The 57,432-nt window shown below is 62.6% G+C and carries 52 protein-coding genes (1 of these 52 only partly in view); 25 read left to right on the top strand and 27 right to left on the bottom strand.

The features are described from left to right. Position 1 precedes the first annotated feature (1 nt). A complete protein-coding gene (locus tag EB235_RS09965; RefSeq protein WP_027031146.1) occupies positions 2 to 853 on the top strand; it encodes a sugar phosphate isomerase/epimerase family protein in 852 nt (283 codons plus the stop codon). Between the two features lie 223 nt (positions 854 to 1,076). On the opposite strand, the gene phnE (EB235_RS09970) is transcribed toward EB235_RS09965, so the two are convergent. From phnE (EB235_RS09970) to phnG, 13 genes are all read right to left on the bottom strand, one after another. Then, positions 1,077 to 2,444 (bottom strand): phosphonate ABC transporter, permease protein PhnE, encoded by a 1,368-nt coding sequence (phnE, locus tag EB235_RS09970; protein ID WP_027031145.1) that lies wholly within the window; start codon positions 2,442 to 2,444, stop codon positions 1,077 to 1,079. Position 2,445: 1 nt separating this feature from the next. After that, entirely contained in the window at positions 2,446 to 3,417 is a 972-nt protein-coding gene (phnE, locus tag EB235_RS09975) for a phosphonate ABC transporter, permease protein PhnE (RefSeq protein ID WP_027031144.1), read from the bottom strand. A 56-nt stretch (positions 3,418 to 3,473) separates the two neighbouring features. Continuing rightward, positions 3,474 to 4,382 carry a phosphonate ABC transporter substrate-binding protein gene (gene phnD / locus EB235_RS09980; protein WP_027031143.1) on the bottom strand — a complete coding sequence of 303 codons (909 nt, stop codon included), beginning with the start codon at positions 4,380 to 4,382 and terminating at the stop codon, positions 3,474 to 3,476. 89 nt (positions 4,383 to 4,471) lie between these two features. Beyond that, complete coding sequence (phnC, locus tag EB235_RS09985) at positions 4,472 to 5,329, bottom strand: phosphonate ABC transporter ATP-binding protein (protein WP_027031142.1); 858 nt, start codon at positions 5,327 to 5,329, stop codon at positions 4,472 to 4,474. Positions 5,330 to 5,462: 133 nt separating this feature from the next. Then, positions 5,463 to 6,173 carry a DUF1868 domain-containing protein gene (locus EB235_RS09990; RefSeq protein WP_027031141.1) on the bottom strand — a complete coding sequence of 237 codons (711 nt, stop codon included), beginning with the start codon at positions 6,171 to 6,173 and terminating at the stop codon, positions 5,463 to 5,465. A gap of 85 nt (positions 6,174 to 6,258) precedes the next feature. Continuing rightward, positions 6,259 to 6,876: a DapH/DapD/GlmU-related protein gene (locus EB235_RS09995; protein ID WP_027031140.1), complete on the bottom strand. Its 618-nt coding sequence runs from the start codon at positions 6,874 to 6,876 to the stop codon at positions 6,259 to 6,261. Continuing rightward, positions 6,873 to 7,580 (bottom strand): phosphonate C-P lyase system protein PhnL, encoded by a 708-nt coding sequence (phnL, locus tag EB235_RS10000; RefSeq protein ID WP_027031139.1) that lies wholly within the window; start codon positions 7,578 to 7,580, stop codon positions 6,873 to 6,875. The genes EB235_RS09995 and phnL overlap by 4 nt, the downstream gene beginning before the upstream one ends. A 2-nt stretch (positions 7,581 to 7,582) precedes the next feature. Next, on the bottom strand, positions 7,583 to 8,359 hold the full coding sequence (gene phnK, locus EB235_RS10005; RefSeq protein ID WP_015315654.1) for a phosphonate C-P lyase system protein PhnK: 777 nt from the start codon (positions 8,357 to 8,359) through the stop codon (positions 7,583 to 7,585). Continuing rightward, positions 8,356 to 9,252 carry an alpha-D-ribose 1-methylphosphonate 5-phosphate C-P-lyase PhnJ gene (locus EB235_RS10010; protein WP_027031138.1) on the bottom strand — a complete coding sequence of 299 codons (897 nt, stop codon included), beginning with the start codon at positions 9,250 to 9,252 and terminating at the stop codon, positions 8,356 to 8,358. Before EB235_RS10010 ends, phnK begins: the two co-directional genes overlap by 4 nt. Before the next feature lie 265 nt (positions 9,253 to 9,517). After that, positions 9,518 to 9,937, bottom strand: coding sequence for a FosX/FosE/FosI family fosfomycin resistance hydrolase (gene fosX / locus EB235_RS10015; RefSeq protein ID WP_027031136.1), 420 nt, complete (start codon positions 9,935 to 9,937; stop codon positions 9,518 to 9,520). Then, entirely contained in the window at positions 9,934 to 11,046 is a 1,113-nt protein-coding gene (locus EB235_RS10020) for a carbon-phosphorus lyase complex subunit PhnI (RefSeq protein ID WP_027031135.1), read from the bottom strand. Before EB235_RS10020 ends, fosX begins: the two co-directional genes overlap by 4 nt. Position 11,047: 1 nt before the next feature. Next, a complete protein-coding gene (phnH, locus tag EB235_RS10025) occupies positions 11,048 to 11,659 on the bottom strand; it encodes a phosphonate C-P lyase system protein PhnH (RefSeq protein ID WP_027031134.1) in 612 nt (203 codons plus the stop codon). Beyond that, the gene (gene phnG, locus EB235_RS10030) at positions 11,659 to 12,120 is read right to left on the bottom strand and encodes a phosphonate C-P lyase system protein PhnG (protein ID WP_027031133.1); all 462 of its coding nucleotides are present in this window, start codon (positions 12,118 to 12,120) and stop codon (positions 11,659 to 11,661) included. The genes phnH and phnG overlap by 1 nt, the downstream gene beginning before the upstream one ends. A 112-nt stretch (positions 12,121 to 12,232) precedes the next feature. On the opposite strand from phnG, the gene phnF reads away from it, so the two are divergent. Next, positions 12,233 to 12,982, top strand: coding sequence for a phosphonate metabolism transcriptional regulator PhnF (gene phnF / locus EB235_RS10035; RefSeq protein WP_027031132.1), 750 nt, complete (start codon positions 12,233 to 12,235; stop codon positions 12,980 to 12,982). A 14-nt stretch (positions 12,983 to 12,996) separates the two neighbouring features. Here phnF and EB235_RS10040 read toward each other — a convergent pair whose 3' ends face one another. The 6 genes from EB235_RS10040 to EB235_RS10065 form a co-directional block, all read right to left on the bottom strand. Further along, positions 12,997 to 14,013, bottom strand: a complete 1,017-nt coding sequence (locus EB235_RS10040) for a zinc-binding alcohol dehydrogenase family protein (protein WP_027031131.1) — start codon at positions 14,011 to 14,013, stop codon at positions 12,997 to 12,999. 131 nt (positions 14,014 to 14,144) lie between these two features. Next, entirely contained in the window at positions 14,145 to 15,110 is a 966-nt protein-coding gene (locus EB235_RS10045) for an ABC transporter permease (protein WP_027031130.1), read from the bottom strand. Between the two features lie 25 nt (positions 15,111 to 15,135). Then, positions 15,136 to 16,659 (bottom strand): sugar ABC transporter ATP-binding protein, encoded by a 1,524-nt coding sequence (locus tag EB235_RS10050; protein WP_027031129.1) that lies wholly within the window; start codon positions 16,657 to 16,659, stop codon positions 15,136 to 15,138. A 157-nt stretch (positions 16,660 to 16,816) separates the two neighbouring features. Beyond that, on the bottom strand, positions 16,817 to 17,812 hold the full coding sequence (locus tag EB235_RS10055; protein WP_027031128.1) for an ABC transporter substrate-binding protein: 996 nt from the start codon (positions 17,810 to 17,812) through the stop codon (positions 16,817 to 16,819). Between the two features lie 343 nt (positions 17,813 to 18,155). Then, complete coding sequence (locus EB235_RS10060; protein WP_027031127.1) at positions 18,156 to 19,154, bottom strand: aldo/keto reductase; 999 nt, start codon at positions 19,152 to 19,154, stop codon at positions 18,156 to 18,158. A 62-nt stretch (positions 19,155 to 19,216) separates the two neighbouring features. Continuing rightward, entirely contained in the window at positions 19,217 to 20,722 is a 1,506-nt protein-coding gene (locus EB235_RS10065) for a UxaA family hydrolase (RefSeq protein ID WP_027031126.1), read from the bottom strand. A 259-nt stretch (positions 20,723 to 20,981) separates the two neighbouring features. On the opposite strand from EB235_RS10065, the gene EB235_RS10070 reads away from it, so the two are divergent. The 6 genes from EB235_RS10070 to gndA all read left to right on the top strand — a co-directional run bounded on the left by EB235_RS10070 (position 20,982) and on the right by gndA (position 26,937). Further along, entirely contained in the window at positions 20,982 to 21,884 is a 903-nt protein-coding gene (locus EB235_RS10070) for a GntR family transcriptional regulator (RefSeq protein ID WP_027031125.1), read from the top strand. Between the two features lie 216 nt (positions 21,885 to 22,100). Continuing rightward, positions 22,101 to 22,457, top strand: coding sequence for a DUF2946 family protein (locus EB235_RS10075; protein ID WP_027031124.1), 357 nt, complete (start codon positions 22,101 to 22,103; stop codon positions 22,455 to 22,457). A gap of 101 nt (positions 22,458 to 22,558) precedes the next feature. Then, entirely contained in the window at positions 22,559 to 23,104 is a 546-nt protein-coding gene (locus tag EB235_RS10080) for a copper chaperone PCu(A)C (protein WP_027031123.1), read from the top strand. A gap of 40 nt (positions 23,105 to 23,144) precedes the next feature. Beyond that, positions 23,145 to 23,663, top strand: coding sequence for a YcnI family copper-binding membrane protein (locus EB235_RS10085; protein ID WP_027031122.1), 519 nt, complete (start codon positions 23,145 to 23,147; stop codon positions 23,661 to 23,663). Between the two features lie 55 nt (positions 23,664 to 23,718). Further along, positions 23,719 to 25,356 (top strand): copper resistance CopC/CopD family protein, encoded by a 1,638-nt coding sequence (locus tag EB235_RS10090; protein ID WP_032925568.1) that lies wholly within the window; start codon positions 23,719 to 23,721, stop codon positions 25,354 to 25,356. A gap of 153 nt (positions 25,357 to 25,509) precedes the next feature. Next, entirely contained in the window at positions 25,510 to 26,937 is a 1,428-nt protein-coding gene (gndA, locus tag EB235_RS10095) for an NADP-dependent phosphogluconate dehydrogenase (protein ID WP_027031120.1), read from the top strand. Positions 26,938 to 26,939: 2 nt separating this feature from the next. On the opposite strand, the gene EB235_RS10100 is transcribed toward gndA, so the two are convergent. After that, on the bottom strand, positions 26,940 to 27,983 hold the full coding sequence (locus tag EB235_RS10100) for a LacI family transcriptional regulator (protein WP_027031119.1): 1,044 nt from the start codon (positions 27,981 to 27,983) through the stop codon (positions 26,940 to 26,942). A 404-nt stretch (positions 27,984 to 28,387) separates the two neighbouring features. Here EB235_RS10100 and EB235_RS10105 point away from each other — a divergent pair, with 404 nt between their 5' ends. From EB235_RS10105 to mgrA, 7 genes are all read left to right on the top strand, one after another. Beyond that, positions 28,388 to 29,644 carry an ABC transporter substrate-binding protein gene (locus tag EB235_RS10105; protein ID WP_027031118.1) on the top strand — a complete coding sequence of 419 codons (1,257 nt, stop codon included), beginning with the start codon at positions 28,388 to 28,390 and terminating at the stop codon, positions 29,642 to 29,644. Positions 29,645 to 29,831: 187 nt separating this feature from the next. After that, positions 29,832 to 30,728, top strand: a complete 897-nt coding sequence (locus EB235_RS10110) for a carbohydrate ABC transporter permease (RefSeq protein WP_027031117.1) — start codon at positions 29,832 to 29,834, stop codon at positions 30,726 to 30,728. After that, positions 30,725 to 31,648 carry a carbohydrate ABC transporter permease gene (locus EB235_RS10115; RefSeq protein WP_027031116.1) on the top strand — a complete coding sequence of 308 codons (924 nt, stop codon included), beginning with the start codon at positions 30,725 to 30,727 and terminating at the stop codon, positions 31,646 to 31,648. The genes EB235_RS10110 and EB235_RS10115 overlap by 4 nt, the downstream gene beginning before the upstream one ends. Next, a complete protein-coding gene (locus EB235_RS10120) occupies positions 31,648 to 32,748 on the top strand; it encodes an ABC transporter ATP-binding protein (RefSeq protein WP_027031115.1) in 1,101 nt (366 codons plus the stop codon). Before EB235_RS10115 ends, EB235_RS10120 begins: the two co-directional genes overlap by 1 nt. Positions 32,749 to 32,805: 57 nt before the next feature. Continuing rightward, entirely contained in the window at positions 32,806 to 33,552 is a 747-nt protein-coding gene (locus EB235_RS10125; protein ID WP_027031114.1) for a sugar phosphate isomerase/epimerase family protein, read from the top strand. A gap of 11 nt (positions 33,553 to 33,563) precedes the next feature. Then, positions 33,564 to 34,706, top strand: a complete 1,143-nt coding sequence (locus EB235_RS10130) for a Gfo/Idh/MocA family protein (protein WP_027031113.1) — start codon at positions 33,564 to 33,566, stop codon at positions 34,704 to 34,706. Positions 34,707 to 34,842: 136 nt separating this feature from the next. Further along, on the top strand, positions 34,843 to 35,889 hold the full coding sequence (gene mgrA / locus EB235_RS10135; RefSeq protein WP_027031112.1) for an L-glyceraldehyde 3-phosphate reductase: 1,047 nt from the start codon (positions 34,843 to 34,845) through the stop codon (positions 35,887 to 35,889). A 77-nt stretch (positions 35,890 to 35,966) separates the two neighbouring features. Here mgrA and EB235_RS10140 read toward each other — a convergent pair whose 3' ends face one another. Next, on the bottom strand, positions 35,967 to 37,064 hold the full coding sequence (locus tag EB235_RS10140) for a S1 family serine peptidase (protein ID WP_027031111.1): 1,098 nt from the start codon (positions 37,062 to 37,064) through the stop codon (positions 35,967 to 35,969). A gap of 397 nt (positions 37,065 to 37,461) precedes the next feature. Between EB235_RS10140 and EB235_RS10145 the strand changes: the two genes are divergently transcribed. Further along, positions 37,462 to 38,550 carry a trypsin-like serine peptidase gene (locus tag EB235_RS10145; protein WP_027031110.1) on the top strand — a complete coding sequence of 363 codons (1,089 nt, stop codon included), beginning with the start codon at positions 37,462 to 37,464 and terminating at the stop codon, positions 38,548 to 38,550. A gap of 275 nt (positions 38,551 to 38,825) precedes the next feature. Next, positions 38,826 to 40,655, top strand: coding sequence for an MORN repeat-containing protein (locus tag EB235_RS10150; RefSeq protein WP_027031109.1), 1,830 nt, complete (start codon positions 38,826 to 38,828; stop codon positions 40,653 to 40,655). Here the strand turns inward: EB235_RS10150 and amrB are convergent, their stop codons facing one another. The 5 genes from amrB to EB235_RS10175 form a co-directional block, all read right to left on the bottom strand. Beyond that, positions 40,656 to 42,314, bottom strand: a complete 1,659-nt coding sequence (gene amrB, locus EB235_RS10155) for an AmmeMemoRadiSam system protein B (protein ID WP_245268838.1) — start codon at positions 42,312 to 42,314, stop codon at positions 40,656 to 40,658. Between the two features lie 23 nt (positions 42,315 to 42,337). After that, positions 42,338 to 45,319, bottom strand: a complete 2,982-nt coding sequence (locus EB235_RS10160) for a caspase family protein (RefSeq protein WP_245268837.1) — start codon at positions 45,317 to 45,319, stop codon at positions 42,338 to 42,340. Positions 45,320 to 45,375: 56 nt separating this feature from the next. After that, a complete protein-coding gene (locus EB235_RS10165) occupies positions 45,376 to 46,047 on the bottom strand; it encodes a DUF4760 domain-containing protein (protein ID WP_245268836.1) in 672 nt (223 codons plus the stop codon). Positions 46,048 to 46,079: 32 nt separating this feature from the next. Beyond that, entirely contained in the window at positions 46,080 to 46,499 is a 420-nt protein-coding gene (locus EB235_RS10170; protein WP_245268835.1) for a hypothetical protein, read from the bottom strand. A gap of 75 nt (positions 46,500 to 46,574) precedes the next feature. After that, complete coding sequence (locus EB235_RS10175) at positions 46,575 to 48,776, bottom strand: caspase family protein (RefSeq protein WP_171878142.1); 2,202 nt, start codon at positions 48,774 to 48,776, stop codon at positions 46,575 to 46,577. Positions 48,777 to 49,020: 244 nt separating this feature from the next. Here EB235_RS10175 and EB235_RS10180 point away from each other — a divergent pair, with 244 nt between their 5' ends. Beyond that, on the top strand, positions 49,021 to 49,425 hold the full coding sequence (locus tag EB235_RS10180) for a Fur family transcriptional regulator (RefSeq protein ID WP_027031103.1): 405 nt from the start codon (positions 49,021 to 49,023) through the stop codon (positions 49,423 to 49,425). A gap of 78 nt (positions 49,426 to 49,503) precedes the next feature. On the opposite strand, the gene polA is transcribed toward EB235_RS10180, so the two are convergent. Continuing rightward, positions 49,504 to 52,455: a DNA polymerase I gene (polA, locus tag EB235_RS10185; protein WP_027031102.1), complete on the bottom strand. Its 2,952-nt coding sequence runs from the start codon at positions 52,453 to 52,455 to the stop codon at positions 49,504 to 49,506. Between the two features lie 526 nt (positions 52,456 to 52,981). On the opposite strand from polA, the gene EB235_RS10190 reads away from it, so the two are divergent. The 7 genes from EB235_RS10190 to EB235_RS10220 form a co-directional block, all read left to right on the top strand. Continuing rightward, positions 52,982 to 54,367 (top strand): M20/M25/M40 family metallo-hydrolase, encoded by a 1,386-nt coding sequence (locus tag EB235_RS10190; RefSeq protein ID WP_027031101.1) that lies wholly within the window; start codon positions 52,982 to 52,984, stop codon positions 54,365 to 54,367. A 78-nt stretch (positions 54,368 to 54,445) separates the two neighbouring features. Beyond that, positions 54,446 to 55,066, top strand: a complete 621-nt coding sequence (locus tag EB235_RS10195) for a ribonuclease D (RefSeq protein WP_027031100.1) — start codon at positions 54,446 to 54,448, stop codon at positions 55,064 to 55,066. A gap of 88 nt (positions 55,067 to 55,154) precedes the next feature. Next, entirely contained in the window at positions 55,155 to 55,355 is a 201-nt protein-coding gene (locus EB235_RS10200) for a hypothetical protein (RefSeq protein WP_027031099.1), read from the top strand. A 179-nt stretch (positions 55,356 to 55,534) separates the two neighbouring features. Next, positions 55,535 to 55,789: a GlsB/YeaQ/YmgE family stress response membrane protein gene (locus EB235_RS10205; RefSeq protein WP_027031098.1), complete on the top strand. Its 255-nt coding sequence runs from the start codon at positions 55,535 to 55,537 to the stop codon at positions 55,787 to 55,789. A gap of 81 nt (positions 55,790 to 55,870) precedes the next feature. Continuing rightward, positions 55,871 to 56,017, top strand: coding sequence for a hypothetical protein (locus tag EB235_RS10210; RefSeq protein WP_027031097.1), 147 nt, complete (start codon positions 55,871 to 55,873; stop codon positions 56,015 to 56,017). Between the two features lie 232 nt (positions 56,018 to 56,249). After that, positions 56,250 to 57,254 (top strand): hypothetical protein, encoded by a 1,005-nt coding sequence (locus EB235_RS10215; protein WP_051429683.1) that lies wholly within the window; start codon positions 56,250 to 56,252, stop codon positions 57,252 to 57,254. Between the two features lie 60 nt (positions 57,255 to 57,314). After that, a protein-coding gene (locus EB235_RS10220; RefSeq protein ID WP_027031096.1) for a transglycosylase domain-containing protein crosses the window boundary here: on the top strand, positions 57,315 to 57,432 show its beginning. Its footprint extends 2,168 nt past the window's final position; only the first 118 of its 2,286 coding nucleotides appear in the window; the start codon lies at positions 57,315 to 57,317; the stop codon falls past the right edge of the window.

Raw genomic sequence — 57,432 nt, forward strand, 5'->3', positions numbered from 1 at the left:
GATGAAGATCGGCATGTGCATGTTCTTATGGACGACCAGCGTCTCGAAAAAGCACGAGGCGCTGTTGCGGGACATCAAGGCGACGGGCTTCGATGGTGTCGAGATACCGGTCTTTGCCGGTGTCCCCGATGACTACAAGAAGCTTGCCGATCTGCTCGACCGCATCGGGCTGGAGCGCACCGCGGTCTCGGCGATGGGCGATCCCTCAATGAACCTTATCTCGGCCGACGCGGCGACCCGCAAGGCCGGCATCGACTACATGAAATGGGCTGTCGATTGCAGTGCTGCACTCGGCGCGAACACGCTGAGCGGCCCGCTGCATTCGACGCTCGGTGCTTTCTCCGGCAACGGCCCGACAACCGTCGAGAAGAAGCGCTCGGTCGCCTCGCAGCGTGCCATTGGCGATCATGCCGGAAAGCGGGGCGTCACCATCGGGCTCGAGGCACTCAACCGCTTCGAGTGCTACCTTCTCAATACGATGGCCGACCTGTCGGAGCATATCGATGCCATCGACCGGCCGCACATCAAGGCGATGTATGACACTTTCCACGCCAATATCGAGGAAGCCGACCCGATCGGCGCCTACACGAAGCATCGCGGCAATGTCGTGCACATCCACATATCCGAGAACGATCGCGGCGTGCCGGGGCGTGGCAACATTCCGTGGAAGGAAACGTTTTCGGCCATCCGCAAGAGTGGCTATGACGACTGGCTGACCATCGAGGCGTTCGGGCGTTCGCTGAAGGATCTGGCAGCGGCGACCAAGGTGTGGCGCGATTTTTCCGAGACGCCTGAGGCGGTGTATCGGGATGGGTATCAGCATATCAGGAATGGGTGGAAGAAGGCTGCTTAGGGCATGTCGATATTCGGGTGAGGCCGGCCTGCAAATGCAGGGTTCCTGCGCTTCCGGTGCTCACGTACCCAAAAGTACGCTCCGCTCCGGCCTTCGCCGGCCGAAGCCCTCAGAAATGCCTCCGCTCGATGAAGGCTATGGCCGGCGAAGGCCGGTTCTCGCAACCCAGCATTTTCGACTCGGCCTGACCCGAATATCGACATGCCCTGAGATGCTGAGATAGCTACCCCTGCTCAGCCTGGATCCGGTTGTAGTCATGGATCGTGCGGCTGAGCCTGCGGCGCAGGAAATTCGAAATGTTGTCGAAGATGAAGACCACGAGCAGCGTCAACAGCACCATGTAGAAGACGTTGGCCCAGTTGGAGTTGGTGCGCATGGCTTCCCACAGTTTCAGGCCGATGCCGCCGGCGCCGACGGCGCCGATGATGGTGGCGCCGCGGGTGTTGGATTCCCATTGGTAGAGCGTCTGGCTGATGAACACCGGTATCACCTCCGGGATCACGCCGTAGCGCTGCACCAGAAGGCCGTTGGCGCCGGTCGAGACGACACCCTCGCGTGGTTTGTCGTCGATGTTTTCCAGCGCCTCGGAATAGGTTTTGCCGAGCGTGCCGATTTCGGTGAAGAAGATCGCAGCACTTCCCGCCAATGGTCCTGGGCCGAAGGCACGGGTGAAGAACAGCGCCCAGATCAGCATGTCGACCGAGCGCATGAAGTCGAAGAAACGCTTGAGCACCTGGCTGAGTATGCCGCTCGGCGTGATGTTGCGGGCGGCGAAGAAGGCGAGCGGGAAGGCGACGATGCCGCCGAGCAGCGTGCCCAGGAACGCCATGACGATGGTCTGCAAAAGCTTCGTCCAGACGTCGCCATGCTGCCACTGGGCGTTGTTCCAGATGTTGTCGCCGGCCAGTGCGAGGTTGGTGGTGCCTGGCTTCAGTTCGGGCCCGGAGATGATCAGCGAGACCACTTCTCCGGCTGATTTGCCGAAGAAGGGCGAGCGCGTGTCGAAGACGAAATTCGCCCAGCCGAGGAAGCGCTTGCGCACCTTGACGCGGTCGACGGTGACACGGACCTCGCCGGCAAAGCCCATCTTGGCGACCACCTCGTCGTCATGCGCGGTGATCCAGTCTGGCACCGGGCCAGTAACCACCGGCTTGCCGCTGGTCAGCGCCACCGGCACGGTCTGGCCATTGGCCACGATGGTCGCCTGCGTCTTGTCGAAGGTGATGGATTTGGCCGGGCCATCGATCATCACCGTGTAGGTGCCGTCTGGACCTTTGATCACCCAGTCGGGGTTGGGGTTGTCGCCCAGCGCCGAGAAGCGCGGATATTTGGGCGTGATCTCAGGCTGGTCGAGACGGAATTCCGGCTGCAAATCATAGCTGACCCACTGCGACAGGAAGAGCGGCAGGCGCTCCCAGTGCGAGTCCCGCAGCACTTGCGGCAGAGTGAAGAACCACATGGCGTAGACGAGATAGAGCACGGTGCCGAGAAGCAGGAACAACGGGCCGAAACGCTTGTAGGCGGGGCGCCGAAACACTTGCGGAAAGCGTTCCTCGATCGCGCTGATTTCGTCTGCGGTCATCGCCGTCATATCAGGCCCCCATGACAAAGGCTTGCTCGCCGACGAGCTTGCGGCGCAGCCAGGCGGAGAACTGGTCGACGATGAAGATGGTGGTGAACAGCAGCAGCACCATGGCCAGCGTCTTGGCGCCGAAGCCGCGCGAGATGGAGAGCTTCAACTCCTCGCCGATGCCGCCACCGCCGACCGCGCCCATGATGGTCGAGATGCGGACGTTGATCTCGATCCGCAGCAGCGTGTAGGACATGAAATTGGGCAGCACCTGCGGCAGTCCGGCAAAGCGAACCCGCTCGAACCAGTTGGCGCCAACCGCCCGCAGGCCTTCCTCGGCCCGCATGTCGATGTTCTCGTTGATCTCGTAGAACAGCTTGCCCAGCGCGCCGATCGAATGCAGGCCGATGGCGATGATGGCGGCGACCGGGCCGATCGAGACGATGGCGGCGAACAGGCCGGCGATGACGATCTCGGGGAACGCGCGCAGCAATTCCATGAAGCGCTTGACGACCAGCCGCAGCACCGGGTGCGGCGTCAGGTTGCGCGCGGCGATGAAGGAAAACGGCACGGCAAAGATGAAACCGATGAAGGTCGAGACCAGCGCCACGTTCACCGTGGTCAGCATCAGCTCGAAATATTCGGGGATGTAGAAACCGCCCCAGACATAGATGCGGCCAAGCGGGAAGTTGAACTCCTGCGTGCCGGTGTCGTGCGGCGAGGCGACGTCGAACAGAGCCCGCCAGACATCGTTCCAGTCCTTGGGGATCAGCCAGCTCAGGAAATCCAGGATGTGCGGCAGCCGGTCGAAGAAGTGGCCGGCATTGGCTTCGTCGGCGAACCACATGCTGGCGAACATCGCGGCAAGCAGCAGGGCGACGCCAAGCGCCGTATAGAACCGGCGCAGCGACGTCTGGCGTCGCCAGGCATCGGCCATCTGGTGGGTGGCGCCAGAGGAGGCTGTCGCGGATGGGGCTGTCACGGAAAGGGTCATGATCGGGGATGCAAAAAGGGCGGTGTTTTCCAACACCGCCCTTTTCGATTTCGCCGTTAGCCGCCGATGGCTGCCTTACGGGCTTCGACGATGACGTTGTAGAAGTCCGGCTTCACCGGGACGTAGCCGGTAAAATCGCCACCTTCGACGCCTTCGAAGCAGGCCTTGTCCTTCTTGGGCAGGTCGGTGAAGAAGGCGGCGAGCTTGGCGGTCATGTCGTCGCCGAGCGCGGTGCGCACGACCAGCGGACCGTTCGGGATCAGGCCCGAGCGCCAGACTTCGACGAAGTCGTTGGGGTCGACGGCGCCCTTGGCGACTTCCTTGTGGAAGGTGCCGGAGGTGTAGCCGTTCTTGAAGTCGCCGATGCCGGAGGAATCGTCCACCGCGACGTCAACCTTGCCGTCGCGCACGGCCAGAACGTTGTTCTCGTGGCCGCCGTTGAACTGGGTCGACGCGAAGAAGGTTTCGTTCGAGGCACCGGTGGTCTTCGGGATCTGGGTCAGCGGGATCAGGTAGCCCGAGGTCGAATCCGGATCGGCGTAGCCGAGCTTCTTGCCCTTGGCCGACTTGATGTCAGTGATGCCGGAGGACTTCAGAGCCAGGCCGATCGAATAATAGCCGGTGGCGCCGTCGGTCTGCTGGGTGGTGAGGATCGGGGTGACGGCCTTCGGATCCTTGAGAACGACGGCTGCATAGCCGGCAGCGCCGAGTTCGGCGAAGTCGAGCGTGCCGCCAAGCAGGCCCTGAATGACGCCGTCATAGTCGGCGGCCGGGAACAGCGAGACCTTCTCGAAGCCGAACTCGGTCTTCAAATGGTCGGCCAGGCACTGGTAGTTGCGCAGCCGGTCGGTCTCGTTTTCACCGCCGAGAATGCCGACGCGGAATTCCTTCATGTCGGCTGCATGAGCGGCGCTGGTGGCCATGGCGAGCACCGAAACGGCGCCGAAAACCATCTTCCTGAACATTGATATCTCTCCTGTAGGTTCCGGCCCCGCGCCGGCAGCGTTCTGATCTTGACAGGTGCCCTTGACGCGGGCGGACGATCCAGTGCGGCTCAATAACCCGGAAATGCAGGTTCGAGCGGTCCGGCGGATGCTGCAATCTTTTGCTTGAAGGCAACGCTGGTGGAGGTGATGGCCTCCGATATCTCGCCGCCATTGCTATCTGCGCCATAGACGAGACGCACCGCCTCACGGTTGAGCTCTTCGGGCGGGCCGTCGAAGACGACCTTGCCGGCGGCCATGCCGATGATGCGGTTGCAATAGGTACGGGCGGTATCGAGCGTGTGGAGATTGGTGACGACGGTGATGCCTTCGCGCAGATTGATGTCCTGCAGCGAGTCCATCACCACCTTGGCGTTGAGCGGGTCGAGCGAGGCGATCGGCTCGTCGGCGAGGATCACCTTGGGCTGCTGCATCATGGCGCGGGCGATGGCGACACGCTGCTGCTGGCCGCCTGAAAGGGTGCCGGCGGGCTGAAGGGCTGTCCGGGCGATGTCGAGGCGCTCGAGCGCGGCGACAGCCTCGGCGCATTCGGCGCGCGAAAACATGCCAAGCAGGTTCGAGATGGTCGAACGGTGGTTCAGCTTGCCGAGCAGCACATTGGTCAGCACATCGAGGCGCGGCACCAGGTTGAACTGCTGGAAGATCATGGCGCAGTCGCGCTGCCAGCGCCGCAGCGGCGAGCCCTGCAGCTTGGAGACATCGGCGCCGTCAAAAAAAATCGACCCCTGGCTGGGATCGATAAGACGGTTGATCATGCGAAGAAGGGTCGATTTGCCGGCGCCCGAACGACCAATGATGCCGACCATCTGACCTTGCGGGATCGAGATGTTGATGTCGCTGACGGCGGTGTTCTTGCCAAATCGTCGGCTGACACCGCGGATTTCGAGCGTGGCAGAGCTTGCTGACATGGGCAGGTTCCAGTCGGGACCATATTAATCGTCAGGCTCTCGCCTAACGCAGCCACATGAACCTGCCGTGTCGCCAGCATGTCAGTTTTGTTACGCTCCACAGACGCGGCGTCAGGCGCTCCTTGCGGTGCGATCAACCAAGCACCAGCAATTCCTCGAAATGCTTCATGTCGCGGAAGGCGCAGAAGGCGGGGGCCTTGATCTCGATCACTGGGGCCTGCCGTGCGAAAAGCGCCAGGCCATCATCGAACAGGTCCTGCCATGCCGCCGCCCTGTCGTCGGCAAGACGCTGGATCTGATAGGCGAAGGTGATGTGGAAGACGTAAGTGTCGTGATCGGGGTGCCGGTAGCCGAACGGCGCCGCCAGCGCATCGCGCCATTGGCGCATGATGCGTACGTCATCGTCCGTCGCGCCGGCAACGGTGAGACCGGTCGGCACGATTTCTACCACCTTGATGTTGAACGGGCCGAAGCCTTCGAAACCTTTCAGCCGTTCCATATAAAGCCTGGTCATGGCGTCGATACTGGTGTCGAGCGGCACGTCGTGCGGCCAGTAACGCAAGCGGCGGCGATATTCGATGATGCCCTGGAACAGTGTCATGTGCAGGCTGGACACCGGCGTGAAGGCGAGACGATCAGCGTCAGGCATCGCCAGCATCTTGTCGCGCACCGCAAGCACCACGCCCTCGGACGGTGAACCGCTGACCAGATGGCTGACGACAGTGTTGCCGGGCTCGGTCAGGAAATTGCCCGAAATGTCGTAGCGCGTGCCGAGATGTGCCGGCGGGGTCGGATTGGAGCCGGCAAAGAATCCGGCGAGCGAGGGTCTGACGGTGTCGGGCATGGCGATCTCCTTGGGGGAGATGACGTCCTGTCCGAGTCATGTGTCAAGGATGTGAACAGGCTTCCCCTGACGATGATGTGAGGGATCAGCCCTCGTATTTTTCCAGAAAAGCCTCCGCTGAAAGCTCGCGGAAATCCTCTAGGGACGCGCGCAGCCTGGCATGGTCCCAGTCCCACCAGGCAAGCGCCTGGTAGCGTTCGGCGGTGCGACGATCGAAGCGTTCGCGGACCGGTTTTGCCGGCACTCCCGCGACGATGGTGTAGGGGGCAACATCCTTGGATACGACGGCTCCGGCGCCGACCGCCGCGCCATCGCCGACGGTGACGCCGGGCAGGACGGTCGAGCCATGGCCGAGCCAGGTGCCGTGGCCGATGGTGACGCGCTTGGCGCGCCGCTCGGCGAAAAATGCGCTCTCGTGCTCGGCATCGTCCCAATAGTCCGAGGCGCGGTAGGTAAAGTGGTGCAGCGTCGGCCGCCAGGTCGGGTGGTTGGTGGCATTGAGGCGCACTGCGGCCGCGATGTTGGCGAACTTGCCGATCGTCGCGCACCAGACGGCGCAGTCCTGCATCATGTAGGAATAGTCGCCGAGTTCACTTTCCGAAACCCGGCTGCGGTCGGCGATCTCGGTCCAGCGGCCCAGCGTGGTATTGTGCACCTCCGCCGTCGGGTGGACCAGCGGCGTCTCCGACAGTTTCCTGGTCATGCGGCGAGTTTTCCCGGAGCAAAAGCGGTGACGTCGATGACGCGGTCGGCCACCGCCTCGCGCACGTCGTGGTCGTGGAAGATGCCGAGCAGGGCGACGCCGGCCGCCTTCTTGGCGGCGATCAGTTCGATCACCACGTCGCGGTTCTTGGCGTCGAGCGAGGCGGTCGGTTCGTCGAGCAGCAGGATCGGATGCTCGGTGATGAAGCCGCGCGCGATGTTGACGCGCTGCTGCTCACCGCCGGAGAAGGTCGCCGGCGGCAGCGCCCAGAGTTTTTCCGGCAGGTTGAGCTGCGCCAACAGCGCGCGTGCCTTGCCTCTGGCTGTCTCGCGCTCCTCGCCGCGTTCGACCAGTGGTTCGGCGACGACATCAAGCGCCGAGACGCGCGGCACGGTGCGCAGGAACTGGCTGACATAGCCGATCGTTTGCCGGCGCACGGCAAGCACGGTGCGGGGGCTGGCATGGGCAAGATCGATCAGGCCGTCCTCATGCTTGACGATGATCTGGCCTTCGTCGACGGCATAGTTGCCGTAGAGCATCTTCAGGATCGAGCTCTTGCCGGCGCCGGACGGGCCGCCGAGCACGGTGCATTCCCCAGCCTTGATCGAGAAGGAGACACCGGCGACGACGGGCAGTTTGATGCCATCGCGCAGATGCATGGTGAAGCTCTTGGCGACGTCGGAAACAACGAGCGGAGTTGGCATCGTTACACCTGCAAAATGGAAGAAACGAGAAGCTGCGTGTAAGGCGCGCGCGGATCGTCGAGCACGCGGTCGGTGAGGCCGCTTTCGACGACGCGGCCGTCCTTCATCACCATCATGCGCTGCGACAGCAACCGCGCCACGGCGAGGTCGTGAGTGACGACGATGGCGGCGAGGCCAAGATCGGTGACCAGCCCGCGCAACAGGTCGAGCAGGCGCGCCTGCACCGAGACGTCGAGGCCACCGGTGGGCTCGTCCATGAACACCAGCCGTGGGCCGGTGACGAGATTGCGGGCGATCTGCAGGCGCTGGCGCATGCCGCCGGAAAAGGCGCGCGGCTCGTCGTCGATGCGGTCTTCCTCGATCTCGACGCGCGACAGCCAGTCGACGGCTGTGGCGCGGATCTTGCCATAGTGACGGTCGCCGACCGCCATCAGCCGCTCGCCGACATTGGCGCCGGCCGACACCGTCATGCGCAGGCCATCGGCCGGGTTCTGGTGGACAAAGCCCCAGTCGGTGCGCATCAGGAACCGGCGCTCGGCCTCGCTCATGCGGTAGAGCTCGCGGAACTGGCCGTCGCGCATACGGTAGCTGGCGGTGCCGGAGGAGGGCAACAGCCGTGTCGACAGGCAGTTGAGCAGTGTCGTCTTGCCGGAACCGGATTCGCCGACGACGGCCAGGACTTCACCCGGCCACAGGTCGAAGGAGACGTTGTCGCAGCCGACGCGCGAGCCGTAGAATTTGGACAGCGCCGAGACGCGCAGCAGTGGTTCGTCGGTCATTGTGCCGGCTCCAAGTTTCCTGCGGCAGGGGTTTCCGGGGCAAGATGGCCGCGATGGCCGTCCGCACGCCGTTTCTCGCAATGGTCGGTGTCGGAGCAGACGAACATGTGGCCGCCATGGTCGTCGAGGATGACCTCGTCGAGATAGACATTCTCGGCCGCGCACAGCGCGCAGGGCTGGTCGAAGGTCTGCACCTCGAACGGATGGTCCTCGAAGTCGAGGCTGACGACTTCGGTGAAGGGCGGCACCGCGTAGATGCGCTTTTCGCGGCCGGCGCCGAACAGCTGCAGGGCCGGTGAGCGATGCATCTTGGGATTGTCGAATTTCGGCGTCGGCGACGGGTCCATCACATAGCGGCCCTCGACCTTGACCGGATAGGCATAGGTGGTGGCGATGCGGCCGTGCTTGGCGATGTCCTCATAGAGCTTCACATGCATGAGCCCGTATTCCTCCAGCGCATGCATTTTGCGCGTTTCTGTCTCGCGCGGTTCGAGGAAGCGCAGCGGCTCGGGGATCGGCACCTGGTAGACCAGCACCTGGCCTGCCGTCAGCGGATGCTCGGGGATACGGTGGCGGGTCTGGATGATGGTGGCGGTGGCGGTATCCGTCGTCACCGCGACATTGGCGACCTTCTTGAAGAAGGCGCGGATCGAGACCGCATTGGTGGTGTCGTCGGCGCCCTGGTCGATGACCTTCAGCACATCATCAGGGCCGATGATCGAGGCGGTTACCTGAACGCCACCGGTGCCCCAACCGTAGGGCATCGGCATTTCGCGCGAGGCGAAGGGCACCTGATAGCCGGGGATGGCGATGCCCTTGAGGATCGCGCGACGGATCATCCTTTTGGTCTGTTCGTCGAGATAGGCGAAGTTGTAGGTGGCGATGTCGGTCATGGTGATCACGTCCGCTTTGTGCTATTGAATTGGGGTCCAGGACGCGGGAACAGGGGCGAATTCAGATGAACTCGACCGGATGGATGCATCTCGGAATTCTGTTGGTGGTGTTCGCCGGCGTCGTTCTCTTTTTCCTTCGGCGCATGATTCTTCCCGCCTCCAGAGAGGGCTCTCACGGTGAGTCCATAGGTATCAGTAATGCTGACTACTCCGGGTATGGCGGTCATTCCCACGATGGTGGCGGCCACGGGGGCGGGCACTAAATTCATTGTACCGCCTCCAATCCCCTGGCGTAGCGCGCCAACCGCTCATTGAGCGTGCCGGTGTGCAGTTCGAACATGTGGTTGTCGTCGTCGTAGAAATAGATCGAGCGGCCTTCCCCCTCGACGCGTGGGCGTGGCGGGCGCATCTCCAGCCCGAACTTGCCGACGCGCTCGGCATAGCCTTCGAAATCGGCGTCATCGATCTTGAAGGCGATGTGGTTGTAGCTGCGCTCCGGCAGCGCCTCGCCCTCCATGACGGCGATCCAGATGTCGCCGATCAGGAAGAATTTTTCGCGCGACAGCGAGAACTGTTCGGCGTCGCTGGCGTAGACCTCGCGTGCATCGAAAACGCCTTCAAGGATCGCGGTCATCCGCTCGAGATCCCTGACGATGAAGGTCATATGGGACAGGCCTTGGATCATTCCGCGGCCTGCCGCTTCTCTTCGACCTTTGCCGGGTTCTCGCGGGCTTCGTATTCGGCGCGCATGCGACGGACGAGGTCGAGTTCGGCCTGGAAGTCGACATAGTGCGGCAGCTTCAGATGTTCGACGAAACCGGTCGCCTGGACGTTGTCGGAGTGCGAGATGACGAACTCCTCGTCCTGGGCGGCGGCGACAATGTCTTCGCCGAGTTCGGAAGCGCGCAACGCGCGGTCGCACAGCGCCATGGCCATCGCCTTGCGCTCGCTCTGGCCGAAGACGAGGCCGTAGCCGCGCGTGAATTGCGGCGGCGCCTTGGCCGACCCCTTGAACTGGTTGACCATCTGGCATTCGGTGACTCGCACAGCACCGAGGGGGGCTGCGAAGGGCAGTTCGGGAACGTCCAACTCCAGCTCGACCTCGCCGATGCGAATTTCGCCGACAAAGGGATGGTTGCGGGCGTAGCCGCGCTGGGTGGAATAGCCAAGCGCCAGCAGGAAACCCTCATCGCCGCGTGACAGCGCCTGCAGGCGGATGTCGCGGGCCATCGGGAATTCCAGCGGCTCTCGGGTGATGTCGCCGGGGACATGGTCCTGCGGCATGTCGCCGTCCGGTTCGATCAGGCCTTCGCGGGCGAGGATCGCCGAGACGCGCGGCATGGCCTGCGCTTCGGTGTCACGCCGCAACGGCTCAGCGACATCGGCGCCGCCGGCAAGCTCGGGATCGAGCAGCCGGTGCGTGTAGTCGAAGGTCGGCCCAAGCAACTGGCCGCCGGGCAGGTCCTTGTAGGTTGCAGAGACGCGCCGTTCGACCCGCATCGCGCTGGTGTCGATGGCCTTGGAGTAACCGAAGCGCGGCAGCGTGGTGCGGTAGGCGCGCACCAGGAAGATCGCCTCGATCATGTCGCCGCGCGCCTGGACGATGGCGAGTGCCGCCAGTTCCCGGTCATAGAGCGAGCCTTCGCTCATCACCCGGTCTACGCCGAGTGCCAATTGCTCGACGATCTGGTCGAGGCGAAGTGCGGGCACCGATCGGTCGCCGCGCCGGCGGTCGGCGAGCAGGCTGTGGGCGTTGGCAATTGCGGCCTCGCCGCCTTTTACCGCGACATACATGCTACGCCTCCATCGTCTTGATGCGCGTCGTGCGCGGCAGGCAGGCTATGCCTTCAGCGGTGGCGAGAATGATGTCGACGCCGCGCGGAAAACGCTTGGTGTTCTGCTTCCACTGCTCGACGAAGTGGCGCGGCATCTGCGCCGGCGCGATCGTGGCGCTGGTTTCGATGCCAGGACCTTCGAGCAGCAGCGGAGCGCCTGAAGTGAGGTCGCTGACCTGCAGGATCAGTGTGGTCGAGCGGTCGGGATAATCCTGCGTGCCCTGCGAAAAGCCGTCCAGCGCCATCATCTCGGCCGGCGTGGCGACAAATGCGAAATGCGCGTCGGCCGGCGTGTTGGCCAGCGGCGCGCCGGTGTGGAAACCAAGCCAGGAGCCGATCGCGGCGGAGGCGTGCAGGGCCGGGTCGAGCCAGAGCGGCGTGTCGTTGTCGCACAGCGCCAGGGCTACGGCACCGGCGATTGCCGAGAGCGGCGCCGGCGGGCGGGCCAAGGTCGGCAGAGGCTGCGCACTGCCCGGCCGCGCCATGGCGTCCATGACGGCACGGAAAACGGTCTGGGCGTTGAACACCGGATCGGCGAAACCGCCCTCGATCGATTGCGCTGCGATATCCATCAGTCTTCTCCGCGAACCATGGTGAAGAAATCCACCTTCGTAGCCGCCGTCTCGGCGCGGCGTTTTTCATGGGCAGTGGTGAGCGCCGATCTCAAAGGCGCGATCAGCCTGGCCTCGACCTCGGCGCGGCGGGCAGGGTCCTGCCACAGCGCGTCGGCTATTGCCGCCAGCTTTGCCTTCTGCTTGTCGCGGCCAAGCGCATAGCAATGGCCGACCTGTCCGGACGGCAGCCGCACGGTGGCGCGGGTGACGGTCGCCTCGCCGACATTGAAGGGCGCGCCGCCTCCGCCGATGCGGCCGCGCAGCGTCACCAGGCCGGTCTCGGGACCGCGCAGCAATTCGGCTTGCGAAGGCAGGCCGGCCTCGTTCCAGAGCCGGACGATATCGTCGCCGCTCGATTGCGCCAGTGTCGCCATGGCGGCCTTGCGCTCGGCCTGGTCGCGGGCTTCCTGTCCTCGCATCAGCAACATTCCTCTTGGCTAAATTTGTCTATTGATATAGACAACTATACAAATTATACATATTACCTAACGTGTGTCCATGACGGGTGGATGACAGGGCCGGGGGCGAGTCATGATTGGGCAAATGGCGGCCGACAGCATCGAGCGGCGCAGCGGCGTGTCGCTGTGGCGGCAGATTGCCGACAAGATCCTGCACGGAATTGCGGTGGGCGACTTCGCCGAGAATGCCGCGCTGCCGCCGGAAGTGGCGCTCGCCGAACGCTATGGCGTCAACCGCCACACGGTGCGCAGCGCCATATCGGCCCTCGTGCAGGAAGGTGTGCTGCGGGCCGAGCAGGGGCGCGGCACCTTCGTCCTGTCGCGCAAGCGGCTGTCCTATCCGATCGGCGCGCGCACGCGCTTTTCGACAGGCCTGCAAGGGCAGACGTCGGAACGGCATATCGTGCTGCTCTCCTCATCGGTCGAGCCGGCCAGCCAGCGTGTCGCCGAGGGGCTTGGCCTTGCCAGGGGCGCCGAGGTGATAAGGTTGGAGACGCGCGGCGAAGCCGATGGACGGCCTGTGTCACGCGCCGCCGGCTGGTTTGAGGCCAAGCGCTTTGCCGGCATCGAGAAGGCGATGGCTGAGACCGGCTCGATTACCGCGTCGTTGGCTCGTTTCGGCATAGACGATTATCTCAGGCAGTCCACCGTGCTGTCGGCGCGCCACGCCGATGCGGCCGATCTCGCCGACCTCGCCCTGCAGCCGGGCGCCATCGTGCTGGTGACGACCTCCGTCAATGTCACGCCTGACGGCCAGCCGGTCCAGTTTTCGGAGTCACGCTTCCCGGCGGAACGGGTCGAGCTGAAGCTGTCGGCGCTCTAAGCGTCCGTCGCAGTTTATCCAATTGCGATCACAGCCTTGATCAGGCCGGACTTCTCATGTGCCCAGCGGGCGAGATCGCGCGGCGTATCGGCAAGCGAGGTACGGTGGGTGACGAGCTTGGCCAGCGGTACGGCGCCGTTGCGGATCGAGGCAGCGACATGGTCGAAGTCGGCACGTAGCGCATTGCGGCTGCCGATTAGCGTCATTTCACGCTTGTGGAATTCCGGGTCGGAAAAGACGATGTCGTCCTTGACCACACTGACCAGCACCAATGTCCCGCCATGCGCGACATGGGCGAAGGCCGACTGCACCGAGGCGGTGTTGCCGGTGGCGTCGAAGACCACGTCGAAGCCTTCGCCTGATGTCGCTTCCCTGATCAGATCGGGTACCGAGCCGCGCGAGCCGTCGAGGGTCTGGAAGCCGAGTTCGGCCGCCGCGAAGGCAAGCCGTTCGCTGCTCATGTCGAGCAGCGCCACGTCGAGCCCGGCGATGCGGGCGAAGATGGCGGTGCCGAGCCCGATCGGGCCGGCGCCGATGACCAGCGTGCGGGCACCGGCATCAGCCCTAGCACGCCGCACGGCATGCGCGCCGATGGCCAGGAATTCGACGGCGGCGGCGTCGGCCAGCGACAGGCCATTGGCCGGATAGAGGTTTTGCGCCGGCACCAGGATCTTCTCGCACATGGCGCCGTCGCGATGCACGCCGAGCACCTCGATCTTGACGCAGCAGTTCGGCTTGCCGTGCCGGCAGGCGATGCACTTGCCGCAGGACAGATAGGGATTGATGACGACCGGTTCACCAACCGCAAGGTCGACGCCTTCACCGGTCTCGACGATCGTTCCCGACACCTCGTGGCCCATGATGCGGGGATAGGCGAGGAACGGGTGCTTGCCCTCGAAAATGTGGTAGTCGGTGCCGCAGATGCCGACATGGCTGACTGCCACCAGCGCCCAGCCAGCGGGTGGTTTTCCAGGCGCGGGACGGTCTTCCAGGGCAAGGTCGCCGGGCGAGCGGCAGACGACGGCTTTCATATCTTGATCCAGTCTGTCTCATTCTTGAAGCAATTCCTGTGGGAAAACCGCTTCACACTTTTCCTGGAATTGCTCCGATGAAATCGCCGGCCCCGCTTGTGTGGCGGTCCGGCGATTGATTGCTCGTCGGTCTACTTGCCGCGGCGGCGTAGCCCGTCGAAGTAGACGATGATGATGATCAGCGCGCCGGTGATGATACGCTGCCAGAACGAGTTGACGTTGAGCAGGTTGGCGCCGTTGTTGATGGTGGCCAGGATGAAGGCGCCGAGCAGCGGCCCATGCACCGAGCCGACGGCGCCGAACAGCGAGGTGCCGCCGATGACCGACGAGGCGATTGCCTGCAGTTCCCAGCCCTCTGCCTGGGTCGGATTGCCGATGCCGATGCGGGCGGCAAGCAGCACGCCGACGAAGGCCGCGCACAGGCCCGACAGCGTGTAGGCCATGTAGATGGTGCGCTGCACGTTGACGCCGGAGAGGCGCGAGGCCTCGGCGTTGGAGCCGACCGAGAAGAGATACCGGCCCCAGCGGCTGTGATGCAGGAAAACATAGGCCGGAATGCCGACCAGAATGACCATCCAGAACAAATTGGGGATGCCGATGAAGGAATTGCGCGAGAAAGCCGTGAAGCTGTCGCTGTTGATGTTGATCGAATTGCCGTTGGTCATCAGCAAGCCGATGCCGCGCAGCGAGGTGAGCGTCGCCAGCGTGATGATGAAAGGTGGCAGGCCCATCTTGACGATGCCGAAACCGTGAAACATGCCGATGGCAACGCCGACCAGCAGCGTCGCCAGAATGGCAAGCCATATGGGGACACCGGCATTGATCAGCAGGGCAACGATGACGGTGGCGAAGCCGACGACGGCGCCGACCGACAGATCGATGCCGCCGGTGATGATGACGAAGGTCTGGCCGACCGCCATGATGGCGATCATCGAGCCCTGGCGCAGAAGATTGGCGATGTTGTTGCCCGAGGCAAAGCTTGGCGTCGCCAAGGAGAGGATGATCCAGAGCAGCACCAGCAAAGCCAGCAGCGTCAGCCCGAACAGGACGTTGTAGTTCCGCTTCGGTTTTTCGACCGGTATGACTTCGGTGCTCATGGTTCCTCCGCTTCTTCTTTTGTTGTTAGCCGATCGCCTGCGTCAGCACGTCTTCATGGCTGGCGGCGCGAAAGCCGTGGCTGGCCACCAGCCTGCCGCGCCGGAACACATGCAGCGTGTCGGCGAGCTCATAGACCTCCGGCAGATAGGATGAGATCAGGATGATGCCGGCGCCTTTCGACAGCAGCGCGCCGAACAGGCGGTAGATTTCGGCCTTGGTGCCGACATCGACGCCCACCGTCGGCTCGTCGAAGATGAACAGCTTGGCGCCGTGCGCCAGCCATTTGCCGATGACGATCTTCTGCTGATTGCCGCCCGACAGGCTGGAGGCGAGTGCGCCGCGCGTTGGCGTCTTGATGCGCAGATCGGCAATCTGGCGGTCGGCTTGCGTCTTTTCCTGGGCGCTCGAAATCAGCAGATTGTTCGAAATGCGCTTGTAGATCGGCAGGTTGAGATTGAGCCCAACCGGCAAATTGAGACACAGGCCCTGATCGCGGCGGCTTTCCGGAGCCAGCGCCATGCCGAGCTTGATCGCGTCATGTTCAGAATTGATCTGAACTGGCTTGTCTTGCCACAGAATCTGGCCGGCAGACTTGCGGTGGCGACCGTAGAGCGTGGTGACGAACTCGCTGCGCCCGGCACCGATCAAACCGTACAGCCCGACGATCTCGCCGGCCCGAACGGTCATCGAGATATCCTCGAAGCCCTTGCCGGACAGGTTCCTTGCCTCGATGATGGCGGCGCCCGGCGTAAAATGCTCCTTGTGGTAGACCTGCTCGATCGAGCGGTTGATCATCATCTTGACCAGCTCGGCATCGTTGGTCTCGGCGATGTTGCGGGTGCCGACCAGCGTGCCGTCGCGCAGCACGGAAACACGGTCGGCGAGCTCGAACACTTCCTCCATGCGGTGGCTGATATAGATGATCGTCACGCCTTCGCCCTTCAATCGGCGGATCAGCGTGAAGAGCTGGTCGGCCTCCTTGCGGGTGAGGTAAGCGGTCGGCTCGTCGAAGATCAGGAATTTGGTGCCGCGCACGGTGGCGCGGGCCGCCGCGATCAGCTGCTGCTGGCCGATTGTGAGATCACCCAGCGTGACATGCGCCGGCAGGTCGAAGCCGAGATCGTCGATGATCTTCTGCGCTTCCCTGACCATGGCGCGCTGCTGCAGGATGCCGAAGCGGGAATTCTCCTCGCCGAGGAACATGTTGGCGGCGACCGTCAGGTGACGGCACAGCACGACCTCCTGGTGCACCGCATTGATGCCGAGCGCCATCGCCTCATGCGGTGTCGCGAGCGCCGCCGGCTGGCCCTCCCAGATGACTTCTCCGGAAGTGCGCGGCATGACGCCGGTCAAGAGCTTGATGAGAGTTGATTTGCCGGCGCCATTCTCGCCGACGATGGCGTGGATTTCGCCCGACTTGAAAGCAAGATTGACCGGCTTCAACGCGTGCGTGCCGGGATAGCGCTTCTCCAGTCCCCGCAATTCGAGGATCGTCCGCCCTGGTTGCAGCGCGGGGGCGGGATGCAGGTCCTGCGCTGTCGAAATCATGGCAATCCTCCCAGATTGGTCTCACGGTTGGCAGGCTGCGAGGCCATAACGCACCTCATTTGCAGCCTAGCCCAAGGCAGCGGATTGCCAAGCCGTTTGTGCCAGAAGCTGATGTTTCCGGGGCGCGAGGCCCCGGAAACAGGTTTCATACCGATGCCTACTTGAGCTTCGGGTTGAGCAGCGCGTCGATCTTGGGATCCTTCATGTTGTCCTTGGTCACCAGATTGGCGCCGGTGTCGACATTGGCTTCGACCTTCTCGCCCTTCGAGGCGGCGAGCGCGGTCTTGATGCCGTCATAGCCCATCCGGTAGGGATCCTGGACGACGAGGGCGGAAATGACGCCATCGTTGAGGAACTTGATCAGCTTCTCGTCGCTGTCGAAGCCGACCAGCGCCAGCTTGCCGCCAAGGTTGTTTTCGGCGACAGCCTGACCGACGCCCTGCGCCATGATCAGGTTGGAGGCGAAGATACCCTTGAGGTTCGGGTTGGCGGTGATCAGGTCGGTGGCGATGTTGAGGCCGGTGGTGGCCTGGCCGTCAGCGTACTTGTCGGCGACCAGCTTGAGGCCTGGATATTTGGCCTTGAGCTGTTCGGTGAAGCCCTGCTTGCGCTGTTCGAGCGAACCGGCGCCGGGTGCGTTGGTGATCAGGGCGACGTCGCCCTCGATCTTGCCGCCATTGGCGGCGCCGATGGCGGCTGCGAGGCCGTCAGCGGCGACGCGGCCACCCTGGACGTTGTCGGTGGTCAGGAACGAAGTGAAGGCCTTGGAGTCGGCGCCGGAATCGATGCCGATGATCTTGACCTTGGCAGCGGCTTCATCGATCGGCTTGCCGAGCGCCTTGAATTCGGTCGGCGAGATGACGATGGCCGCCGGGTTGCTGGCGACGGCGTTTTCGAGGATCGAGATCTGGCCGTTGACGTCGGTCTCAGCCTGGGCACCGAGCTCCGGCACATTGACGCCGAGATCCTTGCCGGCCTTGCGGGCGCCGGCCAGAACGATCTGCCAGTAGAAGGACGTGGTGTCCTTGACGATGATCGGAATGGTCACGTCGGCCGCGGAAACCGGTGCGGTATGCATGGTTCCGGCGAGCATCGAAGCTGCTGCCAGCGCGATGACGGCGCGGCGGTTGAGTATGCTGGTCACGAATTTCATTTAGGATCCTCCCTAAGTCGCCCGGTGAACGTTACGAAAGCTCGGTTCGGATAGGCGTGGCCCAAACGGAACTTTATCAATAAAAAACATTTACGCTGTTTTGATAGTGCATCGATCTGGACGATGCAAGCGGTGTTTCGAGCCGGTCCCACTATCGAAGCGGACACATACTCGCACGCTCACACGCTGCTCCTCCCTTGGCGCAGCCCACGCTCCCGTTCCGTTCGTAAAAACATGGAATATTAATTCCATGTAGTAGTCAATATGGAATGTTCATTCTTTGGGCTGGGTCGCGGATTTGTGAAATTGGAACTCTCATCGAGGCCTAAAAAATGGCGCTGGTTCACGCCAGCTCTTGCACCACTGTGTAGGGACGATATTTGGCATACTCCGTTTTCGGCACGTCGACGTCGAGCAGTTCGAGATTGCGCGTCAGGTTCGCCAGTTTGGCGGTACCGGTCAGCACAGTGGCCACCACCGGTTCGTGCAGCGGAAACTGGAAGGCGGCGGCGGCCAAGGGGTAGCCGCCTTCGCTGGCGATCTTCTCCATGGCGTCGACCCGGTGAAGGACGTCCGCGTTTGCTGGCGCATAGTCGAAATGCGCGCCAGTTACGGGACCTGTTGCCAATATGCCGGAGTTGAAGACGCCGCCGATGACCAGCGACGTCTGTTGTTTCAGGCACAGCGGCAGAAGTTCGGCTTCCGCGCTGCGGTCGAGCAAGGAATAGCGGCTGGCGAGCAGGATGCAGTCGAGCGGCGCGCGGCGCATCACATCGAGGCAAATCTGGACTTCATTGACGCCGAGCCCATAGGCGGAAATCGCGCCGGCCCGCTTCAGCTCCTCGAGCGCCTTGAGGCCGCCATCCATCAGCTGGCGAAAGTGTAGCTTGGTCTTCTCTACGCCGTGCGTATAGGCGCCGATGTCGTGGACGTACAGGATATCGATCTTGTTGAGGCCAAGCCGCGCATAGCTGAAATCGACCGAGCGCATGATGCCGTCATAGGAATAGTCGTAGTCCAGCGCGAACGGCAGCGGATCGACATAGGAGTGATCGGGCACCTGATCTTCAGGCACCGGTCGGAACAGGCGGCCGACCTTGGTCGACAGCACATAGGAATCGCGCGGCTTGTAGCGCAGGAAATCGCCGAAGCGGCGCTCCGACAGACCAAAACCATAGAAGGGCGCGGTGTCGAAATAGCGCAGGCCAGCTTCCCAGGCGCCTTGCAGCGTCTCCATCGCCTGTTCGCGTGAACAGGCCCGGTAGAGGCCGCCGAGCGCGGCACCACCGAAGCTGATCTCGGTGACCTCGAGCGCCGTCTGGCCGATGCGGCGTTTTTCCATGCGCAACCTCCCCGTTGCCGGCCGACATCTGGCCTGGCAAGTCTACGAGATATAAGTCAAATCTAGAGCGTCGCGCCGAGATGCCACGGCACGAACTCGTTGTCGCCGTAGCCAAAATCCTCGCTCTTGGTCTTGCGGCCCGAAGCCGTCTCGACGATCAGCTCGAAGATCTCGCGGCCCATGCCGGCGATGGTCTTTTCGCCCGAGGCGATGACGCCGCAATTGACGTCCATGTCCTCTTCCATCTGGTGATACATGGTCGAGTTGGTGGCGACCTTGATCGATGGCGTCGGCCGGCAGCCGAAGCAGGAACCGCGGCCGGTGGTGAAGACGATGACATTGGCGCCGCCCGCGACCTGGCCGGTGGCCGAGACCGGGTCGTAGCCGGGCGTGTCCATGAACACCAGTCCATTGCCGGTGACCTTTTCGGCATAGCCGAACACGCCGTTGAGCGGCGTCTGGCCGCCCTTGGCGACCGCGCCCAGCGACTTTTCCAGGATTGTGGTGAGGCCGCCGCGCTTGTTGCCGGGCGAGGGGTTGTTGTCGATCGAGGCGCCGTGTTTAGCGACGTGATCTTCCCACCACTTCACATAGCCGTCGAGTTTCTTGGCGATCTCCGGCGTCGCCGCACGATAGGCGAGCAGATGCTCAGCGCCGTAGATTTCCGTGGTCTCGGAGAGAATGCCGATGCCGCCGACGCCGGCCAGGATGTCGACAGCGGCACCCAACGCCGGATTGGCCGTAATGCCGGACATGCCGTCGGAACCGCCGCATTGCAGGCCGACGACAATTTCGCTGACCGGGATCGGTTCGCGCTTCAACTGGCCGACTTCCTCGGCGATCTCGGCCAGCACCAACATCGCCTTTTCCACCGATTTGCGCGACCCGCCGGCGTCCTGGATGTTGAAATGCCGTTTGCCGGCGGCGACACCCTTTTGGCCGTAAAGGGTAAGCTGGTTGACCTCACAGCCGAGGCCGACCATCAGCACGCCGCCGAAATTCGGATGGCGGGCATAGCCGGCCAGCGTGCGGTGCAGCACCATCATGCCGTCGCCGGTGGCGCTCATGCCGCAGCCCTGGCCGTGGACGATCGGCACGAAGCCGTCGATGCCGGGATATTTCGGCAGCAAGGTCCGGTTGGCGGTGTCGGCGATGGAATGGCAGACGGTGGCCGAGCAATTGACGCTGGCGAGGATGCCGATGAAGTTGCGTGTGCCGGCGCGGCCGTCGGCGCGGCGATAGCCCATGAAGGTTCTGATACGGTCGGCCTCGGTTGCGTGCTCGGCCTCGCTCGGCGGCACCACCGGCAGACGGCCGGCCTCGAACACCAGATTGTGCGAATGGACATGCTCGCCCGGCGCGATGCCCTGCGTGGCGCGGCCGATCGCCTGGGCGTATTTGACCACGGCTTCACCGGCGGCGATCGGCTTGATCGCCACTTTGTGGCCGGGCTCGATGAGGGCGGTGGCAAGCGCCCCGCCCGGCAGCACGGTGCCGATCTCGATGCGGCCATTGGCAACGGCGACGTTGTCGGCGGGGGACAGAAGGATGGTGTTGGAGACGTTCACGGGCGGTTTCCTGGGTGATCCTGGGATGCGCGCGGATTGACACGCGCTTGATAAGAGTTAATGTCTTTTATCGTGAAAAAACAGTTTTGCGTCAATTGTTTTTTAGCGGTGGTTCCGCTGTCCCCGGGGGAAGTGGTGACGCGCTGCAAACAATTGAACCGAACCCCAGTGAAAGCGATTCCCGCTTTTCAGGGTCATGGGAACGTCATATTGCGCTTCAAGCCGCCCGCCGCAAGCGCCGGCATGCATGGGTCAGGGGATGTCGAAGAGCAACAACGTCTACAAGGATGCCTATAACAGGTGCCTCAGGCTGCTCGACGAGACGCGTAGCCTGCCGTCGGAACCGGAGTTGGGTGCGCTGCTCGGCGTCAGCCGCACGACCGTGCGCAGCATCCTTTCGCGCATGGAGGAGACCGGACTGATCGCCTGGAACAAGCGCGCCAAGACGGTGCTGCGCGACCCGCGTCCCGACGATTTCTTCCCCGAGGAAGAGACCGATACGCTCGCCGAGATCATCGAGCGGTCGTTCATGCGCAGGCTGCTCGCGGGCGGCGCAGAGGCCGGCATGCAGATCAACGAGCTTGAACTGGCGCGCGAGATCGGCGTCGGCACCACCAGCGTGCGCGAGTTCCTGATCCGCTTCTCGCGCTTCGGCCTGATCGAGAAGCGCCGCAACAGCCACTGGGTGCTGAAGGGTTTCACGCGGGCCTTCGCGCTCGAACTGACGGAAATCCGCGAGATGTTCGAGATACGCTCGGCGGCGGCTTTCGCCGCTCTGCCGCCGGACAGCCCGGTCTGGGCCGATCTCGACCGGCTGGAAGAGCAGCATCGTGTTCTGCAGCGCGACATTGCCACGCGCTTCAACGAATTCTCGGAGCTGGACGAGCGCTTTCACCGGCTCATCCATCGCGCCTCGCTCAACCGCTTCATCGTCGATTTCTATGACGTCATCGCCATGATCTTCCACTACCACTACCAGTGGAACAAGGCACAGGAGCGCGAACGCAACGAAGTCGCGATCGGCGAGCATCTTGCCTATATCGAGGCGCTCAAATCGCGCGACCTCGGCAAAGTCGACGTCGCTTGCCGCAAGCACCTGAAGTCGGCGCGCCAGACATTGCTGACCTCGATCCCTGAAAGCCGCTCACCGCAAAAATCCTGAGCTGCGTCGCGAGAGCCGCGACGCAGCTCGGGTTTCCGTTTTATGCATGTCGTTGTCCCAAAACCGCTGCGCACTTTTGGGCGACATGCACCAATCGCGCCGCGTTGCCGCAGCATCGAATTGCCGATTTTCGACCTGTCGCCGCCGTGATAGATACCTTTCCAAGGATTGCTTGAAGAGGCAGATGGCTTGAACCGCCGGGGGAGACGCTGGAGCATGCCGGTCGCGCTTGTCGCGGCCTATCTGCTGTTGCTCCAGTCGACGCTCGGCGCATTCGCCTTCGGCATCGGGCCGAATGCTGCGCAGCTCGATGCTTTCGGCAACGTCATCTGCACCCGCGACGGCGCCACCCAGCTTCCCGGCGGTGACCAGCACCCGTCGCATCTGCCGGCCTGCTGCACGCTTGGCTGCGGCATGTTCTCATCGGCCTTTGCGCCGCCGTCGGATGTCGGGCTGGCCCCGGGCAGCCTTTCGTTTGAAACGGTCGCCTTCGTCTTTCCGGCGAGCATTCATCTCGACTTTGCGCGCGAACGCTCGCCGTCGAACCCGCGCGCACCGCCGCTGGCGGCCTGAGCCTGCTTGCCGACCCGTGGAACCTTTCGCGGGCGCACCCATCCAAGGATCAAAACGGTTCGCAGCCGGCGACGGCGCGATCATCACTTCATGGAGCAACCATGTCCCATTTTTCCCCTGTAGCGGCGGGCCTTATGTTCAGCCGCATTCTGTTTCGTTTGCAGGAACGTCTCAGCGCTGTGGCGCTGGCTTTGGCTATCATGCTCGTCGGCGCCCAATCCGTCCTGGCGCATGAGTTCAAGGTCGGCGATCTCGAGATCGAGCATCCCTGGTCGCGCGCCACGCCGGCTGGCGCCAAGGTGGCGGGCGGTTATTTCACCATCGTCAACAAGGGCAGCACGGCGGACCGGCTGCTGTCGATTTCCTCCGATATTTCTGAAAAGGCCGAGCTGCATGAGATGGGCGTCAAGGATGGCGTCATGACCATGCGGCCGGTTTCCGGCGGCCTGGAGGTCCCCGCCGGCGGCAAGGTGGCGCTGGCGCCAGGCGGCTATCATTTGATGTTCGTCGGCCTGAAGCGGCAACCCAAGCAAGGCGAGAAATTTGCCGCCACGCTGACCTTCGAGAAGGCCGGCACGGTCGATGTCGAGTTCGCCGTCGAAGGCATGGGCGAGACGGGCGGCATGGACATGGACCACGACAATTGATCGCGCCGATCCGCAGATTTTGAAATCAGAGGGACCATCCATGAACAAGTATCTTTTGACGGCCGCAGCGCTTCTCGTGCTGGGGACGAATGCCGCCTTCGCCCACATCACGCTCGAAACCCAGGAAGCGGCCGTGGGCTCGACCTACAAGGCGGTGCTACGCGTGCCGCATGGCTGCGACGGCAAGGCGACGACCGCCGTGCGCGTGCAGATCCCGGAAGGGGTGATCGCGGTGAAGCCGATGCCGAAGCCAGGCTGGACGCTGCAGACCAAGAAGGGCAAATACGAAAAGTCCTACCAGCTCTATGGTCAGGGGGTGACCGACGGCGTCAAGGAGGTCGACTGGAGCGGCGGCAATCTGCCGGATGAATTCTACGACGAGTTCGTCTTCCGCGCGACGCTGACGGCGGATTTGCCGGTCGGCCAAAAACTCTATTTCCCTGTTGTACAGGAATGCGACGGCGCTGCCGACCGCTGGATCGAGATCCCGGCGGCAGGCCAGGATGAGGACGCGCTCGAGAACCCGGCACCCGGCGTCAAGCTGTTGCCGAAGAAGTAATCTTTTCTCGCGGCGCGCCCTGCTCGCAAGTGCGCGCCGCGTCCCAAGGCATGACATGAGCGCAGTATCTTCCCTGTTTATAGTCGCTTCGAGCGGCAGGTCGCTCGGCCGCATCGCCGGCTTGCTGCTGGCCTTGGCCATGGCGTTCATCGTCATGGCCTCGGCAAACCAGGCCTTTGCCCATGCCGCGCTGATCAAGACCGATCCGGCTGACGGCGCGGTGTTGGCGCAGGCTCCGGCGCAGTTCTCGCTGACATTCAGCGAGCCGGTTTCGCCACTGGTACTGACCTTGGTGAAGCCCGACGGCACGCCGGTTGCGCTGACATCCTTCCGCCTCAGCGACCAGACGGTTGAGATCGACAATCCGCAAGCCCTCAAATCCGGAACGCATGTGCTCAGCTGGCGCGTCATTTCCGCCGATGGCCATCCGGTCGGCGGTTCGCTGCTGTTTTCCATCGGCGCGCCAAGCGAACCGCCCGCCGTGTCCGAGGCCGTCGACTGGCCGCTGCGGTCGGCGATCTGGATCGGCAAGGTCTTTCTCTACATCGGACTGTTCCTCGGCGTCGGCGGCGCCTTCGCCCTTGCCTGGCTGGGCGGCGAGGGACGAGCCGGTCAGCGCTTCGTCACGGCGGCGATCCTGTGCGGGCTGGTCGCGACACCCTTGTCGCTCGGCTTTCAGGGTCTCGATGCGCTCGGAGCGCCGCTGTCTCATCTGGCACAGCCGGTGATCTGGCGGACCGGGCTCGGCACCAGTTTCGGCTGGACCGTGCTGGTCGCCCTGGTTTCGCTGGGGCTCGGTCTGTTGTCGCTGGCCGGACCGCGTGTCCTCGCTAAGCCGTTGGCGCTTGCCGGGCTTGCCGGCGTCGGCGTTGCGCTTGCCGCCAGCGGCCACGCCAGTGCCGCCGAGCCGCAATGGCTGACACGGCCCATGGTGTTCGCGCATGGCGTCGGCATCGCCTTCTGGGCCGGCGCCCTGGTGCCACTCGGTCTCGCGCTAAAACGCCAAACGGCGGGCGCCGTCGCTTTCCTGCGCCGCTTCTCCTCAGCGATCCTGCCTGTCGTGGCCGTGCTTGCCGCCGCCGGCATCGTACTCGCCGTCATCCAGGTGCAGACGCCTTCGGCACTGGTCGGCACCTCCTATGGCCGGCTGCTGCTGGTCAAACTCGCGCTGCTGGTCTTCCTGTTCACTCTGGCCGCCGTCAACCGCTGGAAACTCACCGCCTCGGCGGAGGCGGGATCGACTGAGGTGCAACGCAGGCTCACCCGCTCGATCGGCGTCGAAATGCTGATCGTGCTGGCGATTTTCGGTATTGCCGCCGGCTGGCGCTTCACGCCGCCGCCACGAGCCTTGGCGATCGCTGCGGCGCAACCGGTCTCGGTCCATATCCACGCTTTGCAGGCGATGGCCGATCTCAGCATCACCCCCGGCCATGCCGGCCCGGTCGCCGCCTCGATGATCATCATGACCGGCGATTTCGGGCCGCTCGACGCCAAGGAAGTGACGCTGGTGCTGTCGAAGCCCGATTCCGGCATCGAGCCGCTGAAGCGCGCGGCGACCAAGCCCGGCGATGGCAGCTGGCGTGTCGACAACCTCGTCATCCCGGTGCCCGGCCGCTGGACGGTGCGCATCGACATCCTGGTCTCGGACTTCGAGATGGTGAAGATCGGGGCGCCGGTGGACATCAGGCCGTAACCCGGGGATGTGATACCGTTGTCGAACGGGCTGCACGTGCCGCCTACAGCAACACAATTCGGCGAGGCGGTTGACGCAGCCCGAAAGGCCCGTCAATCATCGCCCAAAAATCGCGGGCTCCAACCAACAAGATCCGAAAGCAGGGAAGAAACGATGGAAAAAGCCGAAATCGGCCTGATCGGCCTTGGTACGATGGGCTCCAACCTGGCGCTCAATATCGCCGAGCACGGGCACCGCATCGCCGTCTTCAACCGCACAAAGGCGCGTACCGACGCTTTCGTCGAGAATGCCGGCGCGCTGAAAGACATGGTGGTGCCTTGCTACAGCCTGGAAGAACTCGCCGCCGCGATCAAGCCGCCGCGCCCGGTCATCATCATGGTTCTGGCAGGCAAGCCGGTCGATGAGCAGATCGAAGCCTTGCGCGGCGTGCTGTCGGCCAATGACATCATCATCGATGCCGGCAACGCCAATTTCCGCGACACGATGCGCCGTTTCTCCGAACTGTCCGGCTCGGGCCTGACCTTCATCGGCATGGGCGTGTCGGGCGGCGAGGAGGGCGCGCGTCACGGGCCGTCGATCATGGTCGGCGGCACGGAAGATAGCTGGAAGCGCGTCGAAAAAGTGCTGACCGCGATCTCCGCCAAATTCAAGGACGAGCCTTGCGCCGCCTGGCTCGGCACCGATGGCGCCGGCCATTTCGTCAAGACCATCCATAATGGCATCGAGTATGCCGACATGCAGATGATCGCCGAGATCTACGGCATCTTGCGTGACGGCCTCGGCATGGGGCCGAAGGAGATCGGTACGGTCTTTGAAAACTGGAACAAGGGCCGGCTCGATTCGTATCTGATCGAGATCACCGCCAAGGTTCTGGCATCAGACGATGCGAAGACCGGCAAGCCCGTGGTCGATATCATCCTCGACCGCGCCGGCCAGAAGGGCACCGGCAAATGGTCTGTCATCGAGGCGCAGCAGCTCGGCATTCCGGCGACAGCGATCGAGGCCGCGGTTGCTGCACGCGTGCTGTCCTCGATCAAGGACGAGCGCCAAGCGGCCGAAAAGGCCTATGGCAATATCGGCGTGACCAAGATCTCCGGTGACAAGGCGGCACTTCTGAAAGACCTGGAGCTGGCGCTGCTCGCCGGCAAGATCGCCGCCTATGCGCAAGGTTTCGCGGTGATGAGCGCCGCCTCGAAGGAGTTCAACTGGAACCTGCCGATGCCGACCATCGCCAAGATCTGGCGGGCCGGCTGCATCATCCGTTCGCAGATGCTCGACACGATGGCGGAAGCCTTCGGTTCCGGCGGCGCTGCCACCAACCTTTTGATGGCGCCTGCCTTCATCACCATGATGCAGGAGGCGCATCCGTCGCTGCGGCGCGTCGTGGCCAAGGCATCCGAAGCCGGCGCGCCGGTGCCGGCGCTGTCTTCGGCACTTGCCTATTTCGACAGCTATCGCCAGGGCCGCGGCACCTCGAACCTGATCCAGGCGCAGCGCGATTTCTTCGGCGCGCATGGCTTCGAACGCATCGGCGAGCAGGGCGCGTTCCACGGCCCGTGGGGTAGCGGCGCTGCGGGCTAAAGTTAGCCGCGATAGGGCAGAACCCCGCTCGGCTTGCTGAGACTTTGCAGCGAGCCGGGTGCCGCGCCGCCGATCCAGCCAAGCACTGACCGGGCGAGCTCGGAGCCGGCGAGGCGGAAGCTCTCATTGACGACGAACAGTTCGCGCCGGAACAGATGCAGAAATTCCGACGACTGTTTCGACACCACGTCGACGTCGCGGCCAAGCTCCAGCCCGGCATCCTCGATGCCGGCGACGATGGCGAGCGTCGAAGCGGCGGCGCTGCTGACGATGCCGTCCGGGCGGTCGTTGCGCCGCATCAACTGCGCGGTGCGCGTCCTGATCTGCTCGATCGACTGGTCGATGGTGACGGTGTTGAACGGCACCTCACTGACACCAACCTCGCTGAGCGCATCGGCAAAGCCGTTCACCGTGTGGCCGTGATAGGTCAGTCCGACGGGCGGCGCCAGCAAGGCAAGCCGCCGCCGGCCCATGCCGGCTAGATAGCGCGCGGCCTCGTTGGCGAAGGCGTAGTTGTCGAAGTCATGATAGGGATGCACCAGCCCCATATCGGTGCGGCCATGCGTGGCAAAGGGAATGCCGCGTTCCAACAGGTAACGGGCGCGGGCGTCGTCGGGCTGCGTGCGCGAGATGATGATGCCGTCGGCCGAACCCGTCTCCACCAGATAGCGCACGGGGTCCATGGGATCCTGCGAGCGCGAATAGGGCGTGACGATCAGATGGTAGGGCGTGTCGGCGATCACCGAGGTGACGCCGTAGATGATATCCGAGACGAAACTCATAAGCTCATGCTCGGTGTTCAAGACCAGCGAGATGACATTGGTCTTGCCGGTGCGCAGGCGCACACCGGCGCGATTGGGCCGATAGCCGATCTGCTTGGCGACGAGCTGGACGCGACGCCTGGTCTCGGCGCCGATCTCGGGAGCGTCCTTCAGGGCGCGCGATACAGTGGTGACGCCAAGCCCGGTCATGAAGGCAAGCGTCTTCAGCGTCGGCCGCCCTTGCGCCGACGTCTCGTCGTTTTTTTCCGTACGCCGTCTGTCCATTCGTCCCGCCCGTCAGGCGCATAGCAGCCGCAGGCCAGGTCGGCAATCGCCGCGATCTGCGGCGTGGCATGATTTCAGGCCCGGCGAGGCGTCAATAACCTGAAACGTTACAGATTGCCATCTCATGGGTCGATCGGTGAATAAAGCAGCAGACACGAGATCGTGAATTTCCCTAGGAATCCAAGGCGAAACATCGCCGGCACCGCCCTTTTGCCGGATTTTGCGAGCCGTTTGGCTGTTTTGCGCTGCGATAGCTCATATTGCGATGCACAACGGTATCCCTGCCGACGCATTTTGTTCGCGACTCGAAAAAATATCGGGCAGCCTTCAGGCCCAGGGTTGCGCCAACCCTGCAATTGCCGTATCGAAAATCTGTAACGTTTCAGATTCTGGGAGGAACCGAAATGCGATACAGAGTTTTGACCGCTGCGCTGGCTGCGACGGCCGCGCTGCAGTTTGCCTGCCCGGCCAATGCCGCGGACCTCGAAGTGATTCACTGGTGGACGTCGAAGGGCGAGTCGGCGGCGGTCTCGCAGTTCGCCAAGGCCCTCGACAATGACGGCCATGGCGACAAGTGGGTGGACAGCGCGATTGCCCTTGGCGAAACCGCGCGCTCGACCGTCATGCAGCGCGTGCTCGGCGGTGATCCTCCCGCTGCGGCTCAGTTCAATCCCGGACGGCAGTATGAGGAGCTGATTTCGGGCGGCAAACTGCTCGACCTCACCGACATCGCGACCGCCGGTAAATGGGATCAGGTCATCCGCCCGAAAGCGATCGGCAGCGCCTGTCTTGTTGACGGCCACTGGTGGTGCGTTCCGGTCAACATTCATTCGAATTACTGGGCCTGGTATTCCAAGCCGGTGTTCGCCAAAGCCGGGGTGCCGGAGCCGAAGAACCTGGCCGATTTCATCGCGGCCGCGCCGAAGATCAAGGAGGCCGGCCTCATTCCCTTCGCCATCGGCGGCGACGGCAATGGCTGGCAGATCCAGTTGCTGTTCCAGGACATGGTCACCGAGGCTCTCGGTGTCGCCAAGCGCGACGAGATGTATACCAAGAAGAGCGCTGAAATTGCCGGCGGCCCCGAGATGAAAGGCGTCTTCACGCAGTTGCGGACCCTGAAGCAGTTCACCGACAATGGCTACGCCAACCGCAACTGGAACGACACCACCAATCTGGTGATCACCGGCAAGGCCGGACTGCAGGTGATGGGCGACTGGGCGCGTGGCGAATTTGCGGCCGCCGGCATGACCGGTGTCAAGGATTTCGGCTGCATGATCGGCCTCAACGAGGCCAAGCCGGTGGTCAGCACCGACGGCGACATCATCGTCTTCTTCAAGCAGAACAATCCGGATGTCGAGGCAGCGCAGAAGCGTCTCGCAGCCCTGCTGATCAGCCCTGAGGTCCAGGTCGCTTTCAACAATGCCAAGGGTTCCATGCCCGTGCGCGGCGATGTCGACATGTCGACGGCCGACCCGTGCATGCAGAAGTCGCTGAAGGCGGTGGAAGACCCGGCCAACATCGTCACCGCGACGAACCGGTTCATTACCGAGAACACCAACCAGCAGCTCAACGAGCTCGTTGCGCAATTCTTCGCGGATGACTCCATGACGGCTGACGACGCCACCGCGAAATTCGCCACCATCATCGGAAATTCCGATTAGGAGCCGATCAGCACCTGGAGGCGCCGTCTCGGCGGCGCCCCCATCCCGCCTCGGCTCGCCAAGAAAGAAGCCTTTGGCGGGCTGACAATCGCGGGACCGGTGGTCCCTGAACCGGGCCGTGCGGAAGGCTGACTTTCGCATCGGCAGACGATCCCAGCGTGTCGGGAGAAGTGGAGAAAGACGGACGATGCGGAGGAGCTGGAGACACAGATTTCACCTGCCCGCCGTCATCGGCACGATACCGATGATCCTCGTTGCTGTCGGTGTCTTCGTGATCGGTATCGGCTTCTCGGTGCTCTGGTCCTTCACCAGCTCCAAGCTCTTCCCTAGCTATGATTTCGTCGGTCTGGCGCAGTACAGGCGGCTTTGGGCCGATAATCGCTGGCTCGTCTCGGTCAACAACATCTGGTTCTTTGGCCTGATGTCCATCGCCTGCAACATGGTGTTCGGCTATCTGCTTGCCGTTTTCATGGACCAGCGCATCCGCCAGGAAGACCTGTTCCGCTCTATCTTCCTCTATCCCTTCGCCATGTCGCTGATCGTCACCGGCCTTGTGTGGCAATGGGTGCTCGACCCCAATCTCGGCCTGCAGGCGGCAATGCGCAATCTGGGCTGGTCGAGCTTCAGCTTCGCCCCCCTGGTTGACGCCAACACCGCGATCTACGCGCTGGTGGTGGCTGGCATCTGGCAGGGCTCGGGTGTGACGATGGCGATCCTGCTTGCCGGCCTGCGCGGCGTTGACGAGGAGATCTGGAAAGCGGCGAGGGTCGACGGTATCCCGACATGGCGTACTCATGTTTCCATCGTGGCGCCAATGATGAAGGGTGCCTTCGCCACCGCCTTCGTTCTCCAATGTGTCGGTGTTGTGCGCGTCTATGACCTGGTCATTGCCATGACGGGCGGTGGTCCGGGAATCGCCACCTCCATGCCTGCGGTCTACGTCATCCAGCTCATCACAGTGCGCCAGAATGTCGGCCAGGGCATGGCCGCGGCAACGATGATGCTTCTGCCGGTACTGGTCGTGCTGGCGTTCAGCGGACTTGTGCTGTGGCGGCGAAAGCGTCGACAGGAGGCAGCCACATGACCGCCGCCCAGATCACTGTCCGGGACCCGTCGGATCAGGCCGGCGTTGTGCCCTTCGGGCCGAAACCGCGCGGGACATCGGCCGGCCGTATCGGCATCTACGCGTTCCTGATCGTTGCGGCTCTCTTCTTCCTGATCCCGGTCTACATCATGATCGTCACATCGCTGAAGGGGATGCCGGAGATCAGGCTGGGACATCTTTTCAACTTTCCGGTCGAGCCGACCTTCCAGCCCTGGGCTGATGCCTGGCTCCATGCCTGCACTGGCCGTGATTGCAACGGCCTCAGCCCTGGCTTCTACAATTCGGTGAAAATCACGGTGCCGAGCGTGATCATCTCGATCGTCTGCGCCTCGATCAATGGGTACGCGCTGACCTTCTGGCCCTACAAGGGTGCCAACCTGCTCTTCGGCTTGCTCGTGTTCGGCGCCTTCGTGCCGTACCAAGTCGTGATCTATCCCCTGATCATCGGATTGAGCTCGGTCGGGCTGTTTGCGACTCTTCCCGGCATCATCATCGTGCACACGATCTTCGGCATGCCGATCCTGACGCTGCTGTTTCGCAATTTCTACGCGGCACTTCCGGTCGAGCTGTTCAAGGCGGCGCGTGTCGACGGTGCGGGCTTCTGGCGCATCTTTTTCTCCATCATGCTGCCGATGTCGGTGCCGATCACCGTCGTCGCGATCATCCTGCAAGTCACCGGCATCTGGAACGATTTCCTGTTCGGCATCGTGTTTGCCGGCCGGTCCAACTGGCCGATGACGGTGCAGCTCAACAACATCGTCAACACCACGACCGGAGTGCGGGAGTACAATGTCAACATGGCGGCTACCATTTTGACGGCGGCGGTGCCCCTGATCATCTACTTCGTCTCCGGAAGATGGTTCGTGCGCGGCATCGCCGCCGGCGCGGTGAAAGGCTGATGGATATGGCTGAGAATGGTACCAGCGTATCGATCCAGGACCTGTCGCTGAACTTCGGTGCGGTGTCGGTGCTGAAGACGCTCAATCTCGATGTCGCCGAAGGCGAATTCATCGTGCTTTTGGGTCCCTCCGGCTGCGGCAAGTCCACCTTGCTCAACTGTGTCGCCGGCCTGCTCGATATCTCCGAGGGCCGCATCTTCATCAAAGGCAAGAACGTCACCTGGGAAGAGCCGAAGGACCGGGGCATCGGCATGGTGTTCCAGTCCTACGCGCTCTATCCGCAGATGACGGTGGAGAAAAACCTGTCCTTTGGACTGCGTGTGGCCGGGTTGCCCAAGGACGAAATCGCCAAACGGATCGCTCGCGCTTCGGAGATCCTGCAGATCGAACCGCTGCTGCAGCGCAAGCCGGCAGCCCTTTCCGGTGGCCAGCGTCAGCGCGTGGCGATCGGGCGTGCGCTGGTGCGCGATGTCGACGTTTTCCTGTTCGACGAGCCGCTGTCCAACCTCGACGCCAAATTGCGCTCGGAACTGCGCGTCGAGATCAAGCTGCTGCATCGCAAACTGCAGAACACCATGATCTACGTCACCCACGACCAGATCGAGGCCATGACCTTGGCCGACCGCATCGCGGTGATGAAGGGCGGCGTCATCCAGCAACTCGACGCGCCGCAGACCATCTACAATCGCCCGGTCAACCGCTTTGTCGCCGGCTTCCTTGGCTCGCCGGCGATGAATTTCATCGACGGCAGGCTGGAGAAGGACAAGGGCGACTGGCACTTCGCTGTCGAGGATGTGCGCATCCCGCTTGGCACCTATACCTTCGAGAAGGAACCGGTACCGGGGCCGGCCGTGTTCGGCATCCGCCCCGAGCACGTCGGCTTCAACAGCGGCACCGGCTGGCCTTTTACGGCTGATGCAACTGTCGAAGTCGTCGAGCCGATGGGCTCCGATACGCTGGTCTGGCTGAAGCTCGGCAAGCAGAATTTCACCGTCCGGGTGACGTCCGAGCGCACGCCGAAAAATGCGGACGCGGTGAGCATCGGCTTCGACCCGATGCGGGCCTCGCTCTTCGATGCCCAAACCGGCAGCCGCCTTTAATTTTCTCCCAAGGCCATCCCTCAACCCAACCATCCCCAAGCAGAACGGACAAAGACGATGAACTGGTCATTCCAACTTTACAGCGCCCGCAATTTCCTGCCCTGGACGGGCGTGCTCGCGACACTCGGCAAGCTCGGCTATACGCAAGTCGAAGGCTTTGGCGGCGTCTATGACGACCCCAAGGCCTTCCGCGCCGAACTCGACAAGAACGGCCTTGCCATGCCGACCGGGCACTTCTCCATCGACGCGCTGGAGAAGGATTTCGACGGCGTGCGCAAAACGGCCGAAGCGCTCGACATCAAGCTCTTGATCTGTCCGTATCTGTTGGCAGAGCAAAGGCCGACCGACGCGGCCGGCTGGCGTGGCTTCGGCGAGCGCCTGGCCAAGGTCGGTGAGGTGGCCGCGAAGGCCGGCTACGGCTTTGCCTGGCACAACCATGATTTCGAGTTCAAGGCGCTCGCCGACGGTTCCGTGCCGCAGGATCACATCTTGTCTTCCGCTCCCGGTATCGGCTGGGAGATGGACCTCGCCTGGGTGGTGCGCGGCGGCGCCGATCCGCTGCCCTGGATTGAAAAGCATGGCAAGCGCATCGTCGCGGTGCATGTCAAGGACATCGCCAAGCCAGGCGAAGGACTGGACGAGGATGGCTGGTCGGATGTCGGCCACGGCACCATCGACTGGGCCGGATTGATCAAGCTGTTGCGGGCCAAGAGCGCGACAAAATACTTTGTCATGGAACAGGACAACCCCAACGACATCGAGCGCTTCGCCCGCCGCTCGATCGCATCCGTCAAGAGCTACTAGGAACGATCACCATGGCAAAGAAACTGGGTATAGGCGTCATCGGTTGCGGCAACATCTCGAAGGCGTATTTTTCGCTGGCGCCGCTGTTTCGCGGCATCGAGATGCGCGCTTGCGCCGACATCAACATGGACGCGGCGAAAGCACGGGCGAAGGAATTCAAGCTGCGTGCCGAGACCGTCGAGGACCTGCTCAAGGCCGCCGACATCGACATCATCGTCAACCTAACGATACCGGCGGTGCACTACGAGGTGTCGAAGCAGGTGCTCGACGCCGGCAAGCACGTCTATTCGGAAAAGCCCTTCGTGCTGTCGCTGAAAGAGGGCCAGGACCTCAAGGCGCGGGCGGAAAAGAAGGGGCTGCGCATCGGCTCGGCGCCCGACACCTTCCTCGGCGGCGCGCACCAGCTGGTGCGTGAACTGATCGATGAGGGCAAGCTCGGCAAGATCACCAGCGGTACCTGCCATGTCATGGGTCACGGCATGGAACACTGGCACCCCAATCCGGATTTCTTCTTCCAGCCGGGCGCCGGGCCGGTGCTCGACATCGGGCCGTACTACATCACCAACCTGATCCAGCTGATCGGACCGGTGAAGCAGGTGGCGGCCTTTACGACAACGCCGGCCAAGGAGCGGACGATTTCATCGAAGCCGCGCGCGGGTGAAAAGATTCCGGTCAACACGCCGACCACCATTCATGCCGTTCTGGAATTCGAGAATGGTGCCGTGGTGACGCTGAACACCAGCTGGGATGTCTGGGCTCACGGCCATGCGCCAATGGAACTCTATGGCGAGGCCGGCACGGTGTTCGTGCCGGATCCGAATTTCTTCGGCGGCGAGGTGCGCATCACCGAGGAGGGCAAGCCGGTCAAGAAGCTGCCGAAGTGGAAGCACCCGCTTGGGGTGCCGAACGAAATGCACGGTCAGGGCATGATGGCCAATTACCGCACCTCAGGCCTTGCCGATATGGCGCTGGCGATTGTCGAGGGGCGGCCGCATCGCTGTTCAATGGAACTGGCGCTGCATGCCGTCGATGTCATGACGGGCATCCTGCGTTCCGGCGAGACCGGTAAGTTCGTTGCCATACAGACCACTTGCGAGCGCCCGGCGGCGCTTGGCGTCAAGGCTGCCAAGGAGCTGCTGGCCAAGAAAAAGTAGGTCGCCGGGATTATCGATAATTTTGATTTGCCCCTCTCCCCGTTCTCGTGGGGAGAGGGTAAAGGGTAGGGCGCTGGCCGGCTTGCCGCTGTTGCAATGGAGCTGGCGGTCTGTTCAGATTTCGAGGATTTTTCCCATGCCCTATGTCGCCGCCGAAAATCGCTATGAAAAAATGATCTACAACCGTTGTGGGCGGTCCGGCCTCAAATTGCCGGCGATCTCACTCGGGCTGTGGCACAATTTCGGCAATGACACGCCGCACAAGACCAAGCAGGCGATCGTGCGCAAGGCTTTCGATCTCGGCATCACGCATTTCGACCTCGCCAACAATTACGGTCCGCCGCCCGGTTCGGCCGAGACGGCTTTCGGCGAAATCCTGCGCACCGATTTCGCCGCCTATCGTGACGAGCTGATCATCTCGAGCAAGGCCGGCTATGAGATGTGGGCCGGCCCCTACGGCGAATGGGGCAGCCGCAAATACGTGCTGGCCAGCCTCGATCAGAGCCTGAAGCGGATGGGCCTCGACTATGTCGACATCTTCTATTCACACCGCTTCGACCCCGACACGCCGCTCGAAGAAACCATGGGCGCGCTCGACCATGCGGTGCGCTCGGGCAAAGCGCTCTATGCCGGCATCTCGTCCTACAATTCGCAGCGCACCCGCGAAGCCGCCGACATATTGAAGCAGCTCGGCACGCCGTGCATCATCCACCAGCCGAGCTATTCGATGCTCAACCGCTGGGTCGAGGAAGATGGCCTGCTCGACACGCTGGAAGGGTTGGGCGTCGGCTCGATCGTGTTCTCGCCGCTGGCGCAAGGCATGCTGACCGACAAATATCTCGGCGGCATCCCCGAAGGCAGCCGCGCCTCGCAAGGCAAATCGCTGCGCCCGGCCTTCATCAATGACAACACTGTCGCCAACATCCAGGCGCTGAACGCGATCGCCGGCAAGCGCGGCCAGACGCTGGCGCAGATGGCGCTGGCCTGGGTGCTGCGCAAGGGCAAGGTGACGTCGGCATTGATCGGCGCCAGCCGGCCGGAGCAGGTCGAGGATTGCGTCGGCGCGCTGAATGTTCTTGATTTCAGTGATGCCGAACTGGCGGAAATCGATACTTACGCGCGCGAGTCCGACATCAATCTGTGGGCAGCTTCGGCCGAGCGCAAAGGCCCGCCGAGGAAGTAAAATTTCGCGGACAAGCCGGCAAACAAAAACGGCGGGATTCTCTCCCGCCGTTTTCATGGCAAAGCAATCGTTCAGCCTCAGGGCGTCTTCGGCTTCTGGGCGGTGCCGAGTCCGACCTTGGGCTTTTCCGGCGCGGGCGCAGGGGTCTTCATCTTCGCCTCCACCCAACCGGTATAGTTGGCCAGCCGCGTGTAGATGCCATAGGCATCCTTGTGGCCGCAGGCTGCAGTGCCGTCCGCCGGGCCTTCGCCCCAGCTGACGATGCCGACCTGGACCGGGCCGTTGGCGCCGGTCATGAACAGTGGGCCGCCGCTGTCGCCATTGCAGGCATCGCGCGCGCCGCTGGTGGTGCCGGCGCAGATCATGTTGTTGGTCAGCGGATCGTTCATGTCGGCGGCGATCGCGTTGGCCGCCGCATCGATGCCCTTTTCCGAGTAGCGCATACGGTGGGACAAATCGCCGAGCGCTGCCTTCAAATCATGCGCATAGATGGCCTTGATACCGGTGTTGCAGGCCTTGTTTGGCTCCAGGTCCAGGTCGGCAACCATCAGCGTGGTCGGGAACGTCCCATCCTGCATCTTGCCCCAGCCGGTGACGGTCGTCTTGCCGGTGTCGGGGGTCGCCTCATGGGTGAGCTTGATGGTTGGTGCATCGGCTGAGTCTTCGAGCCTGAGCAGGCCGAGGTCATTGTCGAGCGTCTGCTCGCTGTAACCCTCGTTGACGATCACCTGCAACACTTTGTGGCGCTTGCCTTCGCTGAGTTCAGTGGCTCCGGTCAGCACGGTGACGGCGTCAGGCGAGATCGGCTTGCCCTTGTCGTTGAGGCAGTGCGCCGCCGTCAGCACCCAGTTCGGTGCGATCAGGCTGCCACCGCAGAATTGTGCGTTGGCCTGCGAGGCCGGGTTCTGATCCAGCCTGCTGGTGGTAAGCAAAGCGACCTGGAACGGATAGGCGCCCTTTTCGGCCTGGTTGCCGCCATAGACGCGATCGGTACCGTCTGGGTTCTCAGCCGCTGCCTTGGCCCTGGCATCGTTTACCCGCTGCATCGGCGAGACCACCGCTTCAGGCCTGACGGTGCTTTCATCCGCCCGGCCGGTGTTGATTGATGTGATGACAGCGGCGACGCCAAGCAGCGAAGCGGCAACCATTGGCCCGAACCGACTTGTGATGTGCACCTGAAACCTCCTGAGAATTCTCCCGCGCGGATCGACCCCAGGCATTGTGCAAGGAGGAGTGCCGGTCCGGCGACCCAGATGCGTGCCGTATCGAAACGGCGCGCGACCAGTCACAAAACCGAATCCCACTTTTGCTAACCGTGCCCGCGAGCAGAACCCGCACAAAATCCTATAGCCCCCCGCGGGCTACGTGGAAGCAATTTGTCATTGCCAATGTTGGATTATTTTAGGCAGTATACCGTTGCGGAACTTTTTTGGCGGGGGCCTTGAAAATGAGCGCCCAGATCAACGGTCGAAGGAATGCCGGTAAGCAAACTGATTTTTTCGCATCACCACGATCTCGACAATATTTCTGTATTTGGATCCAGTCCTTGCTGACTTTTGGGAGAGTCTCACCATGACAAAACTGACTAACACCATCATAGCGTCCGCATTGCTTTCCACCGCAATGTGGGTTGTTCCAGCTTTCGCCGCCGACCCCGGCTCCGCCAATGGCGGCAATGGCGAAAGCATGCGGGACGTATCTTCAGGCGACTTCAAGGCGGGTCGGGCAAAACCAATCACGACACCGAAGCTGACTGACGAAGACAGCCGCGCCGCGCCACTCACCGACGAGAAGACGGCTGTCAAATCCTATGGCATCGTCGGACGTTCCGCCGATGGCAAAGTGATCAAGATCGAGCCGAGCGAAGCTCTGCGCGAGATCATCATCAAGGAACTGAACGCGCCGGCCAATGGAACTGAAGGCGGCCCGCGCAAGACCGAGGATCCAGGGCTTGGCGAAGGGGAAGCCGGCCGTCAGGTTTTCGGCACCGACGATCGCGAGCAGGTCAAGAACACCAAGACCTATCCGTTCTCGGCAATCGGCTATCTCGAAGCCAAGTCGAAGACCGGCTATGGTAGCTGCTCGGCAACGCTGATCGGCCCGCGCACCGTGCTCACCGCTGCACACTGCCTCTACAGCCATGAGGACAAGGACTGGCTCTCAGATTATCTGTTCGTGCCGGGCCTCAACGGCAGCACCAAGGACGACGCGCCGTTCGGGGCTTTCGATTATGAAAGCGCCTATGTGCTGCAGGGCTTCATCGACAACTACCAGGGCTATTATGGTTCTGTGATCCCGTGGGATCTCGGCATCATCACGCTGAAGCAGGATGTCGGCACCAACCTCGGCTGGCTGGGCTATGCCAACTATGACGATCTTGGCGACTTCACCGCCAATCTCGTCGGCTATCCCGGCGACAAGCCGATGGGCACGATGTGGAAGGCAAGCTGCGAAGTGAAAGCCGAAAACATCGCACCGGAATATTTCCAGTATGACTGCGATACGTTCCCGGGGTCGAGCGGCAGCGCGGTCTACGCCTACGACAACAACTCCAAGCAGCGCATCATTACCGGTGTCAACGTGGCGGAGAGCCCCGAGGCGAATACGGCCGTGCGCCTGAACGCCGCCAACATCCAATGGATCAACAGCCTCTATAAATAAGCGGGCTGGGTTGCAGTGACTGCGGAGGCGGCGGGTCAATCCCGCCGCCTTTTTCATGCCAATGCTTCCTGCGCGGCTTCCCTTGCACGAGGCCGGCTCGCCGCTCAAGCATTCGCCGTTTCAGGGAAACGGCGAATGCTCTATCTCCTTGTTTTGACGCAATTCTCAAGGGAAAGCGCTACGCGCTCTTCCCGGGGAAAACCGCTCACACTTTTCCTGGAATTGCTCTAGGCTCGACTTGCCAAGGGGTTGAGGCATCCAAAGGGGCTTTTGGGATGGCGCGGGCAAGGGCAATTCTGGGGATCGCGGCGGTATCGATGCTGGGTGCGTTGATGCTTTCGCCGGCTTTCGCGGATCAGTCCACGCCGCCCGCCGGCGCCTGGACGGAGCGCGTGCAGATTCTCTACCAGGCGGACACACGCTCCGTGCTGCGAAGAACCGTGCGGGTATGGGATTTTCATCCGGAGAGGAACCTGGACTTCGTCTGGGAACCAGCGGCGGGCCAGTCGCCCGACAGGACCATCGCAGGGGACGGTACCATCAACGGCAAGGGCAGGCTGGTATGGCGGGTACGCGGCTCGGCGAGCTATGACCCGAAGACCGTCTATTCCAGCTACTTTGGCGATGTCAGGAACGGCCGGCCTGATGGGCAAGGCCGGCTCGAGCTACGCTCGGGCGAGGTGTTCGACGGCAATTGGCTGGCCGGAGAGCTCAACGGCAAGGGCATCCATATTGATGCCGACGGCAACCGCTATGAAGGCCAGTTCGTCGCCGGCATTCCGAATGGCGAAGGCAGGTTGCTGTCGAAAACCGGTGAGATCTTTGCCGGCTCTTTTGTCGATGGGCTGAAGAACGGTAAGGGCCAAACCCGGCTTGCCGGCGGCACGGTCTATCAATCGCAATGGGTGATGGGCAAGGAAGTCGGCGGCTCGCGCCCGGACGTGCTGGCCGATGCCAGGGTCGGCGGCCTGCTCAAGGCGCAGGCCGGCGGCGGCGACGCCAACAAGGTCGAGATCGGCGTGGTGGTCGATCAGCGCATGACGCAGCAGACTGACTTGAAATATCAGCACCTGGTGCGCGACGAAGACGTTGCGATCTATCCGGAGGATAATCTATACAACGATGCCTGGAACGGCACCGGGCAGGTCAACACCACCAATGTCTATGAAGGCCAGGACTGGGAGAACACACCGGCCTTTGCCGAGGTCGACCTGAAGACGACGGACGAGTCCAAGGTCAAGCTCGACAGCCTGGAAATGAAGGTTGCCGCCAGCGACGCCTATCGCAAGCCGATGCTGTCCATCTCCGAGCATTTCGGTTGCATAGGCTTCCGGCCGGATTTCACGATCGTCAACAATGGCTGGGGCGACGCCAAGGACATGAAGATGTCGATCCAGTTCACCACGGTGGACGAGGACGGCAAGCCGACGGGCCAGGCAAGCCGCATGTTCACCAAGGATATCGGCGATTTCGGCGAGGGCGTCGATGTGTCGATCAAAAGCGTGCTCGACGAAGCCGGCGTCGATACGGCGAGCCTGGAGACCGGGCGCTTTCCCTGTCCCTCGGTCGACAGTCTCAATGTCTGCCGCAGCCAGCTCACCAACAAGATCAATTTCGGAGAGGTCGGCGATTATCTCGGCAATTTCAACCAGGCGATGACGCTGAACGCGATCGGCAAGTTCGACTATTCATGGGCTGACGATCAGGGCCATGTCTACCAGCAGAGCGAGCCGTTTCGCGCCCAGATGACCATGGCCGTCTTCGAGGTTCCCGAATCGATGGCCGAATGCGGCGATGGCGGTGGCGGCAGCCCGGAAGCGATGCGCTACCAGAACATCGAATTCCCGATCGGCAAGCACGACTACACTTTTCCCATGCCGGTGCGTGGCAACAAGAACGTCAGCGCCTATACGGCACGGCTGAAGATGTGGTCGTCGATGTCGTCGATCCACAGTTTCAGCATCGCTGCACACTTCGCCGACGGCAGCGTGCGCGAGAGCAAGCCCGTGACCTTCTTCTACTTCCGGCCGAAGCAATCGCTGTTCGAAACCAAGACCGAACCAGCTGCCTGCTATCTGCCGCGCCAGATGGCTGGCTGCGGATAGTTATTTGCGGCCCATCTCGAAATAGTTGGGTAGCGGGATCAGCCTGGTGAAGATCGTGCCCTGGGCGAAGACGCGCAATTCCAGCATCGATCCTGAGGAGCGCTCCGCGCTCTGGTCGAACAGGAAATTGCCGAGCGAATAGACCTCCGCCACATCGCCGCCGGCAAGCGGCACGATCGCCTCGCTCGACACATGCGGATGGCCGCCGACAATGGCCGAGACGCCACGCAGCCGCATCTCATCGGCAAGCATCTCTTCGCGCGCCGAGGGTTCGGTCTTGTACTCGCGGCCCCAATGGACGAAGGCGACGACCGGCCGCTGCGCGTTTTCATGCAGCAGCCGGTCGAGTAAGGCAGGGGTCAACAGGTCGGTGTTCTTGGAGCCGTTGGTGTCGATATCGGTCAGGCCGACAAGGTCGAGATCGGCCAGCGCCAGCGTCTCGCCCTGGCCGAAATGCGGGATGCCGGCCTCGTCCAGCGCGCGCAGCGTCTCGGCATAACCAGACGGGCCGAGATCGTAAGCATGATTGTTGGCAAGGCTGACGCCTGCGACATGCAGCCGCTTCAGCAGGCTGGCAGCAAGATCTTCGGGCATTGCCAGCGTCATGTCGTCGATCGCTTCCGGCACGTTGGGCAGGATGACGCCTTCGAGATTGACGATCAGCGGCCGCGATCCGGTCAGCGACAGGATGCTGTCGACGATCCTGTCGGCAATGCCGTCACGGACCAGGATTCTCTTCATGGCGCGGCCGAAATTCACGTCGCCGGCGAGATAGTAGACCCGATCCTTTGGCCGCGCCGGATTGTTGAAGCCAGGACCGAAGGCGCCGAACAGCGCCACCACATAGCTGGTTGTCCGCTCGACATAATCCGATGTGTGTTCCTGCGAGTTCTCGTTGGCGACGACCAGCGGCTGGGCGCCGAACAATTCGCGCTGCAGCCTGGTCTGGATGTAGAGCGCGCCGACGGAATCGGCATGATCGGGCTGGCGCAGCGCTGCAATGCCGTCGAGCGAGCCGGCGGCCAGCATGTTCAGGGACTGCTGGTCGAAGCGCCTGGAATCATGCTGCGGCAGATAGTGCGAAAAGTCGGTGGATTCGACGATCAGCGTGTCCTGGTCGACGATTGCCTTAAGCGCGTCGGCCAGCCTGTCCCAGTCGGCGCGCTTCGCCTTCACCGACATCGCTATCGGCACAATCTTCGCCTGGGGGAAATAATGGTGCAGGAACGGCAGCATGGCACGCACGCCATGCTCCTTGTCGAACAGGCAGGAGTCCTCGACCATGTCGCCATTCTTCTCCAGAAGGCGCACCGCATCGGTGTCGGCAGCCACCGAGCCAAGCACGGTGTCGAAGCCGCGCACCGTGGTGGCGTAGAGCTTGTGCGTCTTGTGGAAATGGTCCGGCGACAGGATGACGATGCGCTTGTAGTGGAAGCCGGACGCGGCCCTGAAGCCGAGTGCCACGAGGTCGGCGGCCAGGAGATGATGCGGCACCGTGATGCCGGTCAGCCGCTGGTTGGATGGCTGGACGTTTGCGACGTTGGTGATGGCGTCCTTGAACAAGGTGGCGTCGTCGTAGAAAGGCGGAAAATTTTCGGTGCCGGGCGGGCAGACGACAGGGGCGGCCTGCACCGCGGCGGCAGCGATCAGGGAAAACACGATGATTGCCAACAGCCGGGCGATCATGGCTCGGCGAGCACAATGTTCTCCACGCCGCCGACATAGTAGAACGGCTTCTGCTTCGACGACGTCAGCCGCACCACCTCGCGCGAAATGAAATCGGCAAGCCCGAACAGCGTGACGCCGCCGTCGGATGTTCTCGCCTTGCCGCGCAGGCCTTCGAGGACCGAATAGGTGAAGACGCCGTGGCCGAGTTCCGGCAGTTCGGCGGCGGTGTTGTTGGCCGCGGTGGCGGAGAAGACGACAATGCGCGCATCCTGCGCGTCCTTTTCCAGGCGCGGGTTGAAGGCGTTGGCGGCATGGCAGGTGTCGAGCAGCATGAAGCGCATGCCCTTGGCCCGCTCGACCGATTTCTGGATATCGCCCCAATCGACAAGCGAGGATCGCTTCCAGCGATCGGCATCCTGTTTGCGGCCGTCGGTCGGGATGAAATAGTAATCCTCGTCGATGTTGATGCCGTGGCCGGCGACGAAGATGATTGTGGTGTCGTGCTCGCCAGGCTTGTCGAGGAAATCGGCAAGCTGATCGTCGATCGTGTGCGAATCCGGCTCCATGATGTTGTCGGCGCTGGCGACCGTGTAGGTCTGCTGGGCCTTGTCCGGGCTTTCGTCGAGCGCCTCACGATTGACGAGAACCAGCGTCTCCATCGACGAGAACAAGGGCGCCGATTTCTGCGCGATCACCTTGAGGAATTCGGTGGCGTCGTCGACGGGATAGCGCAGATCGCAGGCGTGGCCTGAACAGGCGTCGGTCAGGAACGGATATTTGTCGACGCCGATGACCGCGACATAGAGCTTGCCCTTGGCTTCGACCTTCTCGGTCTTCCGCGCCAGCGCCGTCACACTGCGCTCGGTGAGGTAGCCATATTCATTGGTGCCGGTGACGCGGATGGTGTTTTGGCCGTTCTCGATCGGCACCTCGACGATGGTCTTGTCGCCGTCCACTGAGCGCGTGGCAATGTCGCCGACATTGCGGCTGTTCGACAGGATCGAGAAGCCGGAAACATCGGTCCCGGCCTCCCTGGCGCCTGTTATCTCGACGGCGACATAGCCGTCGCGGACCTTGCTCTGGTCTTCGGCGAGATGAATGCCGAATTCCGGTGGCTTGCGCTGCAGCAGCTTCTGCAGCTCATTGTCGACGCCCGGCCGCATCTCCTTGACCGCCTGCTTGGCGCTGCGCAGGATGATGGCGCGGCGCACCATTTCCGGGCTCCAGAGATACTTCTTCAGTTGGCCGGCGCGGATGAAACGCCCTTCATGGTCGCGGCCCTGGTTGACCTGCCAGCCGATCAGCTTGTCGCCCTCGTCGGAGGAATAGTAGTAGCCCTGCGGCATCCAGGCGATCCATTGCGAGCCGGCAAAGAACATCGACACGATCAGCTCGTGGGTCTTCAGGTTCCACAGCCGCACGGTCTGGTCGGCGCTGCCGGTAACCAGAAGACCCGATTTCTCCGAGGCAACCATGGCGTTGATTTCGCCGGTATGGCCGGTGAATTCGCCGGAAACCCTGGCGGTGGCCGCCTTGTATTCCAGCAGCGTGCCGTCATTGCCACCGGTGATCAGGCCAAGCCCGTTGTCGATCAGCGTGAAGGCGGAGTGGACGAAGCCGTTGGTGGCATCGTTCTCGATCGAGCGCACCACCTTGCCGCCATTGGCGATCTCCAGCACCGCGTTTTCCAGGGCATCCTTGCCGCCTTGGGTGGCGTGCAGCGACCACTGGCCGTCGGCAAGTGCTGCGCGGGCAAACGAGCTTGGCTCCGTCGTCATCGGCTGCGGATCCACGAAGAACCGCTCCATGGTTGGCAGTTCCAGCCTCTTGTCCAACGCACCAAGCTGCTCGGGGCAAGCCACGCGCTCAGGGCAAGGGTTGGCATTACCCCAGGCGATAATGCCGTTCGCCGCATCGATGCCGACTGATGTCACCGGCTCGCCCACTCCCTGCAGCAGGGCCTTGCGTTCACCCGTCGCCGGGTCCCAGACCTGGATGGCATTGCGGGTGCCACCGGCGGTCGCCACCAGCGAGCCGTCGGCATTGGCGGCGCTGGCATAGACCGTGCCGTCATGGCCGGAATAGTCGAGCGTCTTCTCGCCGGTGTCGGTGTCCCAGACGATGGAGCGATACTTGTCGGCACAGCGATAGCCGCAGGAGGCGACCAGAAGCGATCCCTTGGCAAAGGTCAGCGAACCGATGAGGAAATCCTGCTTCGGCATGGCGCGCACCAGCGTGCCATCTGCCGCGCGCCAGAGCTGGACCTGGCCGTCCTTGCTGCCGGTGGCAAACAGGGTGCCATCCTGAGACACGGCCAGCGCCATAACGCTGATGTCGCGTAGTGGCTCGGCTTTATCAGGCAAGGCGATCTCCTCGCCCTTGGCGACGTCCCAGAGCCGGATGCCGTTGTCGGTGGTGGTCGCCGCCAGCCGGGTTCCCGCGGCGGCGAAGGCCAGCTTGTCGATGTGCCAGGAATCGGCGTCGAGCTTCTTGTCCAGCGTCCAGCCTGACGTGGCCTTGTTGTCCTGTTTCCAGAGATAGACGACGCCATCGGCACCGCCGGCGGCAAGCGTCTTTCCATCGGGCGAAAAAGCGAGGTCATAGGTCGCGTAGTCGGCGGCCTTGAGCACGGCTTTCATCTTGCCGGTGGTGAAGTCGAACAGCCTGATGTCGCCATAGGGCGGCTTGTCACCAAGGCTGGCGCCGAAATAGCCGCCGGCGGCGATCGTCTTGCCGTCCGGCGAGACCGCGACCGCGAAGATCTTGCCGTCATTGCCATTGCCGAGATAGCCACGAATGGTGCGCAGCGTCACCCCGCTCTGCCAGTCCCAGATGCGGATGGTCTTGTCATCGGATGCCGAAACGAGATCCTCGCCGTCGGGTGTGAAGGCGAGGTCTGCAATCCGGGCGGTATGGCCTCCGGTGTCGAGATCGAGATGGAAATCCGGAGCATCCTCGGCATGGGCGGCCGAGGCCGTGATCAGGGCCCCTGTCATGGCCAGCCAGCGGCAGGTACGCATGAGGCGGACGCTGATCCCCGCTTTTCCCATCGTTATTTGGCTTCGGCCGCCGGCGACCCACTGCGCACATAGGCCTCGATTGCCGTCGCAAAAGTGGGCGAACCCGCCTTGCGCTGCTTGTCGACATAGCCGGCAAAATAACTCCAGAACGAGGTGGCATAGTCGCGGAAATAGGCGTCGGTCACTTTGCGCGAGCACAGATCGCCGTCGACGCAGAAGGACAGGCGATTGAGGAAGTAGACGATGCGGTCGAAATTCTCGTTGAAGTCGGCGAGCGGCATGTCACCGCCCGTGGCTGTCATTGCCTCGATGCCGATGCGCGTCCGGAACACCTGTTCCTCGGTCGGCGAAGGGTTGGCGCTGAGCAAATTGTCATATTTGGCGTTAAGCGCCGTGAGCCGATCCTTCAGCGCACGCTGCGCCTGCTGGTAATCCTTGTTTTCCCAGAGTTCGACCAGCGACATCGTCTGTTCGACACGCTTCTGCTCCTGATTGGCCAGGAACTGATAGACCGAAAACATCAAGGTAAAGATGATGGCGAAACGCACTGCCATGCCCGACCAGGCATAGACGAGCATGCGCCAGTCACGATCGGTGAAGGGGTTGCTCTCCTTCTTGATTTCGTGGCTGCTCGGCCAGGGGAAGCCTTCTGTGGTTTCCGGCAGCGTCTGTTTTGCGGCCGGCGACTTTGCTGGTTCGGCCATCGGTGTCTGCTTTGTCGTGCCCCCCGGCTTTTTCATTTGCAGTTGTCCAGTTCAATGGTGGCGGAGGGATCAAGCACCACGCCCGGCGCCTCAAGCTGCTTCTTCAGGCACACCAGTTGTGGTCGCGAAACCATGAACTGCACGTCCGGCTCCACGGCTGTCTTATTGGGTGACGGCAACGCCTCGACGATTCCGCGCGAGGCGCAACTTGAGAGATCGACCACCACCGCGTTGCTGCTGGTTTTGGCGATCTGGTCGTACTGATCGAGAAAGCAGGTAGCCAGTTCCGAATTGATGATGACCTGCTTGACGCAGAGCCCGCAGGTGTCCTGCGCCGAGGCATTGGCAATCAGCAACAGGCTGCCGGCAAGGCCGGCAACGATCGTGCGCCAGGAAAAGACTGTATTCTTCAAGGTCGATCCTATCCACTTCATCCGGCCGTCATGCGCCAATGCCGCAGCCGGGAATGTTCTCATATCGCGTGAACTGCGCAAGAGGGTCCGCGCCGAGGCTTTCGGCGCCGGAGCTCAGGCGCGCGGCACGGTCTCCACCGGGAAGATCATCACCGCGCCTTTCGGGCCGCTCTTGTCGGCAAGCCGCATTACCGAGCGGGTCGCCGGCGCCATGCCGATGTCGGTGAGCATGTCGGAGAAGCTGGGAGCCCCCACGCCACGTGTCTTGGAGGCGACGCCATCCTGCGCCAGGAAGCTCAGATCTTCCTTCTCGCTCTCCGGTGGGGCTTCCGTCAGCACCGCGATCATCCGTTCCATGCCGAAGCTGGTGTCGGTGAAGGCGAGCAGCCCTTCCTCGAGCGTTGCCTGGGGGGCCAGGCGCTCGGCAACGATATGGGTGATCGAATAGTCGCTGCCGACATAGAGCACGTTGATGTCGACCAGCTGGTCAGAGCTGTTCTTGGCCAGCACATGCACTTCGTCGCCCGGCGAGGCGCGGGGGACCACCGAAGCCTGCAACGGTTCGAGCCCATCCTTGTCGCGGCGTTTGATCTGGAACTGGACGTCGACGTCCTCGGGTTTGTAATCGGAGGCCGCCGCCAGTCGCGACAGGCCGGTCGCGCGGAAGATGGTGCGCAGATTTCTGGTTGTTGCGTCGACCAGCTTCTGGCGGTCATCGGGATGGATGATGACCAGAGGCGGCTTGCTGCCGTCCTTCAGGGTCACGTCGCCCGATGCGGGCAGGAACCACAGCGCCGGCTTGTCGGTGGCGTCCTTGGCAGAGCCGGCAATGGCGTTCTCGCGCATCACCGCAAAGCGCAGCTCGGCGCTCTTGCCGGGGTCGACCAGCTCGATGTTGAAGCCGGTCTCCTTGGCAGTGGCCAGTTCGTCGAGAACCGAATTGGCGAGAGCCGTTTCCTTCTCCAGTCCCTTGATCGTTGCCGGCCGCGCGACAGTGAGCTTGTAGTCGACGGCGATCTCCGCCACCCGCGCATAGGCGTTGGCGGGGATGGCAGTCATGTCCAGCGCCGGCTTCTTGTCGAACTCGACTGGCTTGACGTGGCTCTCCAGGTTCTTTGCCGACTCCACTTCGAGATAGCCGACCGCATCCGACATCGACGACAGCGCCGAGGGCAGGATGGCGAGCTTGCTGCCGGGGGTGAGGCGATGCAGCAGGCCGGCGCCGATCGTCGCCTCGCCGTCCTTGATGACGATGGGCCACTGCATGACCGCGTCGGTCTTGTCGGTGCCGAAGACGCGCGCGTCGAGTTCGCCCTCGAACAGCGGCGTCGGCCGGGTGCGGCTGTCGGCCGAATATTGCTGCAGTACGGCCTGACCAAGCTGGCGGTAGGTGACGTTGGGGTTTTCGGCGAGCTTCGACAGGATGGTGAAGGTGAACAGGCCGAAGCGCGGCGCATCCGCCGTACCCTTGGGCAACGGCATTTCCGGCGTGGTCTCCACCGTTTGGGCGGCATAGAAGGCGACCAGCTTGCCCTTGGTGATCGGTTCGCCGCCGGTCGGCGTCAGATTGAAGGCGGGCTTGCGCGGAGCGTTGTCGTCGAGGTCACGCGATGCGCTTGCGACCGTGTCCTCATAGGTCTTGATGGCTGCCGCCCTGGTGGCTTCGTCGCCGCCGACCAGATCAGCGAATTCGACCTTGCGCTCCAGCTCGTCATCGACCTCGACGGCGCGCGTCGCGGTGCCGGAATGGCAGCAGTCGAACACCGCCCAGACGAAGGCGCCCTTGTTGCGGATCGCGTCGAGCGCGTCGCCGATCTCATTGTCGACCAGCGCGTTCGGCACGCCGGCGTCGCGGTTGATCCATTTGTCGATGTCGACAGGCAGGAAAATCTCGTCGAGCCCGTCGGTCTCGTCGCCCTTGATCATTTCCGGCTGCTGCGCGCCGTGGCCGGACAAATGCAGATAGACGAAATCGTCGCGCTGAACCTTGGCGGCGAGGTCCGCCAGTGCTGCCTTGATCGCGGCATGGGTCGGCAAACCCTTGGCGCCGGGCACATCCTTGGCGAGCAGCGTGACGTTCTCGGGCGCGAACCGCACCGGGTCCGGCACATTCTTCAACAGATACTCGTGGACCAGGCCGGCATCGTTCTTCGGGCCGACCAGCCAGTTCCTCTGTGGCAGGTTCGGATATTCGGTGCAGCCGACCAGAAGCGCATGGTAAGTGCGCGACGCGGCCAGCGCGCGGAACGAAATCGTACCGGCGGCCATCAGCGCGGACGTACCGACGAGCAGCGTCCGACGTGTCAATTTGATCATGTTGCTTCCCCAAGCCCGATCGAATTTCCCAAGAGATGGCACCCTTGTCGACGAATTTTGTCAGTATTTTGAATGTTGCGCCGGTGATCAACCCACAATCGCTATTGTGCCGTCACGACATGGATTGGTCTGGCGCCACAACAGAGGAGTGGCAAAGAGGACGATTCGTCGCTATCTGAACGGTATCAGGCCGTTTGCATGCGCAAATCGCCTGCGGATGGCCCAAGACAAGTTGGAACATAACATGGCTGCAAGGGATGTGCTGACGAAAAACCAGGTGTGCGTGCTCGAGAAACTCGAGGCCGCCAGCGGGCCGCTCAGCGCCTACACTTTGCTTGATCAACTGCGTGAGCGCGGCTTCCGCGCCCCGCTGCAGGTCTATCGCGCGCTCGACACGCTGGTGAAATCCGGCTTCGTCCACCGGCTGGAAAGCATCAACTCCTTCGTCGCCTGTGCCGAGCCGCATGACCACAGCCATTCGATGACGGCTTTCGCCATCTGCGACACATGCGGACAAGTGACAGAAATGTCCGACCACGATGTCGGCCACCAGCTGGATGAATGGGTGCGCTCCACGGGATTTGCCGCCAAGAAGGCGGTGATCGAGTTTCGGGGTGTGTGTGCCAAATGCCGCGCCGAAGCGGCCTAAGCTCTTTTCTTCGTCATCCGAGGGTCTGCGCCGCGTCGCTTCGCTCCTTGCTTCGCCCTAGGACGACGAAGCGGTGCCTCAATGCGCCTCGTCCCAATTGTTCGCCGCCCGCGCATCGACATGCAGCGGCACCGACATCGATACCGCCGGCATTGCCGCGTTTTCCATGACATGGCGCACGACCGGGATCGTCGCCTCGACCTCCGCCTCGACCGTTTCGAAGATCAGTTCGTCATGCACCTGCAAGAGCATGCGGGCCGACAGCTTCGCCTTGTCTAGCGCTTCCTCCATGCGGATCATGGCGCGGCGGATGATGTCGGCGGCGGTGCCTTGCAGGCGGGCATTGATGGAAGCGCGCTCGTTGAAGGCACGCAGCGAGGGATTGGATGACCTTATATCGGGATAGTGGATGCGGCGTCCAAAAATGGTTTCGACAAAGCCATGCTCGCGCGCATAGGCCTTGGTCTCCTCGATGTAATCGCGGATGCCGGGGAAGCGCTCGAAGTACTTCTTGATGTAGTTGCTCGCCTCCTCGCGCGGGATCGACAGCTGGTTGGCGAGGCCGAAGGCGGAGATACCGTAGATGATGCCGAAATTGATCGCCTTGGCGCGGCGGCGGACTTCCGAAGGCATGCCCTCCACGGGCACGTTGAACATTTCCGAAGCGGTGATGGCGTGGATGTCGGCGCCATCGGCGAAGGCCTGCCGCAGCTGCGGGATTTCGGCGACATGGGCGAGCACACGCAGTTCGATCTGGCTGTAGTCGGCCGAGACCAGCCGGTGGCTCTTGTCGGTGATGAAGGCGGTTCTGATCTTGCGGCCTTCGGCGGTGCGTACCGGGATGTTCTGCAGGTTCGGGTCGGAAGAGGACAGCCGGCCCGTTGTCGTCGCGGCGAGCGCATAGGAGGTGTGGACGCGCTTGGTGTCGGGATGGATGAAGCCGGGCAGGGCATCGGTGTAGGTCGATTTCAACTTGGTCAGCTGGCGCCAGTCGACGATCTTGCGCGGCAGTTCGTGGCCCTCGGCGGCGAGATCTTCCAGCAGTTGTGCCGAGGTTGACCACTGCCCGGTTTTGGTTTTGGAGCCGCCGGGCAGCCCCATGCGGCCAAACAGGATGTCGCCGAGCTGCTTGGGCGAGCCGATGTTGATGCGCTCGCCGATGAGTTGGTAGATTTCCTCTTCCAGGCGCGCGGCGCCCTGCGCCAGTTCGCCCGACAGCCGCGACAGGATCTGCCGGTCGACCGAGATGCCGCGCTGTTCCATGCGCGCCAAGACCGGCACCAAGGGCCGCTCCAGCCGCTCATAGACCGAGACCAGGCCCTTGGCGGCAAGCCGGGGTTTCAGCACGTGCCAGAGCCGCAGCGTCACGTCGGCGTCCTCGGCGGCGTGCGCGGTCGCCTTGTCGATGTCGACCTGGTCGAAACCGACCGAACTCTTGCCTGAGCCGGTCACGTTCTTGAGCTGGAGGGGCGTGTGACCAAGCCACTTCTCGGCCAGTGCGTCCATGCCGTGACCATGCGGCGTGCCGGCATCGAGCACGTAGGAGATCAGCATGGTGTCGTCGAACGGCGCGACATCGATGCCGTAGCGGCTCATGATGACGAGATCATATTTCAGGTTCTGCGCGATCTTGAGGACCGATTTGTCCTCCAACAGCGGCTTCAGCACCGCCAGCGCCTCGCGAAGCGGGATCTGGTTTTCGAGCGTGCCGCCACCGAGCAGGTCGCCATTGCCGCTCTTGTGGGCAAAGGGAATGTAGCCGGCGCGACCAGGCGCCGTGGCTATTGCCATGCCGATCAGTTCGGCCTGCATCGGATCGGCTGACGTCGCCCTGACGTCGAAGGCGGTGATACCGGCCTCCCGTGCCTCGGCGACCCAGGCTTTCAGCGTCGCGACATCACGGATGCATTGATAGGCTGACGTGTCTATCTTGCTGGTTGCCGCACGCTCCAGCCGCAAGGCTGAGAGCAGGGAAGGGGTGTCGCCTTGCTTCGCGGTGTCCTCTGCAGTGGTCGCCGCTCCGTTGGCCTCGCTAGGCTCGGCACCGGTCCGAGCCGGCGCTCCGGCGCCCACATCGGGGCCATGCGCGTTGTCGGCGCGTTCGACGGTCACCGCGACGGCCTGGACGTCGCCGGCCTCGGTGCTGGTCGCTTCCGCCACGCGGCGGGTCAGCGAGGTGAATTCCATGGTCTTGAGGAAGCCGATCAGTTTCGGCCCGTCTGGCGCGTGCAGGACGAAATCGTCCAGCCCATCGGTCACCGGCACGTCGTTCTTCAAGGTCACCAGCTGGCGCGAGATCAGCGCCTTGTCGGCGTTGGCGATGATCGATTCGCGCCTTTTGTCCTGCTTGATCTCGATGGCGCGGGCCAGCAGCCCGTCAAGGTCGCCGAACTGTTCCAGCAACTGCGCGGCCGTCTTCGGGCCGATGCCGGGCACGCCGGGCACATTGTCGACCGAGTCGCCGGTCAACGCCTGCAGGTCGACCATCTTTTCCGGCGGTACGCCCCATTTCTCGATTACTTCTGGAATGCCGATCTGGCGATCCTTCATCGGGTCGTACATGCCGACCGTGTCGCCGACCAGCTGCATCAGATCCTTGTCGGAGGAGATGATGGTGGTGTCGCCGCCCGCCTCGCAGGCCAGCCTGGCATAGGTGGCGATCAGGTCGTCGGCCTCGTAGCCTTCGATCTCGATGCAGGGCAGGTTGAAGGCCCGGGTCGCCTGGCGGATCAGGCCGAATTGCGGGATCAGGTCTTCCGGCGGCGCCGAACGGTTGGCCTTGTATTCGGGATAGAGATCATTGCGGAACGTTTTCGAGGAATAATCGAAGATGACCGCGAAATGCGTCGGCACAATGCCTACATCGGTGTTGCGGGCATCCTGCATCAACTTCCACAGCATGTTGCAGAAACCGGACACGGCACCGACAGGCAGGCCGTCGGACTTGCGGGTCAGCGGCGGCAGGGCGTGGTAGGCCCGGAAGATGTAGCCGGAACCGTCGACAAGGAAGAGATGATCGCCTTTTTTCATGCCGGCAGGGATAGCGCGGCGCGATGGCTTGGTCCATGCCAAAGACATTGCCAGGCATCGGTTCCGTCAACACCCTGACAACTCCGGACTATACAGACGTGCTCACGGGCACGTTACAAAAGTGTAACGTTGAGGCCCTTGAATCGCCACTTTCACAGACCCAAATACAGGTCATCGGCAGTTTTCGCCGAGTCCGGAGCAAGGCCCGTCCCCCGCCTATCCCGGACAATTGCGGCAGCCTATCCCCCCTCTCCGGGCTGCCGCATCGTTTCGAGTACAGGACCGCCGTGGTTTCCCCTCCACCACGGCGGTCTTTTTTTGCCTAGAGCGCATCGCGTTTCATCGGATTCAGGCGATGCGCTTTAGGTCATTGTTTTTATGCATGTCCGTTCTCCCAAAACCGGGGCCACTTTTGGGCGCCATGCAGTAGCGGCAGCGGACTCGCGCCGTGGTCCAATGGTCCCGGGCTTTTCGTTTCACCGCTCTGCCTTTACGGTTCTGGCACTGAATCGAAAGGCTAAGCGAAATGTCGGCAGTTTCCCCCGTCCTCGACCGTCTCGACAAGAATCTCCACCAGAGCCTCGAACGTCTGTTCTGCCTGCTCAGGATCAAATCGATCTCCACCGATCCGGCCTATGCCGCCGACTGCCGCAAGGCGGCGGAATGGCTGGTGGCGGAACTCAAGCTGATCGGCTTCGACGCCAGTGTGCGCGACACGCCAGGCCACCCGATGGTGGTTGCGCATCATGACGGGCCGGCGGGCGCGCCACATGTGCTGTTCTATGGCCATTATGACGTGCAGCCGGTCGACCCGATCGAATTGTGGGAAAACGATCCGTTCGCGCCTGCCATCAAGGAGGTCGGGCCTGACCACAAGGTGATCACGGGGCGCGGCTCGGCTGACGACAAGGGCCAGTTGATGACCTTTGTCGAGGCTTGCCGTGCCTGGAAGCAGGTGCATGGCAATCTGCCGTGCCGGATCACCATCCTGTTCGAGGGCGAGGAGGAGTCCGGCTCGCCGTCGCTGAAGCCGTTCCTCGAGGCCAATGCCGAAGAGCTCAAGGCCGACTTCGCGCTGGTCTGCGATACCGGCATGTGGGACCGCGACACGCCGTCGATCTGCGTTGCACTGCGCGGGCTGGTTGGCGAGGAGATCACGGTGAAGGCCGCCGATCGCGACCTGCATTCGGGTCTCTATGGCGGGGCCGCCGCCAATCCAATCCGCATCCTGGCCAAGGTGTTGGCCGACATCCACAACAAGGACGGCCATATCACCATTCCCGGCTTCTATGACGGTGTCGAGGAAACGCCGTCGCAGGTGCTGAAATCGTGGGAGACGCTTGGTGAGACGGCCGAGACCTTCCTCGGGCCAGTCGGCCTGTCGATCCCGTCGGGCGAAAAGGGTCGCTCGGTGCTGGAACTGACCTGGGCGCGACCGACGGCCGAGTTCAACGGCATTATCGGCGGCTATACCGGCAAGGGCTTCAAGACGGTGATCGCCGCGGAGGCTTCGGCGAAAGTGTCCTTCCGCCTCGTCCACAAGCAGGACCCGGCCAAGATCCGAGACGCATTCCAGAAATTCGTCGAGGAGCGCATTCCGGCCGACTGTTCGGTCGAATTCCATCCGCATGGCGGATCGCCGGCGATCCAGCTTTCCTATGACTCGCCGTTCCTGGCCAAGGCCAAGATAGCGCTGTCGGACGAATGGCCGAAGCCGGCGGTCACGACCGGCAGTGGCGGCTCCATTCCCGTGGTCGGCGATTTCCAGACCTATCTCGGCATGGAATCACTGCTGGTCGGGTTCGGCCTCGACGACGACCGCATCCACTCGCCCAACGAGAAATACGAACTCTCATCCTTCCACAAGGGCCAGCGCTCCTGGGCGCGCATTCTGGATGCACTGACGCGCTGAACGGCGGAAAACACGTTTTCCTGTTGATTTTTCACCGGATCGCGGCGAGGACGGGGTACGCCGCGACCGGAGAAGACAATGGCCGATATCCGTTTCCACAAGCATGATCTGCCTGACCTCATCCATTACAATGTCGGGGCGGTGGCCATCGACACCGAGACGCTGGGGCTGAACCCGCATCGCGACCGGCTCTGCGTGGTGCAGATATCGCCCGGCGACGGCAGCGCCGATGTCATCCAGATCGCGGCGGGCCAGAAGAAGGCGCCAAACCTGGTCAGCCTGCTGAGGAACCGCACCATAACCAAGCTGTTCCACTACGGACGCTTCGATCTCGCCGTGCTCTACAATGCCTTCGGGGTGATGCCCGAACCGGTGTTCTGCACCAAGATCGCCTCGCGGCTGACCCGCACCTATACCGACCGGCACGGGCTGAAGGATATCTGCTTCGAGCTGCTCGGCGTCGGCCTGTCCAAAGCACAGCAATCGTCCGACTGGGCCGCTGAGACGCTGTCTCCCGAACAGCTCGAATATGCCGCGTCCGATGTGCTCTATCTGCACCGGCTGCGCGATGTGCTGGCCGGGCGGCTGGCTCGCGACGGGCGGACCAGGGAGGCCGATGCCTGCTTCCGCTTCCTGCCGACGCGTGCCAAGCTCGATCTGATGGGCTGGGACGAAGAGGATATCTTCGCTCACAGCTGACGGCTCGAGAGCGCTCCCGGCCGGTGGTCGGCTGGAACCAGATGCCGGCCGCCGCGTTTTGTCGGCGCAGGGCTCAATGGGGGACAGGATGGCCGACAGCAAACCGATATCGACAGCGCCAACCGACGGCTCCAAGGTCTCTGTCCTGTGGAGGGACAGCGACGGCGTCGTCAGCCAATCCATCGGGCAATATCGCGACGGCGGGTGGTGGGTCTATACCGACAGCAACACCCAGAAAAAGGTCGAACCGACCAGTTGGCGGCCGGCCTCGGGCGACGATGACGATTAGGACTCCTTGTTTTGAGGCAATTCCCAAGGGAAAGCGCTACGCGCTCTTTTCCTGGAGGTGCTCTCGCAAGCGCGCCGCTGGCGAGGCCAACCGCTTTCGAATAGCTTGAAGGTGTTGATATCGAGGCCGATTCGGAGCCTTCCGCTCCGCGCTCGCCCTCTTGCTCGGAGGAAATCGTCATGGGTGTCGAAAGCCTGCTCGTCTTCATCATCATTGGTGCCATCGCCGGCTGGCTTGCCGGCCTCATCGTTTCCGGCTTCGGCTTCGGCCTGATCGGCAACATCATCGTCGGCATTATCGGCGCCTTCATCGCCGGCTGGCTGTTTCCGCGGCTCGGCTTCGCCATCGGCGGCGGCATTCTCGCTGCCATCATCAACGCCACGATCGGCGCCATCATCCTTTTGGTCCTGGTCAAGGTCCTCAAGCGAGCGTGAGGCTCGAGCTTTTCAATTAACGCAATTCCCCAGGGAAAACCGCTTCACACTTTTCCTGGAATTGCTCCAAAGGAGCGCGCCATGAAGCAGAACACACTCTATCTCCTCATTGGCGCGCTCGTCGTCGTGGTCATCGCGCTTGGCGCCTATGTCTACCGCGAGCAGACGAAGCCGAAAGGCGTCGAACTCAAGATCGACGACAAGGGCATTTCGATCCAGCAGAACTGAGCCATACGACCGCGATGCTGGTGCAGGAGCCCTATCCAACGAAGGCAGCGGATCTTTGAACCTTGCCAGGCAGATATACCGTCATGTCGGCGATACAGTGCTTGACCGTCAAGCTGTTGATCGGGCCTGGTCTGTCACGAAGTTCTAGGCGTGAGACGAGCGTCAATCGGGGCTGGGGCGGATTGCACCTTCAAGTTGATTTCACAACGCGTGGCTTTGGTCGGACACTTTGATGTTGCGTCAGATCGATTTCGAAGCCAGCGACGCGGTGCAGACGGCGCTCGCTTCTGTCGGGCGTACCGAGGATTTGCGGTTTTCGCCGGACAATCGACTGCTGGCGATAGCGGGATACGGACGCAGGCGCTGTTTGATCCTGCGCATCGAGATCAAGCGGGGACCCGATGGCGCGCGCATCACCATCCCGAATTTCATCGAACTGGCTTCGGAAAGCATGGGCGAGGTTCATGGCATCGATTTCATCGATGATCGGACCTTTGTGGTCGCGAATCGCGATGGGCTGGTTGTGGTATTTGGCCTGCCTCCGGAAGAGCCGGCTGGCCAAAGTCGCGAGATCGTACCTCTTCGCCGGATCAAGGGAGGAAGGCGTTGCAAGCTGAGATCGCCCGGGTCGGTCACGGTCAGCCATGATTCTTGGGGGCGGGTCAGTCTGCTTGTCTGCAACAACTACACCCATGTGGTTACGCGGCATGTTGCCAGCCGGTGGCTGGGCTACCGTACGATCAGAAATCGGCCGCTACTGAAGCATGGCCTTGATATACCGGACGGCGTTGCACTCAGCCATGACGGCGAGTGGATTGCGGTCAGCAGCCACGGTACCAGGGATGTGAAGATCTACAGGATGTCGGCATCGCTCGGCCCGGACACAGAACCCGCCGGCGTCCTGCAGCATGCCAATTATCCCCACGGCCTGCGCTTCACCGCCGACGATCAGCACATCCTGGTTGCCGACGCAGGCAGTCCAATGCTGCATGTCTATGATCGCGGAACCGGTTGGGACGGATATCACGCGCCGCGTTCCATCGCCGTGCTCGACGACGCGACTTTCCTGCGCGGCAGGGCCAATCCTGAGGAAGGCGGGCCTAAAGGTCTCGACATCGATCGATCCAACAGCATCGTCGCGGTTACCTGCGAAGAGAAGATTCTCAGCTTCTTCTCGCTTCAGTCGATCATAGGCCGGTCAACCTCGCAGCCTCAATACGACTTAACCCGCCCTTAAATCGCCGCATCTACTCTGCAACCGGAGCGCCATTGGCACCGGGGATAGCAAGCGCAGCGCATGGCGAACCGCAGAGATAGCCGCATCGAGCCCAGTTTCGAGGGACCGCCACAGGCGCGCTCCTCGACGGGGCTTTCGGTCAGCGAGGAGGATCGCGTCGTGCCAAGCAACCGCAAAG

This window comes from Mesorhizobium loti R88b (assembly GCF_013170845.1).
In the GTDB taxonomy this organism is placed as follows: domain Bacteria; phylum Pseudomonadota; class Alphaproteobacteria; order Rhizobiales; family Rhizobiaceae; genus Mesorhizobium; species Mesorhizobium loti_B.

Coding starts and splice junctions, on each gene's coding strand:
- EB235_RS09965 (WP_027031146.1), top strand. CDS start 2: ATGAAGATCGGCATGTGCATGTTCTTATGGACGACCAGCGTCTCGAAA.
- phnE (WP_027031145.1), bottom strand. CDS start 2,444: ATGACGGCGATGACCGCAGACGAAATCAGCGCGATCGAGGAACGCTTT.
- phnE (WP_027031144.1), bottom strand. CDS start 3,417: ATGACCCTTTCCGTGACAGCCCCATCCGCGACAGCCTCCTCTGGCGCC.
- phnD (WP_027031143.1), bottom strand. CDS start 4,382: ATGTTCAGGAAGATGGTTTTCGGCGCCGTTTCGGTGCTCGCCATGGCC.
- phnC (WP_027031142.1), bottom strand. CDS start 5,329: ATGTCAGCAAGCTCTGCCACGCTCGAAATCCGCGGTGTCAGCCGACGA.
- EB235_RS09990 (WP_027031141.1), bottom strand. CDS start 6,173: ATGCCCGACACCGTCAGACCCTCGCTCGCCGGATTCTTTGCCGGCTCC.
- EB235_RS09995 (WP_027031140.1), bottom strand. CDS start 6,876: ATGACCAGGAAACTGTCGGAGACGCCGCTGGTCCACCCGACGGCGGAG.
- phnL (WP_027031139.1), bottom strand. CDS start 7,580: ATGCCAACTCCGCTCGTTGTTTCCGACGTCGCCAAGAGCTTCACCATG.
- phnK (WP_015315654.1), bottom strand. CDS start 8,359: ATGACCGACGAACCACTGCTGCGCGTCTCGGCGCTGTCCAAATTCTAC.
- EB235_RS10010 (WP_027031138.1), bottom strand. CDS start 9,252: ATGACCGACATCGCCACCTACAACTTCGCCTATCTCGACGAACAGACC.
- fosX (WP_027031136.1), bottom strand. CDS start 9,937: ATGATCCAAGGCCTGTCCCATATGACCTTCATCGTCAGGGATCTCGAG.
- EB235_RS10020 (WP_027031135.1), bottom strand. CDS start 11,046: ATGTATGTCGCGGTAAAAGGCGGCGAGGCCGCAATTGCCAACGCCCAC.
- phnH (WP_027031134.1), bottom strand. CDS start 11,659: ATGGATATCGCAGCGCAATCGATCGAGGGCGGTTTCGCCGATCCGGTG.
- phnG (WP_027031133.1), bottom strand. CDS start 12,120: ATGCGAGGACAGGAAGCCCGCGACCAGGCCGAGCGCAAGGCCGCCATG.
- phnF (WP_027031132.1), top strand. CDS start 12,233: ATGATTGGGCAAATGGCGGCCGACAGCATCGAGCGGCGCAGCGGCGTG.
- EB235_RS10040 (WP_027031131.1), bottom strand. CDS start 14,013: ATGAAAGCCGTCGTCTGCCGCTCGCCCGGCGACCTTGCCCTGGAAGAC.
- EB235_RS10045 (WP_027031130.1), bottom strand. CDS start 15,110: ATGAGCACCGAAGTCATACCGGTCGAAAAACCGAAGCGGAACTACAAC.
- EB235_RS10050 (WP_027031129.1), bottom strand. CDS start 16,659: ATGATTTCGACAGCGCAGGACCTGCATCCCGCCCCCGCGCTGCAACCA.
- EB235_RS10055 (WP_027031128.1), bottom strand. CDS start 17,812: ATGAAATTCGTGACCAGCATACTCAACCGCCGCGCCGTCATCGCGCTG.
- EB235_RS10060 (WP_027031127.1), bottom strand. CDS start 19,154: ATGGAAAAACGCCGCATCGGCCAGACGGCGCTCGAGGTCACCGAGATC.
- EB235_RS10070 (WP_027031125.1), top strand. CDS start 20,982: ATGTCGAAGAGCAACAACGTCTACAAGGATGCCTATAACAGGTGCCTC.
- EB235_RS10075 (WP_027031124.1), top strand. CDS start 22,101: ATGCCGGTCGCGCTTGTCGCGGCCTATCTGCTGTTGCTCCAGTCGACG.
- EB235_RS10080 (WP_027031123.1), top strand. CDS start 22,559: ATGTCCCATTTTTCCCCTGTAGCGGCGGGCCTTATGTTCAGCCGCATT.
- EB235_RS10085 (WP_027031122.1), top strand. CDS start 23,145: ATGAACAAGTATCTTTTGACGGCCGCAGCGCTTCTCGTGCTGGGGACG.
- EB235_RS10090 (WP_032925568.1), top strand. CDS start 23,719: ATGAGCGCAGTATCTTCCCTGTTTATAGTCGCTTCGAGCGGCAGGTCG.
- gndA (WP_027031120.1), top strand. CDS start 25,510: ATGGAAAAAGCCGAAATCGGCCTGATCGGCCTTGGTACGATGGGCTCC.
- EB235_RS10100 (WP_027031119.1), bottom strand. CDS start 27,983: ATGGACAGACGGCGTACGGAAAAAAACGACGAGACGTCGGCGCAAGGG.
- EB235_RS10105 (WP_027031118.1), top strand. CDS start 28,388: ATGCGATACAGAGTTTTGACCGCTGCGCTGGCTGCGACGGCCGCGCTG.
- EB235_RS10110 (WP_027031117.1), top strand. CDS start 29,832: ATGCGGAGGAGCTGGAGACACAGATTTCACCTGCCCGCCGTCATCGGC.
- EB235_RS10115 (WP_027031116.1), top strand. CDS start 30,725: ATGACCGCCGCCCAGATCACTGTCCGGGACCCGTCGGATCAGGCCGGC.
- EB235_RS10120 (WP_027031115.1), top strand. CDS start 31,648: ATGGATATGGCTGAGAATGGTACCAGCGTATCGATCCAGGACCTGTCG.
- EB235_RS10125 (WP_027031114.1), top strand. CDS start 32,806: ATGAACTGGTCATTCCAACTTTACAGCGCCCGCAATTTCCTGCCCTGG.
- EB235_RS10130 (WP_027031113.1), top strand. CDS start 33,564: ATGGCAAAGAAACTGGGTATAGGCGTCATCGGTTGCGGCAACATCTCG.
- mgrA (WP_027031112.1), top strand. CDS start 34,843: ATGCCCTATGTCGCCGCCGAAAATCGCTATGAAAAAATGATCTACAAC.
- EB235_RS10145 (WP_027031110.1), top strand. CDS start 37,462: ATGACAAAACTGACTAACACCATCATAGCGTCCGCATTGCTTTCCACC.
- EB235_RS10150 (WP_027031109.1), top strand. CDS start 38,826: ATGGCGCGGGCAAGGGCAATTCTGGGGATCGCGGCGGTATCGATGCTG.
- EB235_RS10160 (WP_245268837.1), bottom strand. CDS start 45,319: ATGACAGGGGCCCTGATCACGGCCTCGGCCGCCCATGCCGAGGATGCT.
- EB235_RS10165 (WP_245268836.1), bottom strand. CDS start 46,047: ATGGCCGAACCAGCAAAGTCGCCGGCCGCAAAACAGACGCTGCCGGAA.
- EB235_RS10175 (WP_171878142.1), bottom strand. CDS start 48,776: ATGATCAAATTGACACGTCGGACGCTGCTCGTCGGTACGTCCGCGCTG.
- EB235_RS10180 (WP_027031103.1), top strand. CDS start 49,021: ATGGCTGCAAGGGATGTGCTGACGAAAAACCAGGTGTGCGTGCTCGAG.
- polA (WP_027031102.1), bottom strand. CDS start 52,455: ATGAAAAAAGGCGATCATCTCTTCCTTGTCGACGGTTCCGGCTACATC.
- EB235_RS10190 (WP_027031101.1), top strand. CDS start 52,982: ATGTCGGCAGTTTCCCCCGTCCTCGACCGTCTCGACAAGAATCTCCAC.
- EB235_RS10195 (WP_027031100.1), top strand. CDS start 54,446: ATGGCCGATATCCGTTTCCACAAGCATGATCTGCCTGACCTCATCCAT.
- EB235_RS10200 (WP_027031099.1), top strand. CDS start 55,155: ATGGCCGACAGCAAACCGATATCGACAGCGCCAACCGACGGCTCCAAG.
- EB235_RS10205 (WP_027031098.1), top strand. CDS start 55,535: ATGGGTGTCGAAAGCCTGCTCGTCTTCATCATCATTGGTGCCATCGCC.
- EB235_RS10210 (WP_027031097.1), top strand. CDS start 55,871: ATGAAGCAGAACACACTCTATCTCCTCATTGGCGCGCTCGTCGTCGTG.
- EB235_RS10215 (WP_051429683.1), top strand. CDS start 56,250: ATGTTGCGTCAGATCGATTTCGAAGCCAGCGACGCGGTGCAGACGGCG.